Source organism: Microcoleus sp. OTE_8_concoct_300 (assembly GCF_031383065.1).
In the GTDB taxonomy this organism is placed as follows: Bacteria; Cyanobacteriota; Cyanobacteriia; order Cyanobacteriales; family Microcoleaceae; genus Microcoleus.
Map to the genome: position 1 here is coordinate 1 of NZ_JANMZH010000407.1, position 49,262 is coordinate 49,262.

General features: G+C 45.0%; 52 protein-coding genes, 34 tRNA genes and 1 pseudogene. 20 read left to right on the forward strand and 67 right to left on the reverse strand.

The annotated features are described in order from the left end of the window. Positions 1-79: 79 nt before the first annotated feature. The gene (locus ACUVJL_RS18575) at positions 80-691 is read right to left on the reverse strand and encodes a hypothetical protein (RefSeq protein ID WP_445247214.1); all 612 of its coding nucleotides are present in this window, start codon (positions 689-691) and stop codon (positions 80-82) included. Between the two features lie 153 nt (positions 692-844). Between ACUVJL_RS18575 and ACUVJL_RS18580 the strand changes: the two genes are divergently transcribed. Then, entirely contained in the window at positions 845-1,237 is a 393-nt protein-coding gene (locus ACUVJL_RS18580; protein WP_445247215.1) for a DUF4189 domain-containing protein, read from the forward strand. Between the two features lie 135 nt (positions 1,238-1,372). Here ACUVJL_RS18580 and ACUVJL_RS18585 read toward each other — a convergent pair whose 3' ends face one another. Further along, the gene (locus tag ACUVJL_RS18585) at positions 1,373-1,720 is read right to left on the reverse strand and encodes a hypothetical protein (protein WP_445247216.1); all 348 of its coding nucleotides are present in this window, start codon (positions 1,718-1,720) and stop codon (positions 1,373-1,375) included. A gap of 429 nt (positions 1,721-2,149) precedes the next feature. Between ACUVJL_RS18585 and ACUVJL_RS18590 the strand changes: the two genes are divergently transcribed. Beyond that, the gene (locus ACUVJL_RS18590) at positions 2,150-2,404 is read left to right on the forward strand and encodes a DUF433 domain-containing protein (RefSeq protein ID WP_445247217.1); all 255 of its coding nucleotides are present in this window, start codon (positions 2,150-2,152) and stop codon (positions 2,402-2,404) included. A gap of 73 nt (positions 2,405-2,477) precedes the next feature. On the opposite strand, the gene ACUVJL_RS18595 is transcribed toward ACUVJL_RS18590, so the two are convergent. The 8 genes from ACUVJL_RS18595 to ACUVJL_RS18630 all read right to left on the reverse strand — a co-directional run bounded on the left by ACUVJL_RS18595 (position 2,478) and on the right by ACUVJL_RS18630 (position 7,476). Next, a complete protein-coding gene (locus ACUVJL_RS18595) occupies positions 2,478-3,104 on the reverse strand; it encodes a Uma2 family endonuclease (protein ID WP_445247218.1) in 627 nt (208 codons plus the stop codon). Between the two features lie 76 nt (positions 3,105-3,180). Next, positions 3,181-3,483, reverse strand: coding sequence for a type II toxin-antitoxin system Phd/YefM family antitoxin (locus ACUVJL_RS18600; RefSeq protein ID WP_445247219.1), 303 nt, complete (start codon positions 3,481-3,483; stop codon positions 3,181-3,183). A 235-nt stretch (positions 3,484-3,718) separates the two neighbouring features. Then, positions 3,719-4,177 carry a DIP1984 family protein gene (locus ACUVJL_RS18605; RefSeq protein ID WP_445247220.1) on the reverse strand — a complete coding sequence of 153 codons (459 nt, stop codon included), beginning with the start codon at positions 4,175-4,177 and terminating at the stop codon, positions 3,719-3,721. A gap of 72 nt (positions 4,178-4,249) precedes the next feature. Further along, on the reverse strand, positions 4,250-5,689 hold the full coding sequence (locus tag ACUVJL_RS18610; protein ID WP_445247221.1) for a hypothetical protein: 1,440 nt from the start codon (positions 5,687-5,689) through the stop codon (positions 4,250-4,252). 210 nt (positions 5,690-5,899) lie between these two features. Further along, positions 5,900-6,361 carry a hypothetical protein gene (locus tag ACUVJL_RS18615; RefSeq protein WP_445247222.1) on the reverse strand — a complete coding sequence of 154 codons (462 nt, stop codon included), beginning with the start codon at positions 6,359-6,361 and terminating at the stop codon, positions 5,900-5,902. Between the two features lie 313 nt (positions 6,362-6,674). Continuing rightward, a tRNA-His gene (locus tag ACUVJL_RS18620) sits at positions 6,675-6,743 on the reverse strand. Positions 6,744-6,951: 208 nt separating this feature from the next. Beyond that, positions 6,952-7,152, reverse strand: coding sequence for a hypothetical protein (locus tag ACUVJL_RS18625; RefSeq protein WP_333135948.1), 201 nt, complete (start codon positions 7,150-7,152; stop codon positions 6,952-6,954). A 123-nt stretch (positions 7,153-7,275) separates the two neighbouring features. After that, a complete protein-coding gene (locus tag ACUVJL_RS18630; RefSeq protein ID WP_445247223.1) occupies positions 7,276-7,476 on the reverse strand; it encodes a radical SAM protein in 201 nt (66 codons plus the stop codon). 328 nt (positions 7,477-7,804) lie between these two features. Between ACUVJL_RS18630 and ACUVJL_RS18635 the strand changes: the two genes are divergently transcribed. Continuing rightward, complete coding sequence (locus tag ACUVJL_RS18635; protein ID WP_445247224.1) at positions 7,805-8,050, forward strand: hypothetical protein; 246 nt, start codon at positions 7,805-7,807, stop codon at positions 8,048-8,050. Positions 8,051-8,082: 32 nt separating this feature from the next. On the opposite strand, the gene ACUVJL_RS18640 is transcribed toward ACUVJL_RS18635, so the two are convergent. Next, positions 8,083-9,042 carry a GNAT family N-acetyltransferase gene (locus tag ACUVJL_RS18640; RefSeq protein WP_445247225.1) on the reverse strand — a complete coding sequence of 320 codons (960 nt, stop codon included), beginning with the start codon at positions 9,040-9,042 and terminating at the stop codon, positions 8,083-8,085. Positions 9,043-9,067: 25 nt separating this feature from the next. Here ACUVJL_RS18640 and ACUVJL_RS18645 point away from each other — a divergent pair, with 25 nt between their 5' ends. Then, the gene (locus ACUVJL_RS18645) at positions 9,068-9,253 is read left to right on the forward strand and encodes a hypothetical protein (RefSeq protein ID WP_445247226.1); all 186 of its coding nucleotides are present in this window, start codon (positions 9,068-9,070) and stop codon (positions 9,251-9,253) included. Here the strand turns inward: ACUVJL_RS18645 and ACUVJL_RS18650 are convergent. The 6 genes from ACUVJL_RS18650 to ACUVJL_RS18675 all read right to left on the reverse strand — a co-directional run bounded on the left by ACUVJL_RS18650 (position 9,235) and on the right by ACUVJL_RS18675 (position 12,073). Beyond that, a tRNA-Lys gene (locus ACUVJL_RS18650) sits at positions 9,235-9,308 on the reverse strand. The genes ACUVJL_RS18645 and ACUVJL_RS18650 overlap by 19 nt on opposite strands. 120 nt (positions 9,309-9,428) lie before the next feature. Further along, positions 9,429-9,560, reverse strand: coding sequence for a hypothetical protein (locus tag ACUVJL_RS18655; protein WP_445247227.1), 132 nt, complete (start codon positions 9,558-9,560; stop codon positions 9,429-9,431). A 188-nt stretch (positions 9,561-9,748) separates the two neighbouring features. Further along, entirely contained in the window at positions 9,749-10,978 is a 1,230-nt protein-coding gene (gene tuf, locus ACUVJL_RS18660; protein WP_445247228.1) for an elongation factor Tu, read from the reverse strand. Between the two features lie 102 nt (positions 10,979-11,080). Beyond that, positions 11,081-11,165, reverse strand: a tRNA-Ser gene (locus ACUVJL_RS18665). 162 nt (positions 11,166-11,327) lie between these two features. Next, positions 11,328-11,399: transfer RNA gene (locus ACUVJL_RS18670), tRNA-Lys, on the reverse strand. Positions 11,400-11,500: 101 nt separating this feature from the next. After that, the gene (locus ACUVJL_RS18675; RefSeq protein ID WP_445247229.1) at positions 11,501-12,073 is read right to left on the reverse strand and encodes a dihydrofolate reductase family protein; all 573 of its coding nucleotides are present in this window, start codon (positions 12,071-12,073) and stop codon (positions 11,501-11,503) included. Between the two features lie 235 nt (positions 12,074-12,308). Here ACUVJL_RS18675 and ACUVJL_RS18680 point away from each other — a divergent pair, with 235 nt between their 5' ends. Continuing rightward, on the forward strand, positions 12,309-12,479 hold the full coding sequence (locus ACUVJL_RS18680; RefSeq protein WP_332954368.1) for a hypothetical protein: 171 nt from the start codon (positions 12,309-12,311) through the stop codon (positions 12,477-12,479). Between the two features lie 71 nt (positions 12,480-12,550). Next, positions 12,551-12,781 (forward strand): hypothetical protein, encoded by a 231-nt coding sequence (locus ACUVJL_RS18685; RefSeq protein WP_333033740.1) that lies wholly within the window; start codon positions 12,551-12,553, stop codon positions 12,779-12,781. Between the two features lie 415 nt (positions 12,782-13,196). Here ACUVJL_RS18685 and ACUVJL_RS18690 read toward each other — a convergent pair whose 3' ends face one another. From ACUVJL_RS18690 to ACUVJL_RS18845, 32 genes are all read right to left on the reverse strand, one after another. Continuing rightward, on the reverse strand, positions 13,197-13,763 hold the full coding sequence (locus ACUVJL_RS18690) for an exonuclease domain-containing protein (RefSeq protein WP_445247230.1): 567 nt from the start codon (positions 13,761-13,763) through the stop codon (positions 13,197-13,199). A gap of 144 nt (positions 13,764-13,907) precedes the next feature. After that, positions 13,908-14,120 carry a hypothetical protein gene (locus tag ACUVJL_RS18695; protein WP_445247231.1) on the reverse strand — a complete coding sequence of 71 codons (213 nt, stop codon included), beginning with the start codon at positions 14,118-14,120 and terminating at the stop codon, positions 13,908-13,910. A gap of 132 nt (positions 14,121-14,252) precedes the next feature. Continuing rightward, positions 14,253-14,335 (reverse strand) — tRNA-Ser (locus ACUVJL_RS18700). A gap of 4 nt (positions 14,336-14,339) precedes the next feature. After that, a tRNA-His gene (locus tag ACUVJL_RS18705) sits at positions 14,340-14,414 on the reverse strand. A gap of 6 nt (positions 14,415-14,420) precedes the next feature. After that, a tRNA-Ala gene (locus ACUVJL_RS18710) sits at positions 14,421-14,493 on the reverse strand. Positions 14,494-14,499: 6 nt separating this feature from the next. Further along, positions 14,500-14,576: transfer RNA gene (locus tag ACUVJL_RS18715), tRNA-Ala, on the reverse strand. 5 nt (positions 14,577-14,581) lie between these two features. Next, positions 14,582-14,658, reverse strand: a tRNA-Ala gene (locus ACUVJL_RS18720). A 7-nt stretch (positions 14,659-14,665) separates the two neighbouring features. Beyond that, positions 14,666-14,739 (reverse strand) — tRNA-Arg (locus ACUVJL_RS18725). A gap of 333 nt (positions 14,740-15,072) precedes the next feature. Then, positions 15,073-15,145: transfer RNA gene (locus ACUVJL_RS18730), tRNA-Arg, on the reverse strand. An 81-nt stretch (positions 15,146-15,226) separates the two neighbouring features. After that, positions 15,227-15,298: transfer RNA gene (locus tag ACUVJL_RS18735), tRNA-Gly, on the reverse strand. Between the two features lie 181 nt (positions 15,299-15,479). Beyond that, positions 15,480-15,550: transfer RNA gene (locus ACUVJL_RS18740), tRNA-Gly, on the reverse strand. Positions 15,551-15,555: 5 nt separating this feature from the next. After that, a tRNA-Thr gene (locus tag ACUVJL_RS18745) sits at positions 15,556-15,632 on the reverse strand. 6 nt (positions 15,633-15,638) lie between these two features. Beyond that, positions 15,639-15,710, reverse strand: a tRNA-Thr gene (locus ACUVJL_RS18750). A gap of 95 nt (positions 15,711-15,805) precedes the next feature. Further along, a tRNA-Leu gene (locus ACUVJL_RS18755) sits at positions 15,806-15,879 on the reverse strand. 51 nt (positions 15,880-15,930) lie between these two features. Further along, positions 15,931-16,006, reverse strand: a tRNA-Leu gene (locus ACUVJL_RS18760). A 4-nt stretch (positions 16,007-16,010) separates the two neighbouring features. Then, positions 16,011-16,083, reverse strand: a tRNA-Pro gene (locus tag ACUVJL_RS18765). 4 nt (positions 16,084-16,087) lie between these two features. Continuing rightward, positions 16,088-16,168, reverse strand: a tRNA-Leu gene (locus tag ACUVJL_RS18770). Between the two features lie 23 nt (positions 16,169-16,191). Beyond that, positions 16,192-16,268: transfer RNA gene (locus ACUVJL_RS18775), tRNA-Leu, on the reverse strand. A gap of 29 nt (positions 16,269-16,297) precedes the next feature. Beyond that, positions 16,298-16,371, reverse strand: a tRNA-Gln gene (locus ACUVJL_RS18780). Between the two features lie 5 nt (positions 16,372-16,376). After that, positions 16,377-16,455 (reverse strand) — tRNA-Gln (locus ACUVJL_RS18785). A 10-nt stretch (positions 16,456-16,465) separates the two neighbouring features. Next, positions 16,466-16,540, reverse strand: a tRNA-Asn gene (locus ACUVJL_RS18790). A 6-nt stretch (positions 16,541-16,546) separates the two neighbouring features. Next, a tRNA-Phe gene (locus ACUVJL_RS18795) sits at positions 16,547-16,619 on the reverse strand. A 4-nt stretch (positions 16,620-16,623) separates the two neighbouring features. Then, positions 16,624-16,710, reverse strand: a tRNA-Ser gene (locus tag ACUVJL_RS18800). A gap of 5 nt (positions 16,711-16,715) precedes the next feature. Then, a tRNA-Tyr gene (locus ACUVJL_RS18805) sits at positions 16,716-16,789 on the reverse strand. A 34-nt stretch (positions 16,790-16,823) separates the two neighbouring features. Next, positions 16,824-16,905, reverse strand: a tRNA-Tyr gene (locus ACUVJL_RS18810). A gap of 13 nt (positions 16,906-16,918) precedes the next feature. Beyond that, positions 16,919-16,993 (reverse strand) — tRNA-Lys (locus ACUVJL_RS18815). A gap of 4 nt (positions 16,994-16,997) precedes the next feature. Then, positions 16,998-17,074, reverse strand: a tRNA-Glu gene (locus ACUVJL_RS18820). A 6-nt stretch (positions 17,075-17,080) separates the two neighbouring features. Beyond that, positions 17,081-17,155, reverse strand: a tRNA-Trp gene (locus tag ACUVJL_RS18825). A gap of 3 nt (positions 17,156-17,158) precedes the next feature. Continuing rightward, positions 17,159-17,254, reverse strand: a tRNA-Ile gene (locus ACUVJL_RS18830). 103 nt (positions 17,255-17,357) lie between these two features. Continuing rightward, positions 17,358-17,431: transfer RNA gene (locus ACUVJL_RS18835), tRNA-Cys, on the reverse strand. After that, positions 17,432-17,506, reverse strand: a tRNA-Glu gene (locus tag ACUVJL_RS18840). 4 nt (positions 17,507-17,510) lie between these two features. Further along, a tRNA-Asp gene (locus ACUVJL_RS18845) sits at positions 17,511-17,584 on the reverse strand. Positions 17,585-18,378: 794 nt separating this feature from the next. On the opposite strand from ACUVJL_RS18845, the gene iscB reads away from it, so the two are divergent. Then, the gene (iscB, locus tag ACUVJL_RS18850; protein ID WP_445247232.1) at positions 18,379-19,725 is read left to right on the forward strand and encodes an RNA-guided endonuclease IscB; all 1,347 of its coding nucleotides are present in this window, start codon (positions 18,379-18,381) and stop codon (positions 19,723-19,725) included. Next, a complete protein-coding gene (locus ACUVJL_RS18855; RefSeq protein WP_445247233.1) occupies positions 19,709-20,641 on the forward strand; it encodes a biotin--[acetyl-CoA-carboxylase] ligase in 933 nt (310 codons plus the stop codon). The genes iscB and ACUVJL_RS18855 overlap by 17 nt, the downstream gene beginning before the upstream one ends. A 316-nt stretch (positions 20,642-20,957) precedes the next feature. Here ACUVJL_RS18855 and ACUVJL_RS18860 read toward each other — a convergent pair whose 3' ends face one another. Together ACUVJL_RS18860 and pdxA are read right to left on the reverse strand one after the other, a co-directional pair. Next, positions 20,958-24,566, reverse strand: coding sequence for an OmpA family protein (locus tag ACUVJL_RS18860; protein WP_445247234.1), 3,609 nt, complete (start codon positions 24,564-24,566; stop codon positions 20,958-20,960). Positions 24,567-24,690: 124 nt separating this feature from the next. Next, positions 24,691-25,788 carry a 4-hydroxythreonine-4-phosphate dehydrogenase PdxA gene (pdxA, locus tag ACUVJL_RS18865; RefSeq protein WP_445247235.1) on the reverse strand — a complete coding sequence of 366 codons (1,098 nt, stop codon included), beginning with the start codon at positions 25,786-25,788 and terminating at the stop codon, positions 24,691-24,693. A 1,157-nt stretch (positions 25,789-26,945) separates the two neighbouring features. Here pdxA and petM point away from each other — a divergent pair. The 3 genes from petM (at position 26,946) to ACUVJL_RS18880 (ending at position 29,613) form a co-directional block, all read left to right on the forward strand. Next, the gene (petM, locus tag ACUVJL_RS18870; RefSeq protein ID WP_190739656.1) at positions 26,946-27,050 is read left to right on the forward strand and encodes a cytochrome b6-f complex subunit PetM; all 105 of its coding nucleotides are present in this window, start codon (positions 26,946-26,948) and stop codon (positions 27,048-27,050) included. Between the two features lie 666 nt (positions 27,051-27,716). Next, on the forward strand, positions 27,717-28,694 hold the full coding sequence (locus tag ACUVJL_RS18875) for an SDR family oxidoreductase (protein WP_445247236.1): 978 nt from the start codon (positions 27,717-27,719) through the stop codon (positions 28,692-28,694). Position 28,695: 1 nt separating this feature from the next. Then, on the forward strand, positions 28,696-29,613 hold the full coding sequence (locus ACUVJL_RS18880; RefSeq protein WP_445247237.1) for an NAD(+) kinase: 918 nt from the start codon (positions 28,696-28,698) through the stop codon (positions 29,611-29,613). 187 nt (positions 29,614-29,800) lie between these two features. Here ACUVJL_RS18880 and ACUVJL_RS18885 read toward each other — a convergent pair whose 3' ends face one another. The 12 genes from ACUVJL_RS18885 to era all read right to left on the reverse strand — a co-directional run bounded on the left by ACUVJL_RS18885 (position 29,801) and on the right by era (position 37,763). Continuing rightward, positions 29,801-30,001 carry a hypothetical protein gene (locus ACUVJL_RS18885; protein ID WP_445247238.1) on the reverse strand — a complete coding sequence of 67 codons (201 nt, stop codon included), beginning with the start codon at positions 29,999-30,001 and terminating at the stop codon, positions 29,801-29,803. A gap of 205 nt (positions 30,002-30,206) precedes the next feature. Further along, positions 30,207-30,365 (reverse strand): hypothetical protein, encoded by a 159-nt coding sequence (locus tag ACUVJL_RS18890; protein ID WP_445247239.1) that lies wholly within the window; start codon positions 30,363-30,365, stop codon positions 30,207-30,209. Next, positions 30,358-30,579, reverse strand: a complete 222-nt coding sequence (locus ACUVJL_RS18895; protein WP_445247240.1) for a hypothetical protein — start codon at positions 30,577-30,579, stop codon at positions 30,358-30,360. Before ACUVJL_RS18895 ends, ACUVJL_RS18890 begins: the two co-directional genes overlap by 8 nt. 105 nt (positions 30,580-30,684) lie before the next feature. Beyond that, positions 30,685-31,428, reverse strand: a complete 744-nt coding sequence (locus ACUVJL_RS18900; RefSeq protein ID WP_445247241.1) for a hypothetical protein — start codon at positions 31,426-31,428, stop codon at positions 30,685-30,687. 291 nt (positions 31,429-31,719) lie between these two features. Further along, on the reverse strand, positions 31,720-32,106 hold the full coding sequence (locus ACUVJL_RS18905) for a type II toxin-antitoxin system VapC family toxin (RefSeq protein ID WP_445247242.1): 387 nt from the start codon (positions 32,104-32,106) through the stop codon (positions 31,720-31,722). Next, entirely contained in the window at positions 32,103-32,342 is a 240-nt protein-coding gene (locus ACUVJL_RS18910; RefSeq protein ID WP_445247243.1) for a DUF2281 domain-containing protein, read from the reverse strand. Before ACUVJL_RS18910 ends, ACUVJL_RS18905 begins: the two co-directional genes overlap by 4 nt. Positions 32,343-32,878: 536 nt before the next feature. Beyond that, positions 32,879-34,108 (reverse strand): hypothetical protein, encoded by a 1,230-nt coding sequence (locus ACUVJL_RS18915; protein ID WP_445247244.1) that lies wholly within the window; start codon positions 34,106-34,108, stop codon positions 32,879-32,881. A 213-nt stretch (positions 34,109-34,321) separates the two neighbouring features. Beyond that, positions 34,322-34,528, reverse strand: a complete 207-nt coding sequence (locus ACUVJL_RS18920) for a DUF5615 family PIN-like protein (protein WP_445247245.1) — start codon at positions 34,526-34,528, stop codon at positions 34,322-34,324. Further along, the gene (locus ACUVJL_RS18925; protein ID WP_293186929.1) at positions 34,512-34,655 is read right to left on the reverse strand and encodes a DUF5615 family PIN-like protein; all 144 of its coding nucleotides are present in this window, start codon (positions 34,653-34,655) and stop codon (positions 34,512-34,514) included. The genes ACUVJL_RS18920 and ACUVJL_RS18925 overlap by 17 nt, the downstream gene beginning before the upstream one ends. Continuing rightward, complete coding sequence (locus ACUVJL_RS18930; RefSeq protein ID WP_006634608.1) at positions 34,652-34,882, reverse strand: DUF433 domain-containing protein; 231 nt, start codon at positions 34,880-34,882, stop codon at positions 34,652-34,654. The genes ACUVJL_RS18925 and ACUVJL_RS18930 overlap by 4 nt, the downstream gene beginning before the upstream one ends. 237 nt (positions 34,883-35,119) lie before the next feature. Then, on the reverse strand, positions 35,120-36,670 hold the full coding sequence (locus ACUVJL_RS18935) for an ATP-binding protein (RefSeq protein ID WP_445247246.1): 1,551 nt from the start codon (positions 36,668-36,670) through the stop codon (positions 35,120-35,122). Positions 36,671-36,851: 181 nt separating this feature from the next. After that, complete coding sequence (gene era / locus ACUVJL_RS18940) at positions 36,852-37,763, reverse strand: GTPase Era (RefSeq protein ID WP_445247259.1); 912 nt, start codon at positions 37,761-37,763, stop codon at positions 36,852-36,854. A 509-nt stretch (positions 37,764-38,272) separates the two neighbouring features. Between era and ACUVJL_RS18945 the strand changes: the two genes are divergently transcribed. Continuing rightward, on the forward strand, positions 38,273-38,704 hold the full coding sequence (locus ACUVJL_RS18945; RefSeq protein ID WP_445247247.1) for a hypothetical protein: 432 nt from the start codon (positions 38,273-38,275) through the stop codon (positions 38,702-38,704). A gap of 443 nt (positions 38,705-39,147) precedes the next feature. Here the strand turns inward: ACUVJL_RS18945 and ACUVJL_RS18950 are convergent, their stop codons facing one another. Further along, entirely contained in the window at positions 39,148-39,420 is a 273-nt protein-coding gene (locus ACUVJL_RS18950; protein ID WP_445247248.1) for a hypothetical protein, read from the reverse strand. A 367-nt stretch (positions 39,421-39,787) separates the two neighbouring features. Between ACUVJL_RS18950 and ACUVJL_RS18955 the strand changes: the two genes are divergently transcribed. The 4 genes and pseudogenes from ACUVJL_RS18955 to ACUVJL_RS18970 all read left to right on the forward strand — a co-directional run bounded on the left by ACUVJL_RS18955 (position 39,788) and on the right by ACUVJL_RS18970 (position 42,492). Continuing rightward, positions 39,788-40,345, forward strand: coding sequence for an NUDIX hydrolase (locus ACUVJL_RS18955; protein WP_445247249.1), 558 nt, complete (start codon positions 39,788-39,790; stop codon positions 40,343-40,345). Positions 40,346-40,541: 196 nt separating this feature from the next. Further along, positions 40,542-41,297, forward strand: a complete 756-nt coding sequence (locus ACUVJL_RS18960; RefSeq protein WP_445247250.1) for an ATP-binding cassette domain-containing protein — start codon at positions 40,542-40,544, stop codon at positions 41,295-41,297. 53 nt (positions 41,298-41,350) lie between these two features. Then, positions 41,351-41,808 (forward strand): annotated as a pseudogene (locus ACUVJL_RS18965) (DUF29 domain-containing protein). A 33-nt stretch (positions 41,809-41,841) separates the two neighbouring features. After that, the gene (locus ACUVJL_RS18970; RefSeq protein WP_445247251.1) at positions 41,842-42,492 is read left to right on the forward strand and encodes an ABC transporter permease; all 651 of its coding nucleotides are present in this window, start codon (positions 41,842-41,844) and stop codon (positions 42,490-42,492) included. A 420-nt stretch (positions 42,493-42,912) separates the two neighbouring features. Here ACUVJL_RS18970 and ACUVJL_RS18975 read toward each other — a convergent pair whose 3' ends face one another. Further along, positions 42,913-43,524, reverse strand: coding sequence for a DUF1802 family protein (locus tag ACUVJL_RS18975; RefSeq protein WP_445247252.1), 612 nt, complete (start codon positions 43,522-43,524; stop codon positions 42,913-42,915). 126 nt (positions 43,525-43,650) lie between these two features. Here ACUVJL_RS18975 and ACUVJL_RS18980 point away from each other — a divergent pair, with 126 nt between their 5' ends. Together ACUVJL_RS18980 and ACUVJL_RS18985 are read left to right on the forward strand one after the other, a co-directional pair. Beyond that, positions 43,651-44,610: an aldo/keto reductase gene (locus ACUVJL_RS18980; RefSeq protein WP_445247253.1), complete on the forward strand. Its 960-nt coding sequence runs from the start codon at positions 43,651-43,653 to the stop codon at positions 44,608-44,610. 341 nt (positions 44,611-44,951) lie between these two features. Continuing rightward, positions 44,952-46,823 carry a protein kinase domain-containing protein gene (locus ACUVJL_RS18985; RefSeq protein ID WP_445247254.1) on the forward strand — a complete coding sequence of 624 codons (1,872 nt, stop codon included), beginning with the start codon at positions 44,952-44,954 and terminating at the stop codon, positions 46,821-46,823. A 134-nt stretch (positions 46,824-46,957) separates the two neighbouring features. Here ACUVJL_RS18985 and ACUVJL_RS18990 read toward each other — a convergent pair whose 3' ends face one another. Further along, on the reverse strand, positions 46,958-47,599 hold the full coding sequence (locus tag ACUVJL_RS18990) for a Uma2 family endonuclease (protein ID WP_445247255.1): 642 nt from the start codon (positions 47,597-47,599) through the stop codon (positions 46,958-46,960). Between the two features lie 135 nt (positions 47,600-47,734). Between ACUVJL_RS18990 and ACUVJL_RS18995 the strand changes: the two genes are divergently transcribed. Next, positions 47,735-48,094 carry a hypothetical protein gene (locus tag ACUVJL_RS18995; RefSeq protein ID WP_445247256.1) on the forward strand — a complete coding sequence of 120 codons (360 nt, stop codon included), beginning with the start codon at positions 47,735-47,737 and terminating at the stop codon, positions 48,092-48,094. Continuing rightward, a complete protein-coding gene (locus tag ACUVJL_RS19000) occupies positions 48,094-48,495 on the forward strand; it encodes an HNH endonuclease (RefSeq protein ID WP_445247257.1) in 402 nt (133 codons plus the stop codon). The genes ACUVJL_RS18995 and ACUVJL_RS19000 overlap by 1 nt, the downstream gene beginning before the upstream one ends. 112 nt (positions 48,496-48,607) lie before the next feature. Here ACUVJL_RS19000 and ACUVJL_RS19005 read toward each other — a convergent pair whose 3' ends face one another. Then, positions 48,608-49,120: a hypothetical protein gene (locus ACUVJL_RS19005; protein WP_445247258.1), complete on the reverse strand. Its 513-nt coding sequence runs from the start codon at positions 49,118-49,120 to the stop codon at positions 48,608-48,610. Positions 49,121-49,262: the final 142 nt, after the last annotated feature.

A 49,262-nucleotide genomic window follows, 5' to 3' on the forward strand; every position in this document is an offset into this window, starting at 1 on the left:
TTTTGACAAATGGGCATGATATGATTCTGCTATCATTTAAGTGTTTTTTAGGTAAGAAGCTTTTTTACCCTATCTTTTTTCAGGCTATTTGTCTAGAGTTGTCTCCCTGTCTGATTTTCAGGCGACCTGTCGCCCCGTCAGCAGTTCGCATGGAGGGGGTCATCCCTTTAAAACGAACTTCTTGAGGCAAAATCAACTTTTTCAAAGCTGCTTTCAATTCCTCAGACGGCAGCGGATCGGCGCGCCTGTCAATCTCTTCAAACCACAAACAATGACCGTCCCACCGGGCAACTATCTGCTCAAACTGCGAGCCTTCTGTTACTAAATGCACTGGTACGGGTTTCGCAACACCAGTGCGCTGTTTAGCATCAGATTCGTTAACAGGATAAGCCAGCCAAGTTTGCCCTTGCAGCACGCAAGCCAAGTGCAAGCGAACGGGTACGAGCAGTTGCAAATACTCGGCCACTTGCGGCCAACTCGGCTCCTCAATTACCGCAGCAATTTCCTCATTAATCGGCCTAAAAATAGCCCATCCTTCAAAGTTGCGCGGCTGCGGTTGAAAAGTATAAACCATTGAGCTAACCCGTATCCGCACCCTTCCCCCGCCCACGCAGGGAGCCAGGAATTGGGTATCGAGTAGCTGCCCTTCTTCGGCCGCAAGTTTGCTGAGAATTTTGCGAATATCTGCCACTGAATTGACCTCCGTAATTTTACTCTTTTTTACAGAACGCACTTTTAATTGAAGCAATCATAAAGATTTGTAAAGCCTATTGACACGAATCAATATCGTAATATAATATTGAGCCAGCATCAATTTTTAACCTTGTAGATATCTCAAGTAAATATGCTGCCCAAGCTCTTTTCTAAGTTGGTTGTAGTGACAGCTCTGACACTTCCTATTTTTGGCTCGACCCAGCTAGCTAAAGCTCAGGACACCTATGGAGCTACTGCTTATTCTCCGACTTCTGACGCCACTGGTATTAGTTGGGATCATGCTACAGAGAAAGAAGCACTAAACGCAGCAGTAGCTGCTTGCAATGAACAAACGGAAGGTGCTAACGACTGCGAACCCCTGACCTCTAATAGCAATAATTGTGGAGCGATCGCAGTAGGCAAAGGAGGAGCAGGTGCGGGCTGGGGTGAGGATAAACCAGCAGCAGAAGCTCAAGCTCTCGCCGGTTGCAGCGAACTTGAAGGAGGCAACTGTAAAGTCCAGCTTTCAGCTTGCAACAAGTAATTAAACTGATAAAAATTGGTCGGAGCGGTGTATATTTTTGCTCGTAAAATAGCTGAGAAAATAGTAAATGTAGGGTGCGCCAGGCGCACCTTACAAACTACAAGTGAGCTAAAAGTTGGGTGTGCTTTGCACACCTTACAGTGAATCTCCTACTTCGGAAGTAACTGCATCAGGTGGCAGCAAACTTTCTAATCTATCTTTAGACCAGTATTCAGTAGGATAAGCGAGTGCAATAATATCAGAGAGTCTAATCAGCCACGTAACTTGTCCGTAAGCATCGATATTTTCCGCCTGTTCGTGAGGGGAAACTATCACCAAAAGTTCCGCAAACTCCCCGAACAAATTAATCGGGATGCCGCCGAAACTGCTATTATTTGTTTTAATCCAAACTTTACTGCCTCGATCGAGAGCTTCTTGCAGTCGCTGGCAGAGCAAACTGGATTTTTTGACCTGGGATTTTTTGGCTTTCGACTTTTTTCCCATAGTTTTAAGAAGTTAAAGTAATTCCACAGTGGGTTACACAGTGGGTTGCACAGTGGGTTGAGATTTAGTGCGATCCTCTTCGAGGGCTTCGCTAACGCGGTTTGGTATGGAAACGGAGAAAAGCAAAAAGGGCGATCGCCCCGTTGCTACCCCATAACTCTACCCTATAAGAAAGTGCTGTACTGCGATCGTAATAACAATTTAATCCCCAAATCGGGAAAGGACACCAGCTCAATAAAAATGTGACTCTAGCCAAGCTTCAAACCCTTAAGTCATCAGTGATTGCCGATCTCAAATCTAAAATGTAACATCTAAAATGGTATCACCTGCGGTGGCACTGTTACACAGTCAGTCAACGATCCCCGTGTTTCTACTGTGCCCAAATGTAGTATAATCGGCGGAATCTTCCCCAATCGTTTAAGTAAAACAATGGACTGGCGAAAGCTCATTCATCCAAACCCGAAAGCTTCCACAAGTCAACCAGCAGCGCCAGAAACTCGATTATCTGTAGAATTTTTGCTGGGGCTCTTTGCTGCGGGATGGACCCAACAGCAGGTGTTAGAGAAATATCCTGCACTGACTTCGGAAAAGTTGCGCGCTGCTTTAGCTGCTGCGGATTCGCAGTTAGTGGCATCCATCGCTAATCCAGAGTTACTAGAAATTATCGCTCAAACTCGAGAATAATTGAAAATAGGTAAAAAGTTGTCACTTGAGGATATTGAGGGAGATGTTTGGGAGTAAACAGCGATATTAAATCTCAACTTCCCCCTAAATTTTCTCTAACTCTTTCCCGAAACTCCAACACCGCCTCAAGGGGGTCGGGGCGTTGTACATACTCTGCAATCAGTGATAAATCCAAATTCGGCAACAACTCGCTTTGCTGCATTTTTTCATATTCCTCTCCCCGAAGATGATAAACCTCAAAGCGACGATTTTTCCAGAACCAAACCTCTCTGATTCCGAGCTTTTTGTAAACTGCTAACTTGTCCAGGCCGCCACTGCTGAGTACAACCTCGATCGCTAAATCAGGAAATTCTTTTTCTGTACCGATACAATAGCACTCATCCGGTTCTGTACCGCCCTTTTTTGCTTGAATGCGGAAGGTAGTTGAACCCAATCCCCAAAACCGAGTCCGTGTTTCTTGAAAATACGCTTCTAGCAGCATCCCAATATTGGTTTTATCTCGATCGTGACGGCGACTTGGGGACATAATTTCCAGCACTTCATCTAAATAAGTAACCCGATACCAAGGACTATCTCCGAGTTGAGTCAGTAGCTGTTCATACTGTTGCCAACTTACCCCGCTGGTAATAAATTTTTCCACGGGATCTTCGGTAAAAAGCTCTAATTCGGTTGCTAAATCTTTGATTAATATTGAAGTCACCAACTGCTCCTCCCAAGTTTAGAGTATAGTAGAAGATTGTGATTCTGTCATCAATGGTTTAACTGGCGATCGCTACCTAATTTTCCCTATCATCCTCTTCCTTAATCCCAAATTTTTGGCAAATTTCATCCAGTGTCTGAGGTTGAATGAATCTTGCTTTAGCTCTTTTTAATGCTGTAAACAAACGAGTTGCATTGGCAGGCGACCTCAGCAAATAAAGCGTTTCTAGCAAACTTTCTAATTCTGCCTCAGAAATCAAAACTGCATTTTTGCCGTTAGGTCTAGTAATAACTATTAGTTCCCCAGTTTCAACAGCGCGATCGCACAGATTTTTTAAATTTGCTTCAGCTTCAGTGTATGTAATCTCAGTTGACATCATACTGGAATTCCCAATATTTTTTGCAATTGAGCAAGAAACCCCTAACCCACCCTCACCAATATCAATAGACCAGCACGCGGTAGTAACTTTAACAATGCCCTGTACGCTTGTGACAATATTGGGCTTAATTTGTGACGTTTTAGCATGACCCCTCATGCAGCAGCTTAATAGGCTGGTCCAACTTAAACCGGTTGGGGGGTTGTGCTCGCTTCTATTGCATTGGCTACCAACTTTCTCAATCGATAAATTCAGTATTCCAGTTTGCTTCCTGTATTTTAGTATCTAACTCGCGATACTGTCTAGACATTCGATCCATTTGCGTTTGCACTTCACCAACGTCGATCGTACTGAAAAATTTGATTTCCGATCGAGTATAGCGGTCTTGCCTCAAAGCGGTTGCATCAATTAAAGACTTGTAGATGCCACGCTTAAGCGCGAGAGCATCTCTCTTGGCTAAAGCATCCGATAAAGTTACTCCATCTTCCAGAGTTGTCAGCGAATTAGTCTTGTTAATTTTCTTAATTAAGTCTTCCAGTTCTTGCACCCCTGCATCTACTTCGCTCATCAGTCCTTGGGGATTTTCTGGAGGTTCTTCTCCTTCCTGTACTTTAGCACTTCTTGTCAACCTGGCTCGCAGTTGTTCCATTCTTTTTTGACAGTCAGCTCTTAAAATTAAAGCTTCAGCTAGTTTCATAGTGTATTGTCCTTCAGCTCGGTGCCAATTGTAGCATATAATAAGTAAGGTGCGCAGTGCGCACCCTACAATTTACTTATCATCCCTCACCGGCAGCGACGTGTCGAGAATTTCCATCAACAATTCCAGTCGCGAAGGACGACTCAACATCGGCACTAAATTCGGCAAGGAGTAATAATCACCCGCAAACGTAAAGGTTTCCACCGCTACTTGTTTGTCCTTTAATTGCTTCTGGACATATTCGCACCAAGAACCAACTCGCACAATCACAACATCAGGAATTACCCCCAAACTGCGGCAGTAATTCTGATAAGCATCTGCAAAATAAGGTGCAGCGTTTTCGCCTTCATCTGTTACCAGAATGAATTGCTCGACAACCTGCTTTTTAATTCGCATTGCTTCCACCGCGCAACCGCAACTTGTGCCGCCGCCACTGCGAATGTGTTTGAAAGCCCGTTCCCAGTCTGTCAATTCGCTGCCGTTTGCTTGCACTGGATACGGCATTGTGTCAAAGGCATAAACGAACAGTGCAGCCTCGGAAATGCCGGAAATCAAAGCAGCGAGACGCTTCCCGACTTCGATCGCACTTTCCATGCTTCCCGACTTGTCAATCAACAAACCAGTTGCTTTCGCAATCTTGCCGCGCTTCTTCACCTGTTCGTTTGTCACCGCTTCCAGCTTCGCCGCCGTTGCTGCGTCGAAGTTCGCGCCCGCGCCCGCAACACTCGCTTTGTAAGCAGAAACCCGATCGCACTTTGCCGCTTCATCCAGCTTCGAGTCAATCAACTGCTTGACTTCCGGGTGATCCATCGCGCCGCGAGACTGAATCGATTTCAAATTGTTGATGACTTCCTGCGGCGACATCGAGTTAATCAGCGCGGCCAAAACTGTTGGCGTTAGCTGTTTGATCGCACCAACTGCGATCGTATACGGAATCTTGTACTCAACAATCAAATTCGCCTGTTCCGCAGGTGTGGCCGCCTTTGCTAACTGCTTCAAAACGAATGCCAGAGAGTCGGACGGCGGATTGTCTTTAAACAGAATAGCATTAGCGCGATCGCTCGGCTTGACGTGCAGCGTTGCGTACAAATGCTTCATCGCCTTGCGGTTGCGGATGGCGGCGCGATCGAAAAACTGTGCATTCTTTTCCCGCGATTTCAGATAGCGAGTGACAGCAGTGCGCGCGCTGCGGGGCACCTTATTCTGGTGCTGCTTCATAAAGTCCACAATCCGCGAAACCTCGTAGGGAGGGAACTCTTGCAGCATCATAAAACCGGCATCTCGGTGTTCCGTCAGCGCCGAAGTCAGCAAATTTCCGGCAAAAACTTCCTTGTGATCGCGCACGTCGCCGTGACGTTGATACCACACTGCTAAATGACCGTAAAATATTGGGTCTAATTCGATAATTAACTTGTGAATTTCTGCCACCTTTTCCAGTTGACGGTGAGGAGTGGTGAGCAGACTGTTGAGCATTTCCAAACGCAAATCGCGTTCTGCTACATTCATATTCATTGGTGCTACCTCCGATTTCGATTTTCGATTTTGGATTTTCGATTTTGGATTGTCAGGAATATCCTAAAATCAGCGGGTGGCAGTTGTTGCACACTTGGCAATGAATGTAATAGTCACCGCGCAAGTTTGGCGAGCTTTTTTTTTATAACCTGGATAGGGTTGGTATGTAAGCTCTCCGAATTGGGGCGCGGCAACAACTGCTATTTTCAATTATTTCTGGGAAACTTGTTCTAAGTCGATCGCTCTTTTGTCTGGTTCAACCCAATTAATCCGAGCTTCCCAGGACATCAGGCGCGATCGCGTGTAATAGCGAAAGGGTAAAGTGCGATCGGCATATTTTGCAATCAAACCGTTAGCCAAATGTACGATCGAGCGATTGTGGCTTTCATCGGCGAGATACCGGCGAATAGTTCGCACCCAAAACAGCGTTAGTGTTTCGTGATACCCGCTATCTTTTGTGGTTTCAATTCCTTGAACCGAGTTGTAACGTTTAATGCCATTGCGAATCGCATTTATCGCTTCTTGCTCCGAGTCATAAAACAGATACCACAGAGCAACGGTTAAATGTGCTTCGTGCGTCCATTGACTTCGCGGCAAGCTGCATTCTTGGAAAGCATGAATCAGACTGTCTATCTCCTTGGGCGATCGGTAAATTAGAGTTGTATTTTTCATAATTTAATTCTCCTCACCACTTTTACATCTAATATTTATAAATATGAGATGTTCCGCACAAGTTAGCAAAGCGTTTTGACAGCCCGAACGCTCTACCCCTGAGCTACAGTCCCTTAAACGGGACTGGCAGGATTTGAACCTGCGACCAATCGATTAAATTGTGTGTATGCGCTTCATTTGTTAGGGCGCGGAACAGATTTTTTTGCGAACAAAACCGTAGAATAATTTTCCTTTTTCTTTCTATTACCTCGGTCAATAATTATTTCCTTAGTGTAGTGAAATGCACTTCGCGCAAGTTAAGAAAGCCGTTGTTCATACGCAGGAGTTGAACCCGCGACCTTTTCCTTCACAGGGAATTGCTCTACCAATGAGCTAGTATGTAAGCTTCCTCAGTTAGGGCGCGAAGTGTTTTTTCACTTTAAAAATTGCTGGTTTTGGCGGCGCACAAGTCAGAGAAGCTATTTTTAAAACCCCTCTCCAAGAGGCGGAGAGGGCAGGAGTTGAACCTACTATTCGATCGCTCGAATGTTACCAGTTTGTAAGCTTCTTTAGTTGGGGTGCGCTGCCTAATACCTGCTTTCAGTGAATTTCTAGCCGTAAACGGCTTCTGGGCGGACAATTAAATCACCGCTGGGACGGCGATCGAGAACGTAAGACTCGAAGCGATCGCTCTTGACATCAAAATGATTAGCCAGACGTTCCTGAATAGCCTTGTCGCTCATTCCGGCCCAGATGCCCAGTTGGTCTTCTGCCAGATCGTAGGAACGTCCTTCAAAACGAATGTGAACCATTACCGATACCTCCTAGAGCAATTTGGGATTTGGGATTAGTAGCTTATCTGCTCTCGACTTTGGCTTTTTGTGAGACTTAGCAAATTGCCAGTATCGGTAAAGATTCACGAAATCTGGTAATCTTTACTGAAATAAACGCCGTTCTAAGTGATAAGCTTGTTTGACGTTGCGGATTTCCTCAGCCTTTTTGGTTCCTTCGACTTGGGCAGAACTTATCTGTTCTGCATCCGCATTAAATTCGTTTAAATTAGACTGATTCGGTACAATCTCTGGCTCGGATGGAGTCGGTTTGTAGCCGAACACTGTGGTGTACAGTAACAACATGACAATTCAGTCTCTGTTACAAGACTTTCAAATTGATCTTCCTTGGAATCTCGATCTATATTCAGTTTTCAAGGTTCAGAAGCGGTACGAAAAATACAGGTTTTTGCTTGTCCTGTGCTTTCCATACTACTATACTACATACGTAATACATAGTTGTCAAGGGGGTCGGAAAAGTTTTTTAGATAAAACTTACACGAGTGGCGAGAAACCGGGTTTTTTCAGGAAAATATTTCGTTGCAACCCGCAGATTCGGTAAAAAACCAGGTTTCTTGGGTGGGAGTGCGATCGTCGCGACGGGTGGCGAGAAACCGGGTTTTTTCAGGAAAATATGTCGTTGCAACCCGCAGATTCGGTAAAAAACCGGGTTTCTAGGGTGGGAGTGCGATCGCCGCAGTGGCGAGAAACCGGGTTTTTTCAGGAAAATATTTGGTTGTTATATCGTTTCCGGTTGCATCGGAATGATTTAACCACAGAGGGCGCAGAGAACGCAGAGGGAGAGAATACAGAGATGAATAATTCCGATGCAACCGGATTTGATATTACCCGCAGATTCGGTAAAAAACCCGGTTTCTAGGGTGCGAGTGCGATCGCGAACTGTAACATCGATCAAACATCCTTAACATAAGAAATGCTGTCGCGAATATTGTGGAAGCCAGCAGACTCGTAAAGATGCAATGCACCTGAGGAATTTTCAGCATCGACGCCGATAATAGCAGTAGCCACACCGGCAGCTTTCAGTCGATGCAAACCAGCCAGCAACATCGCTCGTCCCAATCCCAGTTTGCGGAAGCCGCGCCTAGTGCCGAGACAAGCAATCCAGCCTTCATTGCGCCCGGTACGATCGCACTCTTCCACACTAATCTCGCAGTAACAAAAACTGACAAATGTGCCGTCATCAGCAACAGCAATCAAGTCTAAATCATTTCTGTAATTGGGTTTAGCTAACTCGTGCTTAAATTTATCCACCGTTAAATCGTGATGATTCCAGTGATCGATAAACGACTGGTTGAACATTTCTACCCAAGCTGCGGCATCCTGTTCGCCGGGGAACTGACGCAGCGCGAAACCTTCGGGGAAGTGCGGTTCTGGGATCGGTTCAGAGAGCTCACGCGCCATTCGGCAAAAATAGCGATCGACCTTAAAACCGCAACTTGCCAGCACAGAAATGCGATCGCAATCCTCAGCGCGAGCGTAGGTTCGCAGCTTCACGCGCCCGCCCCCCATTGCAGACACCTCGCGCATCCGCACTTCACCCCAGGCGATCGCGGCTGCTTCCACATCCCCTCCGCGCGCGTCGGGGTGGACGCGAAACCGCAGCCAACCGTCGATTACTTCGCCCGGTTCAGAAACCGACAACTGAGCAAAACCGATTAATTTTCCCTCTGCATCTTCCCAAAGGCGGATATCGCGTGCTACATCTAGAGACGGTGCGTTAAATTCTTGTTGTAGTTCCGAGATGGAAGTGCCTTGATCGAGCCGATCGACTTCTTCGCAAGTATTGATTAAATGGGCGATCGCATCTAAATCGCGATCGCCGGCATAGCAGCGCGCCGAGAGATTTGCCATTATAGCTAATCACCTGTTCGGGTTATTGATTAATTTAAAAATAGCTTGGGCGATCGCACTTTTATCGATCGGATCAGCCGATCGGTCGATCGGCATTAAAAATCCGACAACACAAACACCCCAACGCATCGAACCGCTACAGCAGTTGACTGCTCTCGTGAGTTTGGATAAATTCAGGTTCAGGATTTGGGATGGGAGTAGAAGGACTTGAACCTTCGACCTTGAGATTAAGAGTCACCTGCTCTAACCAACTGAGCTATACTCCCGCATCTAAGCTAGTATAACACAACTGTTCTGAAAACTCAACTATTTTTGTAAAAAATTGTGGCGATCGCCCTTACTCGAATATTTAATTTAAGTTCGATCGCCCTGATCCCACATTTAATTCAAGTGCGATCGACCTCAAGCACCTCCCCAGAGTTGTGCAAAACGTGCGGCAGACCATCCAACCAAATCTGATACTTGGCCATCTCCAATCTAGACAATTCGCTTGACTCCATCTTGGCGCTGTACTGCATCCACACAGAAAAATTTGCTGTGAATTAATCAGTAATATCGTTTCCGGTTGCATCGGAATGATTTAACCGCAGAGGGCGCAGAGAACGCAGAGGGAGAGAATACAGAGATGAATAATTCCGATGCTACCAGATTTGATATAAGGTGGACTTTTGTCCACCCTACTGATTCTAATTGGTTCCGAAAGCGTCTACTTGAGAATGTGGGAGACGACACCGGCACCGACAGTGCGATTGCCTTCGCGGATGGCAAAACGCATATTTTGTTCGATCGCGATCGGCTGCAACAACTTCACAGTCATATTAACCCGATCGCCGGGCATTACCATGTTGATCGCGCTGCCGTCATCAGCCGTAAAAAATGCGATCGTACCTGTAACATCCGTTGTCCGCACGAAGAATTGAGGGCGATATCCCGCAAAGAAAGGAGTCCGACGACCGCCTTCTTTTTCCGACAGCACGTAAACCTCAGAATCAAATTCAGTATGAGGTTGAATTGAACCGGGTTTAGCAAGCACCATCCCCCGCTCAATTTCGTCTTTTTGGATGCCGCGAAGCAACAAACCGACATTATCTCCAGCCATTCCTTCATCCAGAATTTGCTGGAACATTTCAACGCCGATAACAGTTATCGTGCGAGTGTTATGGATTCCCACCAATTCCACAGTATCGCCGACTTTGATTTTACCCCGCTCGATTTTGCCAGTGGCGACAGTTCCCCGACCTTTGATCGAGAACACATCTTCCACAGCCATCAGAAAAGGTTTGTCAATATCGCGATCGGGCGTAGAAATCCAGTCATCTACCGCATCCATCAAATTGTAAATGCCATCAACCCACTCATCCTCGCCGCGATTTATTTTCGGATTAGCAGTCATCTTTTCCAGCGCTTTCAGTGCCGAACCTGCGACAATAGGAATATCATCGCCCGGGAAACCGTAAGAACTGAGAAGTTCGCGAATTTCTAACTCGACTAACTCCAAAATTTCCGCATCGTCTACCATATCTTTCTTATTCAAAAAGACAACCAGCTTCGGCACTCCCACTTGCCGCGCTAACAAGATATGTTCGCGAGTTTGAGGCATCGAACCATCTGCAGCCGACACGACGAGGATTGCACCATCCATTTGAGCGGCACCCACGATCATGTTTTTCACGTAATCAGCGTGACCCGGACAATCAACATGAGCGTAATGGCGATCGCCAGTTTCATACTCAACGTGAGCCGTATTAATCGTGATTCCCCGCTGTTTTTCTTCCGGTGCAGCATCGATTTCATCGTACTTTTTAGCCTTGGCCCGACCCTGTGCAGCCAGCGTCATTGTAATCGCCGCTGTTAGGGTTGTTTTGCCGTGGTCAACGTGACCGATCGTACCGACATTGACGTGGGGTTTGTTCCGTTCAAATTTGGTGCGTGACATTACATTTGATTCTCCTCTAAGAGTTGTTTTTGGTTTCTAATCATGAGTTTTTAGTCCTTAGCCTGTTATTGATGACTAATGACTGATGACTAATGATTAAAAAGGAAAGTGGAGGAGTCGAACCTCTACAGCTTTCGCTGCACGCTGGTATTCCAAACCAGTTGCCGTCCACACAGCCGCACTTTCCAAGTTTTGGAATTTTTAACCGCAGATAATTGCAGATAACGCAGATTAACGCAGATAAATGCAGGAGATCTCATGCAAGAATATGCCCTTCAATCTTAAGTCTAAAATCTCACAGTTCTCCCTCAATCTAAAATCTAAAATCTAAAATCTAAAATCGATTCAGTGGGTGGTATAGGAGTTGAACCTATCTGATACCGGTTAAAAGCCGGGTGCATAACCGCTTTGCTAACCACCCTTAAATTTTTAGCGTTTGGGTAATTACTAAAACATCATTTTGTAGTAAACACTTCACTCTTTTTTTGCTTGTGGCAATTGCAACGGATAAAGTCCCGATTGCTAATGCTTTAGTCGATAATGAAGCAACATGAAACCGTTGCTATAGATTTTGCGATCCGCAAGTTCCAAATTTGTCGGATCGAGTGCACGGGAAAAAAGAGGAATTCCAGAGCCTATCACTAGCGGATTCAACTTTACAATCATCTCGTCAATCTCCGAAAAAAGAGTTGCCGCTAAAGCGCTACCACCGCAGAGCCAGATGTCTTTACCCGTTTCTTTTTTCAATTCTTTAACAAATGCGACAGGATTGTCCCAAACAAGTTCAATATTCTCATCTGGGCTGGCTTCCATAGTGCGCGAAAAAACATACTGCTTCAAGGCGGGATAAGGATTAGTTACACCAACATTTAGCCCTACTTCATAGGTTTTCCGTCCCATCAAAACCGCATCAAACTGCTTGTTCTCTGCACGAATGCCTCGTGCTTCCTGAAAGTGAGCCGGAAAAGTCTCAGGAAAGGAATCGAACAAATCAGCGAAATGCTCCCCTGACATAGGAAAACAATCAAATGAGCCATCTTCGCGAGCAATAAACCCGTCAACCGTACAAGCAACGTAATATTTTAGTTTTCTCATGTTTCACCTTTTTTATTAAGTTGTTTGGTTACTGCTTGCTTGTGAATGTAACTAATATATCCAATCGCTCCCTTGGTTAGAGATTTGCGATCGACCTTTTTATTTGTTAGCGCACAGTTTCGCAGCAGCAGCCATTTTATCGCGCTGCGCTCGCATCCTTACAGACGATCGCAGCAAAGCGCGATCGGTACTCAAAAGGAGATAAGCTGGTGTCAACTAAATATGACTGCTGCTAATGCCTGAACAAGAGGAAGGTTCCAAAACCATAAAAGTTACAATGCCCAACCGAATCCATCAAAAGCTGAAGAAGCTGTCTGACGAGTCAGGAATATCCATGTCTAAACTGATGCTGCTGGCAACTATCAACGAATATAAGCTGATTGACGATAAACTTACCCCAGACTAGCCCCACTTAGTACCCTTTCTTTCCCCATTATGCTATCCTTCAGGAAAATAGTCAACCCTGGAGGTGTGCTTGTGACTCAAGATGAACTCGAAGCCCTTGTTGATGAACTCGGCTTAGTGTCAGTCGTCAGCCTGCTGGCAAATATCTGCCACAACAAAGCCCGACAAACCTTGTGCCTGAAGGGACAAGGGGCTACTCCTTATACCGCTTGGAACAGCAACGGCTTCTTGCTGAAGCAGTTGATGACCAGACTGCGGCCAATCGGCAGCTACGATCGCGATTTAGACCTCAAGAACAACTGAGGTTCTGAGGTTCAACCCGTGCAAGTGCGTAAAGCATTGGTTTTAGTCGGTTAACAGCCGAGTATGTATGCTTTAACTGTTAGGGCACGGGTTGAAACTCTTCGATTTGGACTTGAACCTTGAATGGAGAGGACGGGACTCGAACCCGCATCAATCGACAGCAACTTTCAGGAAACGCGCTTCCTTACTGCCCGCAAGCAGACGGGAACTGCCCCCATCTCGGACTGTTAATTCCTTTCAGTGCTTCCGCAACCCGTTGCCAGTTGGCGTTTTCAGGGAACGTCGCGAAGCAACTTTTGACCCTACTCAACAAACCCGATCGTCCTTTTGGGAGCCGCTTTTCCAAAGTTTTTACGGTGCCATTCCACTTAGGCGACCTCCCCATAATTTTGCTCGCTGTATGTACGATCGCCAATCAGGACAACTGTTTTCGCTCCAGAATATAAGGCAATAGTTTGGCGATATTTCTGGCATCATCAATACCTCGGTGATGAGTTCCTTCTAGCGGTAAACCCGCGATTTGCATAGCTTGCGCCATCCCATGACGTTTTCGCAAACCTTGCTTTTGGGAAAACAATTGTTTGAGATTGACATGAGGATAAGCAATGGGAAAAGGTACTTTGTGAAAATTGCTGTCTTGTTGAAATTGTTGGCGATCGAAATCGCCCCAAGAACCAAATACACCATTTGAGTAACCAGACAGCCAGTTTTTCATAAGTGCGATCGCTTCCGGGTAAGTCGGAGCTCGATCGACTTGTGCTTGAAAAATAGATGTTAGCGATTTGCAGAATTCAGTCAGGATAGGATGGCGGATAGGTTTGATAAAGCTTTGAAATTCATCAACAATACTTAGAGATTCTGAATGCACCATAACCGCTCCTATTTCGATAATTTCCATTTCCTCTTTTCTGATATTTCCGCGATCGCAGCAAGTTGCTTCAAGGTCAACCACCAGATAGTAATTGTAATGCTGTAAATTCATATAAATTAAACCTCACATAATATATTTCTGACTCGGGCGCTCCCACTAAAGAAACCGGGTTTTTTACGAAAAGACGCTTGACAGCCGGAAGATTGGTAAAAAACCCGGTTTCTGAGCTTCATGCGTAAGCCCTATATTGATGACTTACGCATATTCTTCAAAACCCGGAGGTGTTTCCTCAAAATCATCCGCAACGTAAGTAAAAATTCCTTGACCACAGCCAAATTGACGAGGTTTGAGAACAGCAGTCTTTTCGGGTGACTTTTCTTTCAGTTTTTGGATTTCGTTTAAAAGTTTAATATCCTTTAATAACAAAATCCACTGAATCAATTCTAATTTTAGAACTTGAATGCTCATGGCTTCTATGTTGAATAACTAGCAAATCTAGACTTATTATAAACCAATCCATCCACCGAGGAGGTACTGCCCCTCCTATCGCCGCGTTATCAGCACGGTGTCTCGCTTTTCGACTTCCGGTGGTTAATTAAAAGGAAGATGAAGGAATCGAACCCTTACAGTTAACTGTACCCCAGTTTTCAAGACTGGTTGCCAACCATTTAGCGGCATCTTCCAAGGGGTGTCCGACGGGACTCGAACCCGCTAATAACTAGCTTCACAGGCTAGCGTCTCGACCGCTTCGACTTCAGACACCGCAAATGGAATCAAGGAGAATCGAACTCCTAACCTCTTGCGTGCAAAGCAAGCGCTCTACCAATTGAGCTATGACCCCAGTTTTTGGTGGATCGTGGTCGGACTCGAACCGACATTTTCCTAGCAGCGAACTAGGTACTTTACCAATTAAGCTACAGACCCAAATTTGGTGGATTGCGATCGGATTTGAACCGATATCTTTCTAACAGCCAGTTAGATGCTTTACCAATTAAGCTACGAACCCCAGACAGCAGGAGCGGTAGGACTTGAACCCACAACATTCGAGGTAGAAACTCGACACTCTATCCAGTTGAGTTACGCTCCCATGTTTTTTCTTAATGTGCGATTCCCTACGGGATAGCTGCGCACGCGCGTACTTTCCGTGCAAGTTATCAGAGCATTGCGTTTTCTCAGTTACTAGAGGGACTGGGCCGATGAGTTATTACACACTCTTTAAAGGATGGCTACCTTTAAGCCAACCTGCCGGGTTCAATGCACTCCTCGTTCTCAAACGCCCGCTGATTTTGACAGCGGTACCTTTCCTCTCGTACTAAAGTATGTAGGCTCCAAAGATTGGGACACGCAAAGGGCGATCGCTCTTAATATAAAAAATTATCCATTCAATGGAATCAACCTCCTTAAATTAAAGTAAAAACAACGAGAGTGGTAGGACTCGAACCCACAACATCCGCGTCCGAAGCGCGGCGCTCTATCCATTGAGCTACACTCCCATAAATTAGTAGGCCTGGCAGGATATTTCCCCGCGCCTGCTTTTAAGGCAGATGCTCTACATCGAAGCTCAGGACTACAAAAGCGGATGATGGGACTCGAACCCATGCGCTGAGAATGGCATACTCAGATGCTAGCCTTTACATCACACCCGCAAACCGATTTAAAATTTGAGATTTTGGATTTAACTGAGATGTTGCACCCTTGTCAATAAGCCTTTTATGAACTGCCAAGATGCCCGTTCCACAAGAAAATCTACTCTTTGTGGAACAGGCATCTTGCCTGTTCTTGAGAATGGTGCCAGATGTGAGATTTAACAAACTTCTTGTTTCCCCAAGCGGATAACGAGGCTCGAACTCGTGCCTAGAGTTTGGAAGACTCGAATGCTACCGTTACACCATATCCGCAATTGTGGGGCTGGTGATAGGAATTGAACCTACAACCGACTGATTACAAATCAGTTGCTCTGCCTAATTGAGCTACACCAGCGCGCCAAGCAGATAGTGAGATTTTAACTCGCAAGAAAGCTTTACAAGAGCCTCATGTTGCCAATTACATCACACCTGCATTTTTGGTGGCGGGGGCAGGAGTTGAACCTGCTATTAAGAGGCTTATGAGACCTCCAAGCCTACCCAGGCTACTTCACCCGCGATGTCACCAAATACCCCTGACTGGCATCGAACCAGCACTAACTAGATCCTAAATCTAGCGCCTCTACCGATTGGGCTACAGGGGCAAAACCGATTTGAGATTTGAGATTTGAGATTTGAGATTGAATAAAACCTCATACCCCTGACAGGCCTCGAACCTGCAAAAAACACTCGTTCTGAGCGAGTGATGTTTTCCAATTACATCACAGGGGCAAAGTCGGGATGGTTGGATTTGAACCAACGACTCCATTCTCCCAAAGAATGGCTTCTGGCCGCTGAATTACATCCCGTTCATGCTCCTAGTGAGACTCGAACTCACACTCAAAATAAAACAGATTTTAAGTCTGCCGCGTCTGCCAATTCCGCCATAGGAGCAAGTATAAACTTAGTTAAAAAATTGGTACTCCTGGTGAGATTTGAACTCACACAACACAATTTTTGAAATTGCGGCCTCTCCCAATTGGGCTACAGGAGTGTAATTGATCTGCTTTGGTAATAGCAGAACTGGGAAGGCAGGGATCGAACCTGCATTTTGCCGCTTTCAAAGAGCGGTGCCATACCGATTAGGCGACTTCCCAATAATTGGGTGCAGGGGTAGGCTTTGAACCTACAAAAACTCCTATTTCAGAGATAGGCGACTTTACCAATTTGTCTACCCGGCAATTTAAAAAATGGCTGCCCCAGTAGGACTCGAACCTACAACCTAACGGTTAACAACCGCTTGCTCTACCATTGAGCTATAAGGCAACGCAATCCCCCAAGTCAGTATCGAACTGACGACCTCTTGTTCTTCACACAAGCACTCTACCAACTGAGCTATCGGGGGAAAACGGAGAAGGAGGGATTTGAACCCTCGACGGCTGTTAAACCGCTCTTTCTTAGCAGGAAAGCGCCTTAAGCCACTCGGCCACCTCTCCGAGCGCGAGAACGGAGGGATTTGAACCCCCAATCTTCAGTTTTATTAACTGAGATGTTATCCGGCTACACCACGTTCTCAAAATTGCAACTGCATTTAATATGCAGTTGCAAATGGGTCGGGCTGGAATTGAACCAGCAACGCTTTAAGCTACTGTTTTACAGACAGCTACCCACGCCAATAGGAGGGCCAACCCAAGATACGAATTTTGGTAGGTCGTCGAGGAATTGAACCTCGATCCATCCGCTTAAAAGGCGGCTGCAAAACCATTCTGCCAACGACCCAGTTTGGAAGTGCTGACGGGAGTTGAACCCGCAATCACTTGGGTGAAAACCAAGCGGCTTAAACCATTTGCCTACAGCACTATAAATTGGCACAGGAACTGAGATTTGAACTCAGAATACTGGTTTTGGAGACCAGAGTGTTGCCAGTTACACCATCCCTGCTTTTGGTCGCAGCGGCGGGATTTGTAGCTTGCTTCCGCGAAGCGGTACCCGCATTGACCAAGGTATGAACTTGGCGCTTTACCATTAAGCTACGCTGCAATGTCACTTTCGCTTCGTTCCTTTTCAAAGTTAAAAAAATCAATTACAAAGACTGTTAGTTTAATCTTTTAATTTCTATTTTTTAATTTCTGATTGGGAACAGAGGTTAGGGCGGGATTTGAACCCGCGCAATTCGGTTTTGCAGACCGACGCCTTCAACCACTCGGCCACCTAACCTGGGAGTCCCGACGAGGTTTGCACTCGCAATCTTCTCCTTGAGGGGGAGACGGCTTGACTTTTGCCTACGGGACTTTGACGGGAGTAACGAGACTTGAACTCGCAACCTTTCGCTCGACAGGCGACTGCTCTGACCGGTTGAGCTATACCCCCGCGAAAATGAACAATATTCTGTCGTTGAATTACTCAAGTTGGGACGGGGTGGCGGTTGATTCCGCGTACTACAACCCGATCGGGCTATTGTTGCCGGAGTCTACACCGCCGATGTCCACAATTATGTGACACGATTAACTTCCTATTCTGTTTTCAAGGTTCATATTGCTCGTGGGCTAAGGCTTTGAAGCTCTTTCCCCTTCGCCATACATTTATACTACATTACGTAATACAAGACTGTCAAGGGGGTAATACAACTTTTTTTTAAATTGGGTTTTTTAAAGGGGTGTCGATCGCTCCAACCAACCCTCTGCGTTCCCCAAAACCCTTATAAATCAAGAGTTTTTGCGGCTAAACCGATGTTGTGGCGTAAGGTAAATCTGAGGCTAAAACTGTACTACACGCTGATTTGTCTACATTCTCGCCGTCGCGCGAGGTGGCACTTCTGGAAAATGCGATAATCAGCTTTTAGATATCAAATACTACAAATCAAACCTTGTGTCACGAACCCAGCGCTGACTGCTTAAGCAGTACAGCGTGGGCTTGAGAGAAATCTTAAGCCTTCGCGATTAGCCTCAGTGTTCCAGTATGCAAGGAATACTACGTTTTCCGAGAATACATAGGCACCGTGAAGTGTAGGGCTAGCAACCCGATTCCTAGCTTCACGCTCTGCGGTTTTCATTAAACATTCCTGTTGGGTCGGGAAAGTGTGGAAACATCAAAACCTCGTGAAAACATTGGCGAAGGAAACCACATTCTTAGGAATGAAAACCTGTTTACTAGGTTTAACAATCATGAAAGTCTACGTTATCAACAGAAAAGGGCGTCCCTTGATGCCCACAACTCCCAGGAAGGCGAGACTCTTGCTCAAGAGTGGTAAAGCCAAAATTGTTCGGCGCACCCCTTTCTCTATCCAACTCATCTACGGTTCGAGTGGCTACACTCAGCCTGTGAATTTGGGTATTGATGCAGGGTACGAGAACATAGGCTTCAGTGCCGTAAATGAGAACCGAGAGCTTATTGGTGGCGAACTTAAGATGCTCAAAGGAATATCCGAAAGGATTACCGAGAGGCGCAAGTATCGTCGTACCCGTAGGAATCGACTACGACACAGAAAACCCCGTTTCTCCAATAGAAGGATAGAGAAAGGCTGGTTGGCACCTAGTATCCAGCACAAGCTAGATACTCATCACCGACTTATCCACAAGATATGCCGTACCCTCCCTGTCAGAACGGTAACAATCGAAGTTGCTGCATTAGACATCCAGAAAATCAAGAACCCCACAATCGTTGGGGAACAATATCAATATGGAGAGCAATACGGCTTTGATAATCTGCGGGAATATATCCTGCATAGAGACGGACATAAATGCCAGAATCCCAACTGCAATAACAAAACAGACAAACCAATTTTGCAAGTTCATCACTTGGGATTTTGGAAGAATCCACCTGACCGCACGGATAGACCCGCCAATTTGATTACACTTTGTACCAAATGCCATACCCCCAAAAACCATCAGAAAAAAGGTTTCTTGTTTGCATGGCAGCCCAAACTCAAGTCATTTAAGGGTGAAACATTCATGACAATGGTGCGGTGGCGATTGACCGAACAAGGTCGGTACGAGTCCACCTTTGGTTACATTACCAAAGGTAAACGCCGGGAGCTGGAAATAGAAAAGTCCCACCACAATGACGCTTTTGTCATTGCTGGCGGGACAACTCAAACCCGTGTGGTCAAGCCGTTGATGCTCGAACAAATTCGACGTAATAAACGGTCACTAGAACAGTTCTACGATGCCAAATATCGTGATATCAGGGACGGAGAAATCCGTTCTGGAGGCGAGTTGTCTTCCGGTCGTAGAACCAGAAATACCAATCTTAATGGTGAAAATTTACGACAACACCGTGCCCATAAAGTTAGCACTGGACGCCGCGCCATTAAGCGGAAGCGATATCCGTACAAGCAGCGTGACTGGGTTTTGTTTGAAGGAAAAGCTTACGAAGTTATCGGGATGCAGAACTTGGGCACTCGCCTTAGTTTGAAGCCCGATACCAACAGTAAAACTAAGTACAAAACGGCAGCTTTAAGCAAAGTTAAACCATTAAAAAGAAGAGGAGGAATCTGTGAACAACAAACATGATTTGGATAATTGGGAGACATTTAGTCCCACAAATTATCCCGCCATTCCTCTCGACGCCGACGTAAAGTACGGCGCGAGGCTCCTGGCGGAAAAAGCTGAATTGCCCTTAACTCCCGTGCCCGCAACCACAGAACCCGATCGCCCAAACCTCCCTCACTGGCTACACTCCTTGGATAGCTGTCCGAGTACCAACAGTTGGGCGATCGCCCGCGCGGCCCAACTCCACCACGGAGATGCTGTATTTACTAGGCGGCAAACCAGCGGGCGCGGCCAACACGGGCGCACCTGGCACGCCCCAAGCGGTGTCTTGACTGTTAGTTTTGTACTCGAAAACCTCAACCCCACTCTGTTGCCCGGACTCAGTTTAGCGGCCGGTTTAGCGGTGATTTACGCGATCGAAGATTTGGTTCCCGACTGTCGCGATATGCTGCGCCTGAAATGGCCAAACGATGTCTGGATCGATCGCCACAAATTAGCCGGAATTCTCTGCGAAGCCACCAACGGCAATGTTTCTGGCAAAACTCGCGCGGTTGTGGGAATTGGGATCAACCGCTGCGTAGATTTCGCGGCTGCGGGATTGGATGAAAGCGCCATCGGCAATGCGGTAAGCTTGCATTCTATTGCTAGTACAGTACCAGATGAACTGTGTTTGCTCGATCGACTGCGGCACTATTTACTCGAACTAGCCGATATGTTTTCTACAACAGACAAGCCAGCCTCCAAATCCGGTTTAGCGCTACTTTTGCCGGAATTGCGCCGCCGCGATGCGTTGATTGGCTGCCCGGTGGCGATCGAACTTGCGTCGGAAACCATCTGCGGAGAAGCCGCCGGCATTGACGGAAGCGGCCGCTTGTTAGTATGCTTGGCGGGCGATCGAATACAAGCCTTTACCTCCGGCCGAGTTCGAGTGAATTAAAAGAAAGAAGGAAGTTCGGCAACGGATTGTGTAACGGATGTAACGGATGTAACGGATGTAACGGATGTCAGGAAGTTCGGCAACGGATTGTGTAACGGATGTAACGGATGTCAGTCCGATGGAAGAAGGAAGAAGGGAAATGCAGTCAGAGCAATATTTTCAGCGATAAAAAATGTTCTAACCTTCTTGCCAGTTACTATAAATTAAGAGAAAGAAGTCATTAGTAATTAGGGAAAATTCCCAATTAACAATGCCCGATGCCCGATGTCCGATTCCCTATCCCCGATGCCCAATTCCCTATTCCCCATTCCCTATTTTAATTGATCACCTCAAATACTACCAATCTGCTCAGCCACAGCGGTTGATTTGCCTCCACACCTTCGGGACGACCCTTAGTAGAAGCAACTTGTATTCTGTTGCCATTTATCCCTTGTTTAACCAAAATACCTTTCACATTGGTCGCCCTTTCCAGTGCCAACTTTTGATTTTCGGCCGGAGTGCTTTTAAAATCGCTGTAGCCAATTATCCTCAAATTCTTCGTGCTATTTCCCTCCATATATTCCTTGACTTTGCTAAGCTTTTGTGCTACGTCTTTCACCTGCAAACTTGCCGAACCAGCATCGAAATACACGCGAACTGCCATTCTTTTTGGCTGCGGTTGAGTTCCTATCATCACTGTATTTGTTACAGACTTCACCCCCGGGATTTTCTCAAAAGCTTGAGTGATTTTCTGAGCATCTGGTACTTGGCTCACACTGCCTGTAACGGCGACTTTTCCCTCTGCATAGCGAGCAGAGATATCAATGCTTTCTACTTTATTCAAAAGAGCTGCCGTCCGCTTGACATCGGCTTCGACTAAAACCGGATCGGGAGGTACTTCAACGGCTATAATTTTATTTTCAATTATTGATTTGGGAGCCGCTTTCTGAGCGATTTTTTCCGCTTTCGATCGCAGCTTTTGATTCGGCACTCGTCCCGAAATCTCGAATATTTTATCTTTAACATCTGCAGCGAGGCGATAAACCGATAACTCCGGAGAAGATTGTAAAGCTAAATTCGTATCTGCTTCTAATCTCGCTTCAACTCCGCTGCGGTATTGATGAATTCCCCAAGGTACGCCAATTAAACCTAACGCTGCCAAACCGATAATTGGTAAAATTGGCAGTTTAGGAGATTTAACTTTTACCTCTGTATCGATTAATTTTTGCAGGTTCGAGTTTAGTTCGGCCGGCACAGTGGCTGGATCGCCGTTAAATGACTGGATTTGATCCCCGTATTCTTGAACAATCTTTTTGAATAGCGATCGCATTTTGTACTTAAACCACTGGCGGGTTTCTCCTTGCATAACTACTGCCAGATAACACGAACCCGCTACTTCCAATACTATCTTAGATGTGCCGTATTCTATAGCATCAATCTCTGCAAAATTTCCCGACTGAGATATACAATCCTTAACCAAAGCGCGAATAGCAGTCAGCATCCCCGCTACCATGTCTGATTCTAGCTGTTCGCGTTCAGACTGCTGCACTGCTGAAATTACTAAGCCCGATTTTGCTTGAATTAAAAAGACAGCTTTTACACTCAGTGGTGTTGTTTCTTTCATCAGCAATTCAGCTTCAGAAATTCCCTGCAATTTGGCTTTAATTTTGCGACTAATTCGCTCGGGACTTAAAGATGATTCGAGTTTTTCATTAATCTCCCGCATCATCTCTGCGAGGTATTTTAAAATCGTGCTGCCGATAATCGGATAAAGTGCATCTGACATAGCTTCTCGTTTGAGATGAATTTGCTGTTTGATAGCGGCGGCCATTTCCGGCGCGATCGCCATTGCAATTTCATCGGGCGCTTCACTGATTCTGTGGCTGATTCCCACAGGAAGAGCCGGCGATATGGCTACTCCCATCGATTGCCTGTTTTCTCGGGTTTTGGTATTAATTATTTCATCAATTATCGGAGTTATGGTTTCGGCAAATGATGTTCTCGACTCCTTAATTGTTTGGAGCATCATTTCGGGAAACATGATTTTAATTCTGGCGATTAATTCTTCCCGATTGCCTCCCCATTCAGCATCAGTAATTTTGCGATCGAGTTCACCTACTTTATCGTTTAGTCGGTAATTATAACCTACAACTTCATCTAACAATGGTAAAATAGATTCGATAACCGACTTTTCTAGCTGGGCGTGATGGCTAACCATCAGCTCGTCAATCAAAGGTTTCAATAAATCTGTAAACAAGTCTGTCGATTCATAAATCCGGTGTTCGATGGCCACAATCTGTTGTTCGATCTTCGCGAGTCTTTGCTCAATCTTTTTATGCTGAATGATTGCATCGACAGTGGGGGCGATCGCAGATTCTATCTCTAGCTTTGCTTCCTCGATGTTTCGGGACAGCATTTCTACAATCACTGGCATTATTCTTGCCATCAACCCTTCTATCTCGGCTAAAACTTGCTGCTGAACTTCGACAATCTTACTTTCATTCTTTAATATTTGTGCTGCAATACCGCTGTTTTGAATAGCGGTGTTGACAGCCGGCGCCATCGCCTCTGTCACCTCTAACTTTGTCTCGTCGATTTTCCGGTTCAGCGACTCAATCATTAAGGGCATCAACCTTGCCATTATTTCTTCCGGCTGAGACTTTTGCTGTCGCTGAAGATTATTTAGTCTACTTTCTACGTCGCTCAATTTTCCTTGAACTTCTCTTTGAAGAATTGCTGATTCTATCAAAGGTTTGATCGCCGCTGCTACCTCTAATTTTGATTCATCAATTTTCCGGTTCAGCAAATCAGTTATGGCTGGCATTAGCATCACCATTATCTCTTCTGGTTTGTGAATTGGCGACTGTTGCGTAGCCAGCCTGCGATCGATGATGTTCAATACTTTTTCTTCTATTTCTACCCAAGCTATTCTTACCTGTACTGAGGGTGCGACAGTTGCTATAACCTCTGATTTTAATTCACTAATTTTGCGGTTCAGCAACTCGCTCACTATCGGCACTAGCTGCTTGATTAAATCTTCTGGTTGCTGCTGGTAACGCTGCTGAATATTCGCAACTCTATCTTCAATTCTTGCTACGTGTTCTTCAACTTTGTTTTGATTGTTAATTACTTGATTAACTGTCGGTGCGATCGCCGAAGCTACCTCTAACTTAGACTCCTCTACCTTGCGGTTGAGCAGCTCGCCCATCACCAACATCAGCCGTTGCATTAACTGTTCTGAATTCGGCAGTTGCTGCAGGTTGAAGTTAGCAATTTGATTTTCCAAATCCGCTATTTTTGTCTGCAATTCGAGGCGATTATTTTTATCATTGCTCGCGAGTTCGATCGCCTTTTTCAATTCAGACTTCAAGCCTTCTAACTCTTCTCTCACTAACTCAGGAATTAACCCTCTCAGTAAATCCATCAACTCTTTCGGTTCAGACATCAGCTTCTCAAAATTTTCTAACCTTTGTTCCACGCTCAAAACATTACTGTAAAATTCCGGCAAATCCCTTTGAAACAGCAGTTGGTGCAACCGCTTAAACTCCTCCACTGCTTGTTCTAATTCTTCCTCCGACGGTCGATATTTTTTTGCTACCTCTGCGGTTCTAGATAAACCGGATTCCTCATTATTGTTTTCTCGTCTTTGAGATGGTATATTTTCATTATTAGTCAATACTTCTGGTACAATCGCCGATGGTTCGAGCAGAAAAGACAATTGATTGCGCCGATTTTCCTCGTCCTTAAGTTGCTCGACCGACTTGTCAGAAAGCGGTAACTTCAGCTTGCTGGGTTCCTTTTTAGATTTCTTCAATAACTGCAATTCACTCAGTATGGTTAGCAATTCCTGAAGTTGCTCTCCAGCTTTAGGACTTGCCAAAGTTGCATCAGAAACCTGTTTTTCTGACTTAGATATTTGGTCTGACTTATCATTAAATGCTGCCATACTGTGCTACCCAAATCTGATTTTAACCGATCGACTCAAATGACCAGCTTGCTTGCCGCCTCGCGCCAGCGAACATCAATAGCAATGACACAATTTTTCGCAGCCAGCGTCAGGCTTACTAAAGCTAGCGCCCTATTTTAGGTGTTGTTCTGCGACTAGCCAACTGGGTCGCCAACTGCAATGCTGCCTTCATGCTGGAGGCATCTGCAATCCCTTGACCTACAATATCAAAAGCTGTGCCGTGATCCGGAGATGTGCGGACAAAAGGCAAGCCAATTGTAGTGTTGACAGCTTTGTCGAAAGCCATCAATTTTACTGGAATCAACCCTTGGTCGTGGTACATTGCCAAGTAACCGTCGTGAGCTTCTGTGGCTAAACCGTACCAAACTTTAGCAGGTTTTACCCACAGGGTATCGGGGGGTACGGGCCCGTCTAACTGCACTTGAGGAAAGCGATCGCGCTGCGTTTCCAACCAAGGTATCATCCAGTCTTGCTCTTCATTTCCCAGTTTGCCATTTTCACCGCTGTGAGGATTTAAGCCAGAAATCGCAATTTTCGGTCTTTCCAGCCCAAAATCTTCCCGCAAACACTCTACCAGCAATTCTAGTTTTTCGCTCAGCAATTCTGGACTCAAAGCATCGGGGACTTGACGGAGGGAAATATGTGTGGTAGCGAGTAAAGTTACCAGCGTCCAGCCACTGTGGGGAGATGTGGCGGCAAACAGCATTCCGAACCGCTGCGATTTTGCCCTTTCTGCCAGGAGTTCTGTTTGTCCGGGATAATTGTAACCTGCCGCCTGCCAGCAAGTTTTGGAAATCGGGCCTGTGACGATCGCGGAGAATTCGCCGGCGATGGTACGGGCGATCGCGCTTTCGAGGTAAGCAAAGCTAGCCGCCCCGCTAGCTGCACTCCCGACACCGGGGACAATTTCGCCCCACTTGCTGTCTGGTTCGATATCAATAATGTTTAATGTTTGGGGATTTGCCGCTTTTGCTGCTGGATTGGTCGATCGCAACTTATCGTAGGTTTGCTGCAACACTATCCTAGAGCCTAGAACCGTCACCTTCAAAGCAGCAGCGGGATCTGCCAATGCCTTGAGAATCACTTCCGGGCCAATTCCCGCCGGATCTCCGAGAGTTACAGCTAGTTTTGATTGCCGATCGAGACTCAAGGCAGTTCTCTCCAACAAAATACAGGAATTTCCGCACTGAAATCTTAGCATTTAGCTAGCTAGTTTGCCAAAAACAGCCGAAAACTCCTTAAAACCTCGCGATTGCGACACAAGGCATCCAAGAACTTAACAGCCGGCTTCACACTCGCTGTTAAGTTCTTGGATGCTGATTGTTGATATAGCCTTTCTCAGTAACATGAGGTGCTCTCGCGGGCATAGGGCATAGGGCATAGGGCATAGGGCATAGGGCATAGGGCATAGGGCATACCTCACTTTTTTGAGAACCGCTATATTATTCGGTTGATACAGAATACCTACCGTCACACAGGCTGTAAAACCGTTGATAGGTTAAACCACGATCGGCAAGTGGAACGATCGAGAAAGAAGTAGTAATGTCGAGTCAACTACCCACACTAACCCGTAGGGTACAGTGTGGGCTTGTGGGAAACCATAAGCTTTGTTGACCGGCCTGAGTTCCTGCTTTCCGGGATCTATGTTATGCCGGTCAAGACACCTTTAAATGAGTGCCAGTTTAAAGCTGTGTCGTCTGAAGTTAAACAGGCTATTGGGAAAAACCACTGCTTGGGACCGAAGAAGCCGGCGATAACTTTGGCGAGGCCAACTTCACGGCGAAAGGAAGAGTAAGACTTAAGTGGCAAAAAGTTATCCTTACTTGCCTATACTTATTTACTTGAGGTAAGTTGACTAGCGATCGCACGCAGTGTTATCTTTACTTGAGAAGCTTTGGCGATCGGAAGATAGCCTACTTATCTTGGGATTAGCCGTCTACCCAACCGCGTTGTCAGTAAACACTAATTATCTAAAGAAAACTTTGGATAAGTTTAGATAAGTTTTACAAAGCAGACAACAATAATGTACATTTTTGTCTGGGATATTAACAAACAGTGTCTAGACCCATGCCATCCGGTATGAGCTAGAGAGTTGATAAAAATTGGATAAAAAAGTAGGGCGCGACACGCCCAAACTCTAGGCCAGTATCCTAGTAAGCTTGATTCAGATCGGTCCGCACAGATTGTCTAAACTAGACTGTTTGGTTGTTACTTTGGTACGGTCAAATAGTTCAGGAATTGCTCGCAAGAGATAGCTAATTTTCAGGTAGGTCGCTGAATTAAGAATCCCCGTCTCTAACACAGCGGAGAGTGTCAAATTATGTTTAATTTTGCGATCGTCAAGGAACTCTAAAATCAATGAACCCTGAAATTTTCAACGCAGCCTTTTTGTCCTTTTCCTTAATTTTCGTCGGTATCGGTGGAGGCTTCCTACTCCTCAAACTCCAAGGCGGCGGAGAGTAAGTCATACCGGACGCAGAAATCGGGTTTTTCTACCATAAAAATCATGCAACCGCCTTGGCAAGATTAGAAAAACCCGGTTTATTCAAATTTAGTCTCAGATTCCTGAGTGATTTAAACACATCGTGGCGAAGACATATAGCCTTTCTCAGTAACATGAGGTACTATCTGGCATAGGGCATGGGGCATGGGGCATGGGGCATTGGGCATACCTCACCACGCGATCGAACCGCTATAAGTATCAAGGCCCAAAGCAAAATTTTTAGCGGCCTATAAATAAATAAACAGGCATTTCGCTCTCGCAGATGTTTTCTTGACTCCGCCCAAAAACGGATAGTTGTGAACGACAGGAGTCGCCATCCGCCCAAAATTTTCGACTCTTGTTCAATATCCCAGATTCATCTGTGGAATAAATCTAAAATCCTTCGACGCTCGCGCGAACCGAAGGTCTGGGCCCGAAGTCTAAAATCTAAAATCTAAAATCTAAAATCGACTGACTCCTGTCTCATCCCGGATGCGGGACGCCTTGGCACATCCCCCTTGCGCCTCGGAGCGCCCCGATGTTTGATTGATGAGAAAATTTCACTTTTTTGTTAAGTTTTTATAAAAAACTGAGAAAGACCTGATACTATTTTATAGAAAGTTTAAGATTCATAAATTAATCCCTAGATGACTTTATTGATTGTAGGTGCCACCGGCACTCTCGGCCGCCAAATAGCCCGCCGCGCCCTAGACGAGGGCTACCAGGTGCGCTGTTTAGTCAGAAGTTACAGAAAAGCTGCATTTTTGAAAGAATGGGGCGCCGAACTCGTACCCGGGAACCTTTGCCAACCAGACAGTCTGCCTCCGGCGCTAGAAGGCGTCAGTGCTATCATCGATGCAGCAACCGCCAGTGCCAGCGATTCTGTCAGCATCAAAAGAGTAGACTGGGACGGAAAAGTATCGCTGATCCAAGCAGCAGCAGCAGCAGGCATCAAGCGTTACATATTCTTTTCGTTTCTCGACGCCGAGAAATATCCCCAAGTCCCTTTGTTGGAAATTAAGCGCTGTACCGAGCTGTTCTTAGCAGAATCCGGTTTAGACTACACAATATTGAGACCTTGCGGCTTTTTGCAAGGACTGCTGAGCCTGTATGCAATGCCGATTTTGGACAATCAGGCAGTCTGGCTGCCCAAGAAGCCGTCCGCCCTTGCCTACATGAACACTCAGGATGTTGCTAAATTTGCCATCCGGGCCCTTTTGGTTCCCGAAACCGAGAAAAAAAGCTTTCCGGTGGTGGGGAATCGCGCTTGGGATGCTGACGAAATCGTGCGGTTGTGCGAACGGCTGTCAGGGAAGGAAGCGAAAATTACGCGCACCCCAGACGCCTTGTTGCAGGCTACTCGTCAATTAGCTACGCTCTTTCAGTGGAGTTGGAACGTAGCTGACAGATTGGCTTTTTCAGAAGTTTTGGCAGCCGGAAAACCCTTGAAAGCTCCGATGGATGAGGTTTACAGTGTCTTCGGAATCGATCCCAAAGAAACTACTACTTTGGAATCTTATCTCGAAGAATACTTTAATCTGATTATGAAGAAGCTCAAGGAAATAGAGTACGAGCAGCTTAAGACGAAAAAACGGAGTAAACAAAAAATGCCCTTTACATTTTAAAGTGCCGAAAGCTGGGATTATATACAACGACGTTAAACCTGTGGCTTGTCGCATCGCCGCAGAGTTGCAAGACAAGCTGACTGCCCGCGGCTGGGAGGTCTGCTCGGTTTCTGGTTCGGGAGGAATTCTGGGCTATTCTAGCCCTTCTCGCCCGATGTGCCACACTCCGATCGACCAACTCGTCCCCCCCGGTTTTGACAGCGACATGGAGTTTGCAGTGGTGTTGGGCGGCGACGGTACGGTGCTGTCGGCATTTCGCCAAGTTGCTCCCATCGGAGTGCCACTGCTGACTGTCAATACCGGTCACATGGGCTTTTTGACAGAAACTTACCTGAACTTGCTGCCGCAAGCTTTGGAAAAGGTAATCGCCGGAGAATACGAAATAGAAGAAAGATCGATGCTGGCGGTGCGGCTGTTTCGGGACAACGACTGCCTCTGGGAAGCCCTTTGTCTCAATGAAATGGTGCTGCACCGCGAACCGCTGACTTGTATGTGTCATTTTGAAGTGGCGATCGGTCAGCACGCATCTGTGGACATTGCCGCAGATGGAGTCATCATCGCAACTCCGACAGGATCGACAGCTTACGCCCTTTCTGCCGGTGGCCCTGTCATCATTCCGGGAGTGCCGGTGTTGCAGTTGCTGCCTATTTGCCCGCATTCAATGGCTTCGCGGGCTTTGGTGTTTTCCAACACTGAGCCGATCAAGATTTTGCCGGCAAGTCCGAACCGCCTGGTAATGGTGGTAGACGGGAACGGCGGATGTTATGTTTTGCCGGAGGATTGGGTGCAAGTCGAGCGATCTCCGTACCAAGCCCGCTTTATTCGGGTGCAATCTTTTGAGTTTTTCCACATTTTGCGGGAAAAATTGGGCTGGGGTTTGCCTCACATTGCTAAACCGAGTTCCGTTGAGTTGCCTTGATAGTTGTTGTTGACACTCCCCGGCCTAAAGGTACGGGGATTGTTGGCTCAACCAGTTGGCTTGCTCGTAGATATCATATCAAGTCCTAACTGTGGGAGCTCGCAATCATAATCACTCCAAACCGCAATTCCCGTTCCCGTTTTTCAGCGATTGAAGGGATTTTGATTTCTTTATCTGTTGATAAATCCTAGAATAAAGCAGCAATTAGTGTTGGTAATGTAGGGCGACATTTATCCACCGGAATCGTTGATTCTCGATCGAGCTTCCGAATCATCTCCAAGCTCAGGCTGCGTTTGCCAGATAACGGTATAGTTGGAGTGTCTTCATTTCTATTCACTCTGCTTAGGACGGATTTCAAATTCTGAACGTGTCCGGAAGAAACAGACATCAAACTCGAAGAAGAAATTAGCTTGCCCCAAAATCAAAGGTACATTGGTTGCTTGTGTCCAGGCAAATGCCAGGTTAAGCGTTGGGAATGAACTAACTCGAGCATTAACAACGACTGCGCGGGCTTCAAATCGAGCCAAATTCCCAGCCAATACGATTGAGAGTGTCTCATTTTCCCAGACTAAGCCCAGTTGTAGCCCTAACTCCTATGGCAAAACATTAACGCTTGCGCCTGTATCTAATAAGCCCTCAGCGTTCAAAGATTGACCGTTCAGGCTGAGTGTCAATGGCAGATACGGCATTCGATCGACCATGCCAAGACTGGTGTCAATGATTTTGTAGGGAAATCTCTGAGCGTCAATCATTCTGTTCTTGTTGTTTTGTCGTCAGAAGATTCATTAAAACATTGGCAGCCTCAGAGCAATTGTAAGGCGACCAGACCGGATACTCTCGATCGGCAACAAAAAAGTTTGTAGCATTTTCTTCTTTGACCAGTTCTGTTGCCAGAAACTGCATCAGCCGAAGCTTGTCAATTTTTGAAAGTTCCTGGATCTGTGACATTAGTTCAGCTAATAGCATTTGAGAATCTCCTCGTTTGAGGTTTGGTGAAAAGATTGGATCTACTAGCTTGTTGCATGGTGCGCGATCGAAGCGTGTCTATTTATTCTACCAAGTTTCTGTAGGTCAAGCTCTCGATCGAGCTTCCGAATCATCTCCAAGGTCACGCACTACACGACAATAATTATTAATGCTATTACCTATATCAAAAACTAGGTCAATTACTTTTTCTCTATAATCCATTACGACAACCTTACATGGAGTCTGAGGAAAATCACAACCCTCATAAATGAAGGGATCGAGTCTGTAGCCTAGATCCATTAAAATACCACTTTTAAGATGAAAATAAAACTCGGTATCTAAAAGACTACGATGTTTAATTGTATTTACGAATGCAGCAATGTATTTAAACTCAGCCGAAGCAATAAGATTATCAGCTCCTTTGATTATTTCAGCTATAGATTGACTTCTAACTACATCGAGAGAGCTAAGGGCAGTCAGTTTATTTTTGATATTATGGATAGATATTTGTCTGCTAACTAAATACTCTGATTCAGCCTGTAAAGGCTTTAGAACTATGACATTGATAACATGTGCGAGAATATCAGCTAGTGAATGTAGATTTGTCGAAATTGACTCAGTATATATCTCAACTTCAAGCTGAGAGGAGCGTAGAGCTGTAGACTCAAAATTCGTTGGTATTGATTCATCCGATGCACTTAGACGCTGAACAAGAAACATAATACGGTCAATTTTATTCTTGACTGCTTTTACGTACACCTCTGCTTCACTTGCAATGCCTGTAGGACATAGCTGAGGAATTTCTTGCGCTTTCCATACCATGTTACTCATAAAAACTCTAACAGCCAAACCTATGTTTTCTATCTAACTTATAATTGTATCGCAGTTGCGGTACAATACTGGATATAGTCGAATTATACCGCAGCTCAAGGATGTATGTCAACCCCTTCTTACTCCCATCATAATCTCCTTTCCTAGATCAAGTTCGCTGCACGATTCGGCTCAAACACTTAAGCCGTCGTACCAAAAAAAGCTATCTTTATTAGATTTTAGATTAGAGAACATTTAGAGTCGATCTAACAATGTTGGGATTATCTTCATTGTGTTCTCGATCTTTGCAAAATCTTAGCCTATGTCAGTTCAATTCCCAATGTCATATTGATATATTTTTAAGCCTTGGATAAAGCGAAAATCTTTGAGGTTTAGGGTATAAAGGCTAATGTTATGGGTTAGGGCGGTGGCGGCAATCATGGCATCGGGAATTGTGAGTTTATGGCTTAGGGAATATTGCGCCATGAGTAGGATGAATTGCTCTGAGATGGGTCGATCGATGGGAATATTTTGAAGTAAGTCGAGGTGTTTTTGAATGCGGTTTAGTTCGTTTTTGTTGAGTGCGCCATAGTACAGTTCTGCTCTGGTGATAATGCTAATGGTTAAGTTCTGGCTGCCGATTTGCCGTAATTCTTGAATGATGGCGGTATTGTTTTTATAGAATTCGATGAGAATATTGGTGTCACACAAAATCATTGGTTTTCTTTACACCATGCGTCTTTGCGAATATCGTCTAGGGTGATATTTTTTCCTTCCCAGATTCCGGCTAGCTCAAAAAAGGATTGTTCTTGATTGGAGTCATCTTTTTTTGGTTCTATCGTTTTAGTTTGGCTGGCTTGAAATTCTAGAAACTCGATAAATTCAATAACTTTATTGCGTTGTTCGGGGGAAAAATGTTGGATTTTTTGGATTGCCATTTCTAGGGTTAACATGGGTTTCTCCTTGGTTATTTTTGGTACTATTTTAACGATTTACACAAACATCTTTTTTTTGGATCTACTAGCTTGTTGCATGGGTGCGCGATCGCAGCGTATCTATTTATGCTACCAATTTTCTGTAGGTCAAGCTCTCGATCGAGCTTCCGAATCATCTCCAAAGTCAGGCAGCGTTTACCATATAACGACCGTGTTCAGCGGCGGCAGACAGGTTAGAGCACCCACCGATAACCTCTGTTCTGTCCGCACCAACGCAGTGTTAGGCGGGCTTCAACAACTTAACTAAAAACCCAATAGAGCCTTTTGAACTTCCTCCGGTGAGACTTGAACTAGATTTTCAGTCGTGACAGGTTTGTACTGGTGACTCAACTCAATCATTCCGCCAACAGCGTTTACAAGCCTAAGTTGACGATAGAAAGACGGATTTGACCATACCGGCCCTTCAAGAACACCATAATCGTTTGTACCTTTAATTTTGTAAAAGGGTTTACTCATTTCTATCTAATCCTATTTACTGTTGATTGAGTTTTCCATTATTTTTGATTTTTTGAATAGATATCTTGAAATGATTCAAAATCTATTGCTATAGCACTCGTCCCCTGGTTTGCCAAACGGAGTTCCTGACAAATAATTGTATAAATTGCTGGAGGAAATCCCCCAGGAAACAGCCATCTTGTACCTCCATCTTCCATTGTCACAATACCTGAGATATTGGGATACCTATAACCAAGCTCATTTCTTATAATATGTCTCGAGAGTTCCCTACTATGTGTAAAACCTAAAGGACGCAGATCCTTTAGTAGTCGATATAACTCATAAGCCTCCGCTGTATCTAAGCGGCGATACCTCCTAGCTATTTTTAGAATTTCATCAACCTCCGCTGCATCTAAGTCATACTTCTTAGCTATGCTTAGAATTTCATAAACCTTCGTTATATCTAAGCCATACTTCTTAGCTATTCTTACAATTTCATCAACCTCCGCTGTATCTAAGCCATACGTCTCAGCTATTCTTAGAATTTCACAAGCCTCCGCTGTATCTAAGCCATACTTCTTAGCTATTTTAACTATGCTTGCAATTTCATAAGCCTCCGCTGTATCTAAGTCATACTCCTTAGCTATTCCTACAATTTCATAAGCCTCCGCTGTATCTAAGTCATACTTCTTAGCTATTCCTACAATTTCATAAGCCTCCGCTGTATCTAAGTCATACTTCTTAGCTATTCTTACAATTTCATAAGCCTCCGCTGTATCTAAGTCATACTTCTTAGCTATTCTTACAATTTCATTTTGGAGTAAAGCTTCTGCTTCCCTGCGTCGCTCCTCCTCTGCCGCTCTAAGCTGACTCTCTAAGTTATCTCGCTCAACACTTAGTTCATGTCTGCCATCAACTCCAACCAACTCTATCGTTACAAGGTCAAGCCAACTAGGTTTTCGAGAGCCTATATTTTTCCAGATACTCTCTACTTTTTGGATCAAACCACCTAATTCCTTTGTGTAACTTTGAGGGATATGGTTTGCGTTTAGCCAAAGCTTACTAACTTGTTCGCCTTTTTCGGTGGTTTCAATTTCATACCAGAAATTGACTGTTTCAAAAGCTTCGCCACTGTCCAGTTTTTGAGCTAATTCAGGATGTTTTCTCCTGATTTTTTTAATATGGCAGAAAACTTTTCCATCAGGATTAAAAAAAGTACGACCGACAAATCCAAATCCTCTATCACGATTCCAATTGTAGCTTTTGATACTGCCGAAGTCTATTGTCATAAAGCTAATTCTCTATATAGCCTAATAATACCGCAGATCTAGGATGTAGGTCAACCCGTTCTTACTCCCCATCAGAATCTCCTTTCCTCGATCGAGTTCGCAGCACGATTCGACTCAATCACTTAAGCCGCCGCACTGAAAAAAGCTATCTTTATTAGATTTTAGATGAGAGAGCATTTAGAGTCGATCGCACACCCTCGGCGATCGGTACAATTATGATAAAGCAAGCAGCGATAAACTCTCATCTTCATAAAATAATTCGATCGCGTTAAAATTCCGACGCAGCAAATTTTCAATTTGCAATGTCGAACAGTTTCCCAGGCGAAGCCAAATAACTTTCGGTGGATTCCCAAATACTAAGCTCAGGTCGTGCATATCCGCGTCTTTCGAGACAATCATCAAATTATTGTATGAATGCATAATCCCAAACTATTGGGTCGATCGTTGCTTTCATTCCCACATCTCGAACGTGAAGCGAATTTGGGAAAATATCGCTCAAACGATTCGGCAACTTGGGCGACAAGTTTTCATCAAAAAGTAATTTCATGCCGATAAGGTGGCGGTCATAAACCTACGCTCGCGGTCAGCAGCATAAGCAATGCAGGCTTTTAAATCTTCTCGCGTCAAATCTGGAAAATCGTCGAGAATTTCTGCTTCGGTCATCTCGGAAGCCAGGTACTCAAGCACTTCATAAACCGTAATTCGCAAGCCGCGTACACAAGGCTTACCACCGCGTTTATTTGCTTCGATCGTGATGTGGTTTCGGTAGTTCATAGTTGGAATTTTTGAGAATCTCCTCGTTTGATGTTTGGCGAAAAGATTGGATATACTAGCTTGTTGCATGGGTGCGCGATCGAATAATTGTATTGCAGTTACGGTACAATACTGGATATAATCGAGTAATACCGCAGCTAGATCGTGTGTGTCAACCGCTTCTTAATTATATTTTAGATTAGAGTCGATCGCACACTTTCGGCGATCGGAAAAATACAGACATTCATCAGAACTTCTTCACGCACGAATAACTGTAACGGTTCGCCCCATTGGTGTCAGATGAATTTCAGTATTCAGTCGTTCTTCTAATTCGAGCGCATTCTCGCGCCGATCGAATATCACCAACCAACCGGAATCTTGTCCCAATCGTGCCAAATACCCATCCAACTGTTCCAACCCTTTACTCAAGGGGTCGATTTTTCTAGTCCGCCAAACCTTCAATTCAATTCCCAATGTTACCTCACCATAACGCAAACATAAATCCATTCTGTCGCGTCCGATCGCATATTCCCTCTCCAACGTTCCCCCACCATTAATCACCCGATGCAGAAATGCCATCAACACTAAATGCGGGGCAATTTCGGGATAAGATGCACTTTTGAGTAACGGTTCGCCATGCTGTAGCCAAAATTCCAGAAAAGTTTTGAGTAACGCTTGCGTGTCTAATTTGCCTTCATGAGTCAACCAACTCGGTGCAATTTGCGGCAGAGAAGCCATTGGCGTTACGGTGAGTACGCGGGGCAAAACTTCGCGATAAATTGGGTTGGCGATCGTCAATCCACCCTGAACATCCATCTTACACAAACCCAAATCGATTAAAAACTGAATATCATCATTGGGGATATTGCCCAGTTCCAAACCCGCCAACATCGGCTCGATAATGGCTTTGACTCGGTTTTCTCTGAGTCGTTCTGCCAAACTATCCAAATGCGTATCTTGCCGTTGTATTAAAATTTCTTTAGCTGATAAAATATGTTGTGGTGTAATTTCTATAGATTCATCTGTTACTAATTCTTCTACAATTTCCTTAGCCAAAGCATTCACTAACCAAGGTTGTCCCTGAGTCAGTTCAAAAGCTAAGGCTACGGCTTCAGGTGTAAAAACTTGTCCGGTATCTTGGGTATGTTGCGCGTAGAGTTCCGCGACTTCAGAGGCATTAAAATCTCTGAGAGTAATCGATCGCACTTTAATATTAAACGGACTGGATGTATTGAGTCGATCGCTTCCCCCCGCAGCCACTTTGTAATCGCGAACATCCCGCAAACCAATTAAGCCCACCGATTGCGGAAACGCTTTCGGGCGATTGGGATAACCATCGCGTAATTGGCGCAGAATAGAAATCAAAGCTTGGTCTTGTAGTGCGTCAATTTCATCGATAAAAATCACCAAAGGACGAGGAGAAGATTGTGTCCACAGGCTGAGTACATGGCCGATTTGCTGTCCCGGTTCCGACGAGGGCCAAGCAGGCGGCTGCAATTCTGGGGAAAGTCGAATCGAAATCGCCCGTCGCCAAGCACCGAGAATGGCATCCTCTGCACCCGCGATGTCTTGACTGAAGGGTGCGCCCACTTCAACTGACAGCATCACGGCGGTGTATTGTCCGCTTTCGGTGAGTTGTTTGGCTAACGCCAGCATGGCGGTGGTTTTTCCCACTTGCCGGGGTGCGTGGATGACGAAATAGTTCTGCTGAGCAATCAGTCGTTCCAGGCTAGGAATGCGACGGGTAGCAGGAAGTACGTAGTGGATATCCTCGCGGCAGGGGCCAGCGGTATTGAACCAACGCGGCATAGGTCAACTGGGGCGAATGGGCTGCTCTCAGTTTACTGTAGTGTTGTTGGAATGGCGTTCTAGTTGTTAAGCGGGGGTTTGTACCGACTCTCCGAACCCGATGAAACTCTCTATGAGCGAAAGTCGTGCTCGATTCTTGATTCATAGAACGGAAGAACCCCAACTGCCAACTGCCAAAGTTTCACTCTTCTACCCGATAGCCCAATTCCGCCAAACGAGTGCGCGACTGCCGCCACTTCGGCTGCACCTTGACAAATAACTCCAAATATACTTTGCCTTCAATTAACTTTTGAATCTGTTCCCGGGCCGCACTGCCGATCGACTTGAGCATACTGCCGCTTTTACCGATTAAAATACCTTTTTGGGAATCCCGTTCGACGTGAATTGTCGCCAGAATGCGCGTAATTTTTGCTTCTTCTTGAACTATGTCGATCGCAATTGCTACCGAATGCGGCACTTCTTCCCGCGTCAGCAGCAAAATCTGTTCCCGAATCAATTCGCCCATAATAAAGCGTTCCGGCTGGTCAGTCACCAAATCTGGCGGATAATAATAAGGCCCAACCTCTAAATGTTCGATTAACAATTTTTGCAGCGACTCGACACCCTCGCCCGTGAGAGCGGAAAATTTCACTACAGGCCACTCTGGATTGACAATTTGCTGGTAAGTTCGATCGATCAACACGCAATCCGACGGTTGTTCGTCCAACTTATTCATCCCAAAAATCACCGGAATGCCGATATTGCTGAGAATTTCGACAATATATCGATCGCCCCCTCCCGATTCCACCGAACCATCCACCACAAACAGCACCACATCCACCGACTTAATCGCGGTGCGGGCATTCTGCACTAAAACCTTGCCCAATTCGTGGTGCGGCTTGTGAATTCCGGGAGTATCTACAAAAATAATTTGTGCTTCAGGTGTCGTCAGGATGCCCCGTAGCCTGTTGCGCGTCGTCTGAGACACCGGCGAAGTAATTGCAATTTTCTGCCCCACCAACTGATTCATCAGCGTTGATTTTCCGACATTCGGGCGTCCGACAATACCCACAAAGCCCGATTTGTAACCCGCCGGAGCTGCGGGAACACCCATAATATCCGATACGTCGATAAATTTACTATCTTCCACCAAAATCACCTATTTTCAAGCCCCTTCTCTGTCTATTGTCGCCTGAAAATACTCAAACGGCCATCGATGCACTCTAGCATCTTTCTCCCCCTGCTATAGCCCGCAACACTCAAAGCTCGATCGAGCCGCCAACCAGTCTTAAAACGTGATACCCGATCGGCAAAACTTGATATCTGAGACAAAATTTGATAAAGTTCCAATGACATCGATCGAAAATGAATCATTCTGGTAAAACCGACTCTCCAATGCTGTAACAACTTCAGATGTGTAAATATCTCACTCAACTGAAACTATTCTACAGCTTGTCAGGCAAACCATTTTTAACATTTTTGAAGATGTTTGGTAATAAATTAGCTTTGTTGAACTCAAACTCAAAAGCTCAATATCATCAGGCGCTTTCTCAATAAAAGCTAGTGTCTTTTGATCCTACCTAAATTAGTGCTAATCGTCATCAAGCTGAGGAGATAAATCGGATGAAATCGAAATTATTTTGGAGTGTCTGCACCGTTTTGGTAGCAAGCTTGCCTATTCCCGCCTTCGCTCAAACAAGCCCTCCAACTAGCCCTCAAGCAGGTGTTGACTACAAAGGCGGCTCGATGAAATACCAAATGCTACCAGGCAGAATACAGGACAGAGCCTTGCCCAAAGCCTTTGATTTTCCAATTATTACCAATGTTGCTACTGACACTAGCATCACCTCGGATTTCCTAATTACCGATCAGTTTAGCGCGCCGCCGGGTCGTACCGAATACACCGGAGCTCTCACCGCCTGGGCAGCATCAATCAGAGAATGTCTGGCAAAACAGCCCCGTTTGATTCGAGCCAGCACCAAGAACCCGATTCAGATTAATGGTACAGTAGGCACGATTGTTAGAAACGCAAATAACCGTGCAGTTTGCAGATAAACCCGCAATATCACGGTGGCTAAATTGACTGTAATTGCTGTAAGGGCGGGTTCACCAATATCTCCAATGCAAGCATCGATACAGTAAACCCCTCACCGCGACGATATTGTGGTCAATCGACCCCACTTGATATAACTTCCGCTGTCTGAATAAAAAAACTAGAGAGTGTTTTTGAACAAAAAGAGCAATAGAAAACCTATTGCTCTTTTTGTTGTGAGCGAAATTTCAATTAATATCTATTAGAACTTATATGATGTCCGCTAGAACGACATCATATAAGAGGTTTGTAGTGAGGAATGCAAGTCCTTATCCAACTTTGAGGACTTGCATTCCTCACTGCAAACGACATTATTACGCAGAAACCAGCTTTTTTCCAAAATATCCCGTGGAAGCCGAGGGATATGGATTTTAACACCCGGTTTATGAAAGTTTGTCTGCGTAATTCAGGATTTAGTAGCGCAAAATTCATCTTTACTTAGTAAAATTTCGCCATAATCAGGAATCCAAGCTAGCCACTTATCATCCGAACATTCACACAACAGCCACGCTTCCTCAAAGCTGAATGCGGTTGGCGGATTGAACAATTTAACCCAAATAGAAGGAACCAATTTGGGTGCAGGATAGGCGCAGCCAAAGTTTTCCCAGTCACGGACAGTGGCGAAGCTTCCGGGGATTGATTGGGATTGCCAAGTACGAATATCTGTTTGCAGTTTCATAAAAACTCCTTTTGGGCTAAGAGTCTGCACCAGGGCGGCGCTGTCATAAGGCAGGGCGATGGCGCAGATAAACTTTGATTATGTAGTGTATGCTACCGAATTTCCCAGGCGAATGTGTAAGGTTGTAGCAAAAATTTACAATCGACAGGAAAAAACGGATTCCAAGCTGAAAAGGTCGATCGGCTATTGTTGCGCTCGGCAACGATCGCCTCCCATAGCAAAAAACATCTGATTTATAGCGGTTCTCAATAAAATGAGCTACACACCCGCAACTGATGCCCACGGAGGCCACGGAGGCCACGGAGACCACGGAGGCCGCGAGAGCACCTCATGTTACTCAGAAAGGCTATATTTCAAAAACTCCCACATGAACCAAACTGCAAAATCCCAGTGGAAAACTCTAGATCGGTTTGTAGAAATCAACTCTCATTGGGTAAAACTAATCGCCGAACATCTCGAAACAACCGAAGGGCAAATAGTAGAATATTGGCGAGTAGAAAGAGCAGATTCAGTTGTAATCTTGACAATTCAAGCTGAAAAATTTCTGTTTCCCACACCGATGTATCGCCCCGGCGTAGCATCCGCAACCCTCGATTTTCCCGGCGGTCGCGTACCAGCGCAAGTCACGCCAGCAGCGGCAGTTCCAGCTATAATCAAGAGGGAACTAGGCGTGACAGAAAGTGCGATCGCCCGCATCCAACCGATTAACACCATCGGCTGGGCAATAAACAGTTCCTTCTCCAATCAAAAACTCTACGGTTTTGTTGCAGAATTGCACCCTACAGCAACAGTAAACCCCGAACTTATCGGTGCTGAATATTCTGTCACCCCAGACGGAATTCGCGACTTGCTCAAAAAATTAACTTGCCTACAATGTCGAGCTTTACTGCTAGAATGGCACAATCAAGTCGATTTTAGATTTTAGATTTTAGATTTTAGATTTTAGATGGGGAATTGTCCCCCAATGCTCGCTGATTTGAATTTTAGGACTTACGCTCATCAACCCGGTTTCTAGGACAAATCTTGGGTTAGGCAGCAAATTATCTAGGAAAAAACCGGGTTGATAGCCCCTTGTGTGTAAGTCCTAAAATTATTGAAAACCAACATCACCGAAACTAATCATGCCTCTCAATAATGAATTTGCTGTCGAATGCCTTGAGGTTACATATCGCATCAACCGCAGGCATTTAGTAGACAAACTCAATTTCAAAGTGCTGCAAGGAGAAGTTTTAGTATTGCTGGGACGAAGTGGGAGTGGCAAAACTACTACCATGAAATTGATTAACAATTTACTAACGCCAAGCAGTGGTGAAGTTCTTGTCATGGGAAAACCCACAACTCAGTGGAACCCAATTCAACTGCGCCGAAAAATTGGCTATGTGATTCAAGAAATCGGTTTATTTCCCCATTTTACCGTCGAGCAAAACGTCGGTTTAGTGCCGAAATTGGAAGGTTGGGAGGGCGATCGTATTCAATCTCGCGTCCGCCAACTGTTAGAATTAGTCAACCTCGATCCCCAGCACTTCGCTAAACGCTATCCCCATCAGTTATCCGGGGGACAGCGGCAGCGGGTAGGCGTCGCTAGAGCACTGGCGGCTGACCCTCCGGTGCTGTTAATGGACGAACCGTTTGGTGCTTTAGACCCCATTACTCGTCTGGAATTGCAGCGGGAATTCGGTCAATTGCAGCAGCAACTGGGCAAAACAGTGATTTTTGTGACTCACGGCATTCAAGAAGCTTTTTTGTTAGCTTCTAGAATTGGTTTGATGCAAGACGGACGGTTGGTTGAATTGGGATCGCCCGATGATTTTCTAAAATCTCAGCATCCAGAAGCTCGCGCATTTCTTGAATGTTTGCAAGTAGCTAGATTTGAATGATTTTAGCAAAAGTTTGATACTATAGTTTTAGTAACTAAGCTGATAATCAAACGATGCACAGTCTTTACCAGACAGACTTCTATGCTTGGACGCAAGAACAAGCCAAGTTACTTCGCAAGTGTCAGTGGAGTCAACTTGACTTGCCAAATTTAACTGAGGAGATTGAATCTTTGGGCAAACAGGACAAGAACTTAGAAATAGTTTGAGCATTTTGCTGGGACATTTGCTGAAGTGGCAATATCAGCCCCAGCAGCGCAGTCCGAGGAGGCTGTCTACAATTCGAGTGCAGTGGCGGGACACTCAGAGACTTATACAAGATAACCCAAGTCTGAAACCTTACTTGCAAGAAGCTTTCCCAGAAGCTTATCAAAACGGTAGAGATTTGGCAGTAGGAGAAACCGATTTACCTCTTAAAACATTTCCTCCAAACTGCCTTTACAGCTTAGAGGAAATTCTGGACTCTCGCTTCTATCCTGGCGAACCAAGTCCTGAAATGGAAAATGATTTATAAGATTGACAGCAATTAGTAATAACCAATTACCCGATGATAATTTTTATCAACCGCTATGGCGCTGAAATAATTCAGCGCGCCACCGAGCACTTGTATTTAGTAACTGTGGCAATTTTTATCGCTATTAGTGTGGGGATTCCCCTCGGGATTTTAGTCACGAGAAAACCAAAATTGAAAAAGCCGATTTTGGGATTTGCTAATATTATGCAAACAATTCCCAGTTTAGCTTTGTTTGGCTTGCTAATCCCGGTGCCGGTAGTGGGTGGAATAGGCGATAGCACGGCAATTATCGCCCTCACTCTGTATTCTTTACTGCCTATTATCCGCAATACTTATACTGGTATTGTCGGCGTCGATCCGGCGATTACGCAAGCCGGAATAGGCATGGGGATGACGGATATGCAACTGTTATGGCAAGTGGAAATTCCCCTGGCCCTGGGCGTGATTCTGGCGGGCGTGCGAGTGGCCACAGTAATTGCGATCGGACTGGCAACCATTGCGGCTGCAATTGGTGCCGGCGGCTTGGGGGTATTTATTTTTCGGGGCGTTGCTACAGTCAACAATCAGTTACTTTTAGCTGGGGCAATTCCGGCAGCTTTGATGGCATTAGCTGCGGATTTTGGGCTGGGTTTGGTAGAAGCGCGCCTCTCGAAAAGTACATTAAAAACTATTAATGATGACTAAATTCCTCACTACACAATTGGCGGATAAAATTTTAATCTGACTGATAGCAAACCTTCTTCTGAAGATCGATCGCGATTTCACAGTAGCCATTCTGTAGCGTCTGGATGCTTCAGTTTAGGTGACTTACGCCCGCTGACTGATGAAACCCGGTTTCTTCCTATATTTATCGTTCCTCGTCGCAAATTTTGGTAAAAACTGGAAGCGCCCATGCGTAAGCCCTGAAACTGTCCGAAGTGTTGATACATTCTATCTACTTTCAACAAGTTATATCAACTCCGCTAACATCGTCGGGCGTAAAATCGAATCAACAGTCAATACTCAACTATCATTCAGTTTTTCGACCCCTCCTTCAACAGTCAACAGTCAACAGTCAACTATAATTCCGGTGCAACCGGAATTGATATTAGATGCGCGGAAAATTCAACCCCTCAGCGTTGTGATTTTCTCCAAACCAGAAGCATTCGGAGGATTCGCGATCAGATTGCGGATTTCATTTGATCGTGCAATGTACTCTCCATCGCTCAAAACAGCTTCGCTTCCCTCCAGCGAAATAGGATCTGCCAAATCGATCCAAGAACGGCAACCGCCGTATTCAGGAATGTAGGGAATTTCTCTGGTTTCTGCAAGGCGATAAGTCCGCAGCAATAAAATACAAATGGGCTGATTTTGTTTCCATTTCAGGCGATCGCTGACAAATTTTTCATTCCAAATATGGTAAGGAAACAGCGCGGTAATTGCCGGTTCCCAAGCTACCAAAAAAACATCGGTAATCTCAGCCCAACTGCCAATTCTAATAATTTCCGGATGCCAACCAGATTCTACAGTTTTTACCTGACTCGCAAAATCCGGTTTTAATAAATCAGGCTGTTGGTGTTCAAAAGTGGGATACAGCAAAACTTGTTTGTCATTGACATTGAACTGTCCTGCTTGCTCGCGAATTCCTCCCTTCCGCAATAGCACAATCGTTTGGCATTTTTCCAAAGCATTAACTGCTACATTCCATTCTTTCAGTGCGCGAGTAGTTGATTTCATAATAATTTAGTCTTGTTTTAACAATAGTAACAAAATCGCTAGCCTCAAGCAAGTACAGCAACTTTTTTCTGTTAAAATTAGATAGCTTGAGGGTGAATACTAAAAATCTCAATGAGGACTTAGGGTATGGAAAAGCGACAATTGGGGATATCACAAATTCAGATTACCCCGATAATTATGGGGACTTGGCAAGCTGGGAAGCGGATGTGGGTGGGAATTGAGGATGCTGAAACTGTCAAAGCAATGCGCGCCGCTTTTGAGGCAGGTATTACCACCTTTGATACGGCTGAGGGCTACGGAGAAGGGCATTCGGAACAAATTATCGGTCAAGCACTTTCAGATGTGCGATCGCAAGTAGTTTATGCTAGCAAAGTTGGCGCCAGCCACCTGAAACCAGACTTGTTAATCGAAGCCTGCGATCGATCGCTAAAAAACCTCAACACCGATTATATCGACCTTTACCAAATCCACTGGCCCGCTGGCACTTGGAATTCCGAGTTAGTGCCAATTCCAGAAACAATGGACGCCCTGAACAAGTTAAAAGAACAGGGAAAAATTCGGGCGATCGGCGTTTCCAACTTCTCCCGCGCCCAAATAGAAGAGGCGGCCCAATACGGACGCATCGACAGCCTGCAACCGCCCTATTCTCTGTTTTGGCGCTGGGTAGAAAAAGATGCTATGTCCTATTGTGTGGACAATCATATCTCAATCATTGCCTATTCATCTCTAGCTCAAGGAATATTGACAGGTAAATTCGGGCCAGAACACAAGTTTGAAGAAGGCGACCACCGCCCCAAAAATAAGCTATTCATCAAAGAAAATTACGACAGAGTGCAAACAGCATTAAATCAACTCAGACCAATTGCCGATCGCCACCAGACAAGCTTGGGCAACTTAGCTTTAGCTTGGTTGATTTCCCAGCCACAAACAAATGCAATTGTCGGCGCGCGCAACGGAGAACAAGCAGCCGAAAATGCTAAAGCTGCTGAGGTAAAATTGAGTGAAGAGGAATTAAAAGAGATTGACGCGATCGGGCGCACCGTCACCGATCATTTAGACGATAACCCCGTTATGTGGAATTTTTAAAAGGGTTAATTCAGGACTAGCAAAACCTCTATATGTAGGGTGCGCTATTGGCGCGCACCTTACCCCTATAAGTAGCGCCTAAAACCCCTATGAGAATAAGTCCTATAAATTTTATAGAGTCGCGCAAGAGGTATAATATTTACTGCCTAGGGCAAATATTCAAAAACATAAAAGCTAAAATCCGTAATCCGTAATCCCAAATCTAAAATCTAAAGAGGTATAATATTTATTGCCTAGTGCAAATATTCAAAAACATAAAATCTAAAATCCGTAATCCCAAATCCCAAATCTAAAATCCGTAATCCCAAATCCCAAATCTAAAATCTAAAATCTAAAATCGAATGAGTTACTGCCTAAACCCCAACTGTTCCAAGCCACAAAACCCTCCCGCAGCCAAAATTTGCAGGAATTGCCGTTCAAAACTGCTGCTGCGCGATCGCTACCGGGCTATAAAGGCGATCGGACAAGGCGGTTTTGGTAGAACATTCCTCGCCGTTGACGAAGACAAACCCTCCAAACCTCGCTGCGTCATCAAACAATTTTTACCCCCAGAAATCCAACTCATCCCATCAGCAAGCAATCGCAACAGCAAAAAAGCAGCCGAACTTTTTGAACAAGAAGCAATGCGATTAGACGAATTGGGCAAACACCCTCAAATTCCCGAACTCTTAGCCTATTCCATCCAAGACAGCAGACAATATGTAGTCCAAGAATTTATCGACGGGCAAAATTTAGCACAAATTGTAGAAACAGAAGGCACATTTACAGAAAATCAAATTCAAGACTTACTCAATAGCTTATTACCCGTCCTACACTTCATCCATTCCCACAACGTTATTCACCGAGACATCAAACCCGGGAACATCATCCGCCGCGCCGACAAACAATTAGTTTTAGTAGACTTTGGCGCCGCAAAAATTGCCACAGGTACTGCCTTACTCAAAACAGGAACCAGCATCGGCAGCCCCGAATACATCGCCCCCGAACAAGCTAGAGGTAAAGCATTTTTTACCAGCGATTTGTACAGTTTAGGCGTAACTTGTTTGTATTTGCTAACTCAAGTTTCCCCTTTTGACCTCTTCGATCCTGGTGAAGATGCCTGGATATGGCGCCAGTATTTGGCTAACAACCCGGTGAGTGAACAACTGGGTAAAATTTTAGACAAAATGATTGAAAATGCTACCAACCGCCGCTATCAAACGGCTGTTGAAGTATTAAAAGAAATTAATCCCCAAGTTGCGATCGATCTAGCAATTCCTCAAACAAATTCCAAGTTAGTTAAACCAGGAAAAACTCCCGCCCAGCCCCAACAGCAAACCTATAACTGGCAATGTTTTCACACCCTCACAGGTCACAAAAACTTAATTTACTCTGTTGCTTTCAGCCCCAACGGAGAAGTTGTAGCCAGCGGCAGCGATGACAAAACAATCAAGCTGTGGGGAGTTGAAGACGGGCAAGAAATTGTCACCCTCACAGGACACGCTAACTCGGTTTATACAGTAGCTTTCAGCCCGGACGGACAGATGCTAGCCAGCAGCAGCCACGACAAAACAGTAAAACTTTGGCGGATGAAAGATGGACAAGAAATCCGCACCCTGATCGGTCACAGTAACTCAGTTTACGGCGCAGCTTTCAGTCCCGATGGCGAAATTATTGCTAGCAGCAGTTGGGACAAAACAATCAAGATTTGGGGAGTCAAAGACGGGCAAGAAATTCGCACGCTTGCGGGTCACATCAATTTAGTTTATTTTGTTGCTTTTAGCCCGGATGGCGAAACTCTTGCTAGTTGCAGTTGGGACAGAACAATCAAGATTTGGCGCGTCACAGATGGGAAGCTAATTCGCACACTTACAGGTCATACAGACTCCGTTCGCTGCATAGCTTTCAGTCCAAATGGAGAGTTTTTGGCTAGCGGCAGCCATGACAATACTATTAAAATTTGGTGGGTCAAAGATTGGCAAGAAGTTTTAACGATCACAGGACATTCTTGGTATGTTGATTCTATTGCTTTTAGTCCCGATGGCGAGATTCTGGCTAGCAGCAGCAATCAAACAATCAAGATTTGGCGAGTGAAAGACGGTCAAGAAATTTGTAATATTGCAGGTCATACTAACTCGGTTTATTCTGTTAATTTTAGCCCGGAAGGAGAGTTTTTTGCTAGCGGCAGCAGTGACAAAAGTATTAAGATTTGGCAGAACACCATGTTTGTTTGATTAACCACAATCAAAATTGTTTGTAATCCTTGGGCGGGGGCAGGTTTATGAGAATTGTTGGTTGTAGGCAATTATTGTTGGTGGTGAAGCTGCCCCTACAGGAAGTACGATCGATTCACCGGACACGATATGATTCAACCGTTCTCCCTTGCAATTTTCCGTCGCAACTCTCGAATTATTGCACTTGTATGGCGATCGCGCGACAGTTGCCAGCATTCCTCCACAATTTCTGATACATTAAAATTGGGAAAATAACGGCTAACTGAACCTTCGACATATCGATCGTTTTGCAAGTCGTAAATTTTGAGCTTATTTTTCTTAAACAGCCACACTTCCGGCACTTGATAAGGGAAATAATCATCTACATCGGTGTAGCTAGTTACGTCTATTTCAATTACTATATCTGGTGGCGGTTCAACACCCCAAGCAATCCGATCTTTACCAATAATTGCCCCACAATTATCGATATAAAAACAATAATCTGGTTCAATTCCTCTTTCTTCCGGCAAATCCATGGTAATTGGTGTAAACGCTTCATAATCTCGCCCCAAGTAATCTAGCAGAACTTTGACGACATCAGCAATGATATTTGCTTGTTTTCCGTGTACTGGTAAAGGGGACATTAACAAAATCTCTCCTGGTCGATATTTGATGCGCGGAATCTGACGATCGCCCAATTGTTCTACAAGTGCTTGGTAATCCTGCCAAGTACCGGGGAATTTTATCAGTGTTCCTGGTGGTAAGTGAATCTTTTCTGGGGTGACGACTGCGAACATAAAGCTTATACCTCCTGACTAATTATATGTGTTTTTCACCAGAGTCGTCACTGTTTCAGATCAGGCGATCGGGCTATAATAGGTAAACTTAGCTATAATTTAGGCAATGCCCATTACCCAAAATTTGAACCAGATATGACTACAGTAGCTATCCTGCCTGTACTTAATACCAACGGTGAGAAATCTTATCGTGCTATTGCGGGCGATCGGCAGTCTGTTGGCAAAACTGCCGGTCAAGCTTTAGATGCTTTGACTGCTTTGTTAGGTGAAACAGACTTCAGCGCCTTAATAGTCATTCAAAGCTTTAACCCTGACGAATTCTTTACTGTCCAACAACAAAAACGATTATCAGAATTAATGAATTTGTGGCGTACAGCACGCGATCGAGGACAAAGCCTTTCTCCCAAACAACAAGCGGAATTAGAAAGTCTTGTCGAGATAGAACTTCAAGCTGCTACAGTTCGGACAGGAGTTCTCGTACAACGATTGAACTGATGAATCCTTACTACACTTTAGTAGCCGATCGCGCTGCTCATCGCTGCGAATATTGCCGCGCGCCTGAAATCGTATTCAACTTCCCTTTTGAGGTTGAACATATTGTTCCACTTTATCGAGGTGGTAATGATGAAATGTCAAACCTAGCATTAGCTTGTCGCTCTTGCAATCTTCGGAAAGGGACTAATACAAGCGGAATTGATTCTACGTCTAACACAGAAGTTTCTCTCTTTCACCCAAGACAAGATAGGTGGGATGAGCATTTTCAAGTGCAAATCGAGTCTGGTGCGATCGCAGGAATGACACCAACAGGTAGAGTAACAGTTGCGGGTTTGGCAATGAACTCTCAAGCACAGTTAATAGCGCGACAATTATGGATTCGTTTAGGTTTGTTTCCGTAAGTAGCCTAATTTAGTTAGTTTATGGAAAATTTAAAACACGTCGTGCGAATGCACCTCTAAATTATCTGGCTGGCTTACAATACCTTTGACACTACTAATAAACTCATTCTTTTCAATCTATCTGCTTCACTACCTCCCAGGCTAACCCTAACACCTCTGCAATTTGCTCATCCTTTAATCCCAACTGTCGTAATTTACCAACCATTTCAATTTTAACTTGATTCGTGCCATCCTGGTAGTCGGGAGTCGGAGGCTGACTTTTATTTGGGGTAGGAGTGGATAGTTCTGAGCAAGCATTGATATAGTTAATTGTGTTGCTATGACCAAAATGAGTATTATTATTGCGATCGCCAAAATTTATATTCAGATTTAATTGCCGTTCTAGAACAGATTCCAGATTCCCTTTATCAACTGGTTCATCAAAAGCATCAGATAACATTTGCAAAAGCTCGTAACCTACATCCTTAGCATGACCCGCCGTACAACCATAAGTATCTGCAATATCAGAATACTTTTGTCGCTTCAGTATTCCCTCGATAATTTTACGCTGCAAGTCATTGAGATGTTTGCCTGTATTAGCGCTGAGCACTTTATCTACAAATTGCAAGATATCGGCAGTGTCCATCAGTAGGGGGGTCGGAGAACTATCGTTAGTATACCCGACTTTATCCGTCTTTATCCGCCTTGATCCGCCTTGCATCGCAATTTTAGAAATGCCCGTCTTTTTCCGTCTTTTTTCGCTTTGCAGTTTTGTGCGATCGGTCTAT

Excerpts from the sequence above, each read along its gene's own strand:
- ACUVJL_RS18580 (WP_445247215.1), top strand. The coding sequence starts at position 845 with ATGCTGCCCAAGCTCTTTTCTAAGTTGGTTGTAGTGACAGCTCTGACA.
- ACUVJL_RS18585 (WP_445247216.1), bottom strand. The coding sequence starts at position 1,720 with ATGGGAAAAAAGTCGAAAGCCAAAAAATCCCAGGTCAAAAAATCCAGT.
- ACUVJL_RS18590 (WP_445247217.1), top strand. The coding sequence starts at position 2,150 with ATGGACTGGCGAAAGCTCATTCATCCAAACCCGAAAGCTTCCACAAGT.
- ACUVJL_RS18600 (WP_445247219.1), bottom strand. The coding sequence starts at position 3,483 with ATGATGTCAACTGAGATTACATACACTGAAGCTGAAGCAAATTTAAAA.
- ACUVJL_RS18605 (WP_445247220.1), bottom strand. The coding sequence starts at position 4,177 with ATGAAACTAGCTGAAGCTTTAATTTTAAGAGCTGACTGTCAAAAAAGA.
- ACUVJL_RS18610 (WP_445247221.1), bottom strand. The coding sequence starts at position 5,689 with ATGAATATGAATGTAGCAGAACGCGATTTGCGTTTGGAAATGCTCAAC.
- ACUVJL_RS18615 (WP_445247222.1), bottom strand. The coding sequence starts at position 6,361 with ATGAAAAATACAACTCTAATTTACCGATCGCCCAAGGAGATAGACAGT.
- ACUVJL_RS18625 (WP_333135948.1), bottom strand. The coding sequence starts at position 7,152 with ATGGTTCACATTCGTTTTGAAGGACGTTCCTACGATCTGGCAGAAGAC.
- ACUVJL_RS18630 (WP_445247223.1), bottom strand. The coding sequence starts at position 7,476 with ATGTTGTTACTGTACACCACAGTGTTCGGCTACAAACCGACTCCATCC.
- ACUVJL_RS18635 (WP_445247224.1), top strand. The coding sequence starts at position 7,805 with ATGTCGTTGCAACCCGCAGATTCGGTAAAAAACCGGGTTTCTAGGGTG.
- ACUVJL_RS18640 (WP_445247225.1), bottom strand. The coding sequence starts at position 9,042 with ATGGCAAATCTCTCGGCGCGCTGCTATGCCGGCGATCGCGATTTAGAT.
- ACUVJL_RS18655 (WP_445247227.1), bottom strand. The coding sequence starts at position 9,560 with ATGCAGTACAGCGCCAAGATGGAGTCAAGCGAATTGTCTAGATTGGAG.
- tuf (WP_445247228.1), bottom strand. The coding sequence starts at position 10,978 with ATGTCACGCACCAAATTTGAACGGAACAAACCCCACGTCAATGTCGGT.
- ACUVJL_RS18675 (WP_445247229.1), bottom strand. The coding sequence starts at position 12,073 with ATGAGAAAACTAAAATATTACGTTGCTTGTACGGTTGACGGGTTTATT.
- ACUVJL_RS18680 (WP_332954368.1), top strand. The coding sequence starts at position 12,309 with ATGCCTGAACAAGAGGAAGGTTCCAAAACCATAAAAGTTACAATGCCC.
- ACUVJL_RS18690 (WP_445247230.1), bottom strand. The coding sequence starts at position 13,763 with ATGAATTTACAGCATTACAATTACTATCTGGTGGTTGACCTTGAAGCA.
- ACUVJL_RS18695 (WP_445247231.1), bottom strand. The coding sequence starts at position 14,120 with ATGAGCATTCAAGTTCTAAAATTAGAATTGATTCAGTGGATTTTGTTA.
- iscB (WP_445247232.1), top strand. The coding sequence starts at position 18,379 with ATGAAAGTCTACGTTATCAACAGAAAAGGGCGTCCCTTGATGCCCACA.
- ACUVJL_RS18860 (WP_445247234.1), bottom strand. The coding sequence starts at position 24,566 with ATGGCAGCATTTAATGATAAGTCAGACCAAATATCTAAGTCAGAAAAA.
- pdxA (WP_445247235.1), bottom strand. The coding sequence starts at position 25,788 with ATGCTAAGATTTCAGTGCGGAAATTCCTGTATTTTGTTGGAGAGAACT.
- petM (WP_190739656.1), top strand. The coding sequence starts at position 26,946 with ATGAACCCTGAAATTTTCAACGCAGCCTTTTTGTCCTTTTCCTTAATT.
- ACUVJL_RS18875 (WP_445247236.1), top strand. The coding sequence starts at position 27,717 with ATGACTTTATTGATTGTAGGTGCCACCGGCACTCTCGGCCGCCAAATA.
- ACUVJL_RS18885 (WP_445247238.1), bottom strand. The coding sequence starts at position 30,001 with ATGTCTGTTTCTTCCGGACACGTTCAGAATTTGAAATCCGTCCTAAGC.
- ACUVJL_RS18890 (WP_445247239.1), bottom strand. The coding sequence starts at position 30,365 with ATGATTGACGCTCAGAGATTTCCCTACAAAATCATTGACACCAGTCTT.
- ACUVJL_RS18895 (WP_445247240.1), bottom strand. The coding sequence starts at position 30,579 with ATGCTATTAGCTGAACTAATGTCACAGATCCAGGAACTTTCAAAAATT.
- ACUVJL_RS18905 (WP_445247242.1), bottom strand. The coding sequence starts at position 32,106 with ATGATTTTGTGTGACACCAATATTCTCATCGAATTCTATAAAAACAAT.
- ACUVJL_RS18910 (WP_445247243.1), bottom strand. The coding sequence starts at position 32,342 with ATGTTAACCCTAGAAATGGCAATCCAAAAAATCCAACATTTTTCCCCC.
- ACUVJL_RS18915 (WP_445247244.1), bottom strand. The coding sequence starts at position 34,108 with ATGACAATAGACTTCGGCAGTATCAAAAGCTACAATTGGAATCGTGAT.
- ACUVJL_RS18920 (WP_445247245.1), bottom strand. The coding sequence starts at position 34,528 with ATGCATTCATACAATAATTTGATGATTGTCTCGAAAGACGCGGATATG.
- ACUVJL_RS18925 (WP_293186929.1), bottom strand. The coding sequence starts at position 34,655 with ATGAAATTACTTTTTGATGAAAACTTGTCGCCCAAGTTGCCGAATCGT.
- ACUVJL_RS18930 (WP_006634608.1), bottom strand. The coding sequence starts at position 34,882 with ATGAACTACCGAAACCACATCACGATCGAAGCAAATAAACGCGGTGGT.
- ACUVJL_RS18935 (WP_445247246.1), bottom strand. The coding sequence starts at position 36,670 with ATGCCGCGTTGGTTCAATACCGCTGGCCCCTGCCGCGAGGATATCCAC.
- era (WP_445247259.1), bottom strand. The coding sequence starts at position 37,763 with ATGGGTGTTCCCGCAGCTCCGGCGGGTTACAAATCGGGCTTTGTGGGT.
- ACUVJL_RS18945 (WP_445247247.1), top strand. The coding sequence starts at position 38,273 with ATGAAATCGAAATTATTTTGGAGTGTCTGCACCGTTTTGGTAGCAAGC.
- ACUVJL_RS18950 (WP_445247248.1), bottom strand. The coding sequence starts at position 39,420 with ATGAAACTGCAAACAGATATTCGTACTTGGCAATCCCAATCAATCCCC.
- ACUVJL_RS18955 (WP_445247249.1), top strand. The coding sequence starts at position 39,788 with ATGAACCAAACTGCAAAATCCCAGTGGAAAACTCTAGATCGGTTTGTA.
- ACUVJL_RS18960 (WP_445247250.1), top strand. The coding sequence starts at position 40,542 with ATGCCTCTCAATAATGAATTTGCTGTCGAATGCCTTGAGGTTACATAT.
- ACUVJL_RS18970 (WP_445247251.1), top strand. The coding sequence starts at position 41,842 with ATGATAATTTTTATCAACCGCTATGGCGCTGAAATAATTCAGCGCGCC.
- ACUVJL_RS18975 (WP_445247252.1), bottom strand. The coding sequence starts at position 43,524 with ATGAAATCAACTACTCGCGCACTGAAAGAATGGAATGTAGCAGTTAAT.
- ACUVJL_RS18980 (WP_445247253.1), top strand. The coding sequence starts at position 43,651 with ATGGAAAAGCGACAATTGGGGATATCACAAATTCAGATTACCCCGATA.
- ACUVJL_RS18985 (WP_445247254.1), top strand. The coding sequence starts at position 44,952 with ATGAGTTACTGCCTAAACCCCAACTGTTCCAAGCCACAAAACCCTCCC.
- ACUVJL_RS18990 (WP_445247255.1), bottom strand. The coding sequence starts at position 47,599 with ATGTTCGCAGTCGTCACCCCAGAAAAGATTCACTTACCACCAGGAACA.
- ACUVJL_RS18995 (WP_445247256.1), top strand. The coding sequence starts at position 47,735 with ATGACTACAGTAGCTATCCTGCCTGTACTTAATACCAACGGTGAGAAA.
- ACUVJL_RS19000 (WP_445247257.1), top strand. The coding sequence starts at position 48,094 with ATGAATCCTTACTACACTTTAGTAGCCGATCGCGCTGCTCATCGCTGC.
- ACUVJL_RS19005 (WP_445247258.1), bottom strand. The coding sequence starts at position 49,120 with ATGGACACTGCCGATATCTTGCAATTTGTAGATAAAGTGCTCAGCGCT.